Annotated in this window: 52 protein-coding genes, 1 tRNA gene and 1 pseudogene (2 of these 54 running past the window's edge); 30 read left to right on the top strand and 24 right to left on the bottom strand. The window is 69.2% G+C overall.

Annotated features, from left to right (window positions below; genetic code table 11):
* Window positions 1-108, top strand: partial view of a bifunctional 4-hydroxy-2-oxoglutarate aldolase/2-dehydro-3-deoxy-phosphogluconate aldolase gene (eda, locus tag C0481_RS11655; RefSeq protein WP_293403838.1) — the final stretch only. 507 nt of this gene lie to the left of the window's left edge; the window shows 108 of its 615 coding nt (coding positions 508-615); the start codon falls outside the window, past its left edge; it ends in the stop codon at window positions 106-108.
* 147 nt (window positions 109-255) lie between these two features.
* Here eda and C0481_RS11650 read toward each other — a convergent pair whose 3' ends face one another.
* Both C0481_RS11650 and C0481_RS11645 read right to left on the bottom strand, forming a co-directional pair.
* Window positions 256-1,038: an enoyl-CoA hydratase/isomerase family protein gene (locus C0481_RS11650; RefSeq protein ID WP_293403836.1), complete on the bottom strand. Its 783-nt coding sequence runs from the start codon at window positions 1,036-1,038 to the stop codon at window positions 256-258.
* Window positions 1,035-2,201, bottom strand: coding sequence for an acyl-CoA dehydrogenase family protein (locus tag C0481_RS11645; RefSeq protein WP_293403834.1), 1,167 nt, complete (start codon window positions 2,199-2,201; stop codon window positions 1,035-1,037). The genes C0481_RS11650 and C0481_RS11645 overlap by 4 nt, the downstream gene beginning before the upstream one ends.
* 74 nt (window positions 2,202-2,275) lie before the next feature.
* Between C0481_RS11645 and C0481_RS11640 the strand changes: the two genes are divergently transcribed.
* Together C0481_RS11640 and C0481_RS11635 are read left to right on the top strand one after the other, a co-directional pair.
* Window positions 2,276-3,487, top strand: coding sequence for a CoA transferase (locus C0481_RS11640; protein WP_293403832.1), 1,212 nt, complete (start codon window positions 2,276-2,278; stop codon window positions 3,485-3,487).
* The gene (locus C0481_RS11635) at window positions 3,487-4,059 is read left to right on the top strand and encodes a hypothetical protein (protein WP_293403830.1); all 573 of its coding nucleotides are present in this window, start codon (window positions 3,487-3,489) and stop codon (window positions 4,057-4,059) included. Before C0481_RS11640 ends, C0481_RS11635 begins: the two co-directional genes overlap by 1 nt.
* A gap of 96 nt (window positions 4,060-4,155) precedes the next feature.
* On the opposite strand, the gene C0481_RS11630 is transcribed toward C0481_RS11635, so the two are convergent.
* From C0481_RS11630 to C0481_RS11620, 3 genes are all read right to left on the bottom strand, one after another.
* Window positions 4,156-4,572 (bottom strand): Zn-ribbon domain-containing OB-fold protein, encoded by a 417-nt coding sequence (locus C0481_RS11630; protein WP_293403828.1) that lies wholly within the window; start codon window positions 4,570-4,572, stop codon window positions 4,156-4,158.
* Window positions 4,573-4,575: 3 nt separating this feature from the next.
* Window positions 4,576-5,760: a thiolase domain-containing protein gene (locus C0481_RS11625; RefSeq protein WP_293403826.1), complete on the bottom strand. Its 1,185-nt coding sequence runs from the start codon at window positions 5,758-5,760 to the stop codon at window positions 4,576-4,578.
* A 229-nt stretch (window positions 5,761-5,989) separates the two neighbouring features.
* Complete coding sequence (locus tag C0481_RS11620; RefSeq protein WP_293403824.1) at window positions 5,990-7,465, bottom strand: AMP-binding protein; 1,476 nt, start codon at window positions 7,463-7,465, stop codon at window positions 5,990-5,992.
* A 190-nt stretch (window positions 7,466-7,655) separates the two neighbouring features.
* On the opposite strand from C0481_RS11620, the gene C0481_RS11615 reads away from it, so the two are divergent.
* The 6 genes from C0481_RS11615 to C0481_RS11590 all read left to right on the top strand — a co-directional run bounded on the left by C0481_RS11615 (window position 7,656) and on the right by C0481_RS11590 (window position 11,857).
* Entirely contained in the window at window positions 7,656-9,203 is a 1,548-nt protein-coding gene (locus C0481_RS11615) for a class I adenylate-forming enzyme family protein (RefSeq protein ID WP_293403822.1), read from the top strand.
* Window positions 9,200-9,691, top strand: a complete 492-nt coding sequence (gene rraA, locus C0481_RS11610) for a ribonuclease E activity regulator RraA (RefSeq protein ID WP_293403820.1) — start codon at window positions 9,200-9,202, stop codon at window positions 9,689-9,691. The genes C0481_RS11615 and rraA overlap by 4 nt, the downstream gene beginning before the upstream one ends.
* Before the next feature lie 12 nt (window positions 9,692-9,703).
* Window positions 9,704-10,144, top strand: a complete 441-nt coding sequence (locus C0481_RS11605) for a PaaI family thioesterase (protein WP_293403818.1) — start codon at window positions 9,704-9,706, stop codon at window positions 10,142-10,144.
* Between the two features lie 101 nt (window positions 10,145-10,245).
* Window positions 10,246-10,335 (top strand) — tRNA-Ser (locus C0481_RS11600).
* Between the two features lie 134 nt (window positions 10,336-10,469).
* Window positions 10,470-11,105, top strand: coding sequence for a glutathione S-transferase family protein (locus C0481_RS11595; protein ID WP_293403816.1), 636 nt, complete (start codon window positions 10,470-10,472; stop codon window positions 11,103-11,105).
* A 125-nt stretch (window positions 11,106-11,230) separates the two neighbouring features.
* Entirely contained in the window at window positions 11,231-11,857 is a 627-nt protein-coding gene (locus C0481_RS11590; protein WP_293403814.1) for a DUF202 domain-containing protein, read from the top strand.
* Here C0481_RS11590 and C0481_RS11585 read toward each other — a convergent pair whose 3' ends face one another.
* On the bottom strand, window positions 11,858-12,037 hold the full coding sequence (locus C0481_RS11585) for a hypothetical protein (protein WP_293403812.1): 180 nt from the start codon (window positions 12,035-12,037) through the stop codon (window positions 11,858-11,860). It lies immediately after the preceding gene.
* Between the two features lie 78 nt (window positions 12,038-12,115).
* Between C0481_RS11585 and pth2 the strand changes: the two genes are divergently transcribed.
* The 4 genes from pth2 to C0481_RS11565 all read left to right on the top strand — a co-directional run bounded on the left by pth2 (window position 12,116) and on the right by C0481_RS11565 (window position 14,513).
* Window positions 12,116-12,457 (top strand): peptidyl-tRNA hydrolase Pth2, encoded by a 342-nt coding sequence (pth2, locus tag C0481_RS11580; RefSeq protein ID WP_293403810.1) that lies wholly within the window; start codon window positions 12,116-12,118, stop codon window positions 12,455-12,457.
* Between the two features lie 4 nt (window positions 12,458-12,461).
* The gene (locus C0481_RS11575; protein WP_293403808.1) at window positions 12,462-12,731 is read left to right on the top strand and encodes a hypothetical protein; all 270 of its coding nucleotides are present in this window, start codon (window positions 12,462-12,464) and stop codon (window positions 12,729-12,731) included.
* A gap of 87 nt (window positions 12,732-12,818) precedes the next feature.
* The gene (locus C0481_RS11570) at window positions 12,819-13,202 is read left to right on the top strand and encodes a nuclear transport factor 2 family protein (RefSeq protein WP_293403806.1); all 384 of its coding nucleotides are present in this window, start codon (window positions 12,819-12,821) and stop codon (window positions 13,200-13,202) included.
* Entirely contained in the window at window positions 13,203-14,513 is a 1,311-nt protein-coding gene (locus C0481_RS11565; RefSeq protein WP_293403804.1) for a serine hydrolase, read from the top strand. It abuts the gene before it with no gap.
* Between the two features lie 22 nt (window positions 14,514-14,535).
* Here the strand turns inward: C0481_RS11565 and C0481_RS11560 are convergent, their stop codons facing one another.
* From C0481_RS11560 to C0481_RS11545, 4 genes are read right to left on the bottom strand one after another with little or no spacing between them, the layout of a single operon-like run.
* Window positions 14,536-17,742 (bottom strand): CusA/CzcA family heavy metal efflux RND transporter, encoded by a 3,207-nt coding sequence (locus tag C0481_RS11560; protein ID WP_293403802.1) that lies wholly within the window; start codon window positions 17,740-17,742, stop codon window positions 14,536-14,538.
* Window positions 17,743-17,751: 9 nt separating this feature from the next.
* Window positions 17,752-18,912, bottom strand: coding sequence for an efflux RND transporter periplasmic adaptor subunit (locus C0481_RS11555; RefSeq protein WP_293403800.1), 1,161 nt, complete (start codon window positions 18,910-18,912; stop codon window positions 17,752-17,754).
* A 2-nt stretch (window positions 18,913-18,914) separates the two neighbouring features.
* The gene (locus C0481_RS11550) at window positions 18,915-20,147 is read right to left on the bottom strand and encodes a TolC family protein (protein WP_293403798.1); all 1,233 of its coding nucleotides are present in this window, start codon (window positions 20,145-20,147) and stop codon (window positions 18,915-18,917) included.
* A gap of 52 nt (window positions 20,148-20,199) precedes the next feature.
* A complete protein-coding gene (locus C0481_RS11545; protein WP_293403796.1) occupies window positions 20,200-20,535 on the bottom strand; it encodes a hypothetical protein in 336 nt (111 codons plus the stop codon).
* A 233-nt stretch (window positions 20,536-20,768) separates the two neighbouring features.
* Between C0481_RS11545 and C0481_RS11540 the strand changes: the two are divergent.
* From C0481_RS11540 to C0481_RS11530, 3 genes and pseudogenes are all read left to right on the top strand, one after another.
* Window positions 20,769-22,313, top strand: a pseudogene (locus tag C0481_RS11540) (amidohydrolase); the annotation flags it as partial.
* A gap of 144 nt (window positions 22,314-22,457) precedes the next feature.
* Window positions 22,458-23,645 carry an NF038122 family metalloprotease gene (locus C0481_RS11535; RefSeq protein ID WP_293403794.1) on the top strand — a complete coding sequence of 396 codons (1,188 nt, stop codon included), beginning with the start codon at window positions 22,458-22,460 and terminating at the stop codon, window positions 23,643-23,645.
* Between the two features lie 73 nt (window positions 23,646-23,718).
* Window positions 23,719-23,973 (top strand): hypothetical protein, encoded by a 255-nt coding sequence (locus tag C0481_RS11530; protein ID WP_293403792.1) that lies wholly within the window; start codon window positions 23,719-23,721, stop codon window positions 23,971-23,973.
* A gap of 10 nt (window positions 23,974-23,983) precedes the next feature.
* On the opposite strand, the gene C0481_RS11525 is transcribed toward C0481_RS11530, so the two are convergent.
* Together C0481_RS11525 and C0481_RS11520 are read right to left on the bottom strand one after the other, a co-directional pair.
* A complete protein-coding gene (locus C0481_RS11525) occupies window positions 23,984-25,159 on the bottom strand; it encodes a cystathionine gamma-synthase (protein ID WP_293403790.1) in 1,176 nt (391 codons plus the stop codon).
* On the bottom strand, window positions 25,156-26,550 hold the full coding sequence (locus C0481_RS11520) for a cystathionine beta-synthase (protein ID WP_293403788.1): 1,395 nt from the start codon (window positions 26,548-26,550) through the stop codon (window positions 25,156-25,158). The genes C0481_RS11525 and C0481_RS11520 overlap by 4 nt, the downstream gene beginning before the upstream one ends.
* A 207-nt stretch (window positions 26,551-26,757) precedes the next feature.
* Between C0481_RS11520 and ybaK the strand changes: the two genes are divergently transcribed.
* From ybaK to C0481_RS11500, 4 genes are all read left to right on the top strand, one after another.
* The gene (gene ybaK, locus C0481_RS11515; RefSeq protein ID WP_293403786.1) at window positions 26,758-27,228 is read left to right on the top strand and encodes a Cys-tRNA(Pro) deacylase; all 471 of its coding nucleotides are present in this window, start codon (window positions 26,758-26,760) and stop codon (window positions 27,226-27,228) included.
* 121 nt (window positions 27,229-27,349) lie between these two features.
* The gene (locus tag C0481_RS11510) at window positions 27,350-27,952 is read left to right on the top strand and encodes a TetR/AcrR family transcriptional regulator (RefSeq protein ID WP_293403784.1); all 603 of its coding nucleotides are present in this window, start codon (window positions 27,350-27,352) and stop codon (window positions 27,950-27,952) included.
* Between the two features lie 244 nt (window positions 27,953-28,196).
* Window positions 28,197-30,731, top strand: a complete 2,535-nt coding sequence (locus C0481_RS11505; RefSeq protein WP_293403782.1) for a TonB-dependent receptor — start codon at window positions 28,197-28,199, stop codon at window positions 30,729-30,731.
* Between the two features lie 163 nt (window positions 30,732-30,894).
* Window positions 30,895-31,614, top strand: coding sequence for a GDSL-type esterase/lipase family protein (locus C0481_RS11500; RefSeq protein WP_293403780.1), 720 nt, complete (start codon window positions 30,895-30,897; stop codon window positions 31,612-31,614).
* 5 nt (window positions 31,615-31,619) lie between these two features.
* Here the strand turns inward: C0481_RS11500 and C0481_RS11495 are convergent, their stop codons facing one another.
* Together C0481_RS11495 and C0481_RS11490 are read right to left on the bottom strand one after the other, a co-directional pair.
* Window positions 31,620-32,081, bottom strand: a complete 462-nt coding sequence (locus tag C0481_RS11495) for a Dps family protein (protein WP_293403896.1) — start codon at window positions 32,079-32,081, stop codon at window positions 31,620-31,622.
* A 16-nt stretch (window positions 32,082-32,097) separates the two neighbouring features.
* Window positions 32,098-32,307, bottom strand: a complete 210-nt coding sequence (locus C0481_RS11490) for a DUF2061 domain-containing protein (RefSeq protein ID WP_293403778.1) — start codon at window positions 32,305-32,307, stop codon at window positions 32,098-32,100.
* 174 nt (window positions 32,308-32,481) lie between these two features.
* Between C0481_RS11490 and C0481_RS11485 the strand changes: the two genes are divergently transcribed.
* The 3 genes from C0481_RS11485 to C0481_RS11475 are packed head-to-tail and all read left to right on the top strand — an operon-like array spanning window position 32,482 to window position 34,557.
* Window positions 32,482-32,793: a GNAT family N-acetyltransferase gene (locus C0481_RS11485; RefSeq protein WP_293403776.1), complete on the top strand. Its 312-nt coding sequence runs from the start codon at window positions 32,482-32,484 to the stop codon at window positions 32,791-32,793.
* Between the two features lie 22 nt (window positions 32,794-32,815).
* The gene (locus tag C0481_RS11480) at window positions 32,816-33,166 is read left to right on the top strand and encodes a c-type cytochrome (protein WP_293403774.1); all 351 of its coding nucleotides are present in this window, start codon (window positions 32,816-32,818) and stop codon (window positions 33,164-33,166) included.
* The gene (locus tag C0481_RS11475) at window positions 33,163-34,557 is read left to right on the top strand and encodes a D-arabinono-1,4-lactone oxidase (protein ID WP_293403772.1); all 1,395 of its coding nucleotides are present in this window, start codon (window positions 33,163-33,165) and stop codon (window positions 34,555-34,557) included. Before C0481_RS11480 ends, C0481_RS11475 begins: the two co-directional genes overlap by 4 nt.
* Here the strand turns inward: C0481_RS11475 and C0481_RS11470 are convergent.
* The 3 genes from C0481_RS11470 to C0481_RS11460 all read right to left on the bottom strand — a co-directional run bounded on the left by C0481_RS11470 (window position 34,535) and on the right by C0481_RS11460 (window position 37,711).
* Window positions 34,535-35,617 (bottom strand): GDSL-type esterase/lipase family protein, encoded by a 1,083-nt coding sequence (locus C0481_RS11470; RefSeq protein ID WP_293403770.1) that lies wholly within the window; start codon window positions 35,615-35,617, stop codon window positions 34,535-34,537. The genes C0481_RS11475 and C0481_RS11470 overlap by 23 nt on opposite strands.
* Window positions 35,618-35,675: 58 nt before the next feature.
* Window positions 35,676-36,725: a hypothetical protein gene (locus C0481_RS11465; RefSeq protein WP_293403768.1), complete on the bottom strand. Its 1,050-nt coding sequence runs from the start codon at window positions 36,723-36,725 to the stop codon at window positions 35,676-35,678.
* 74 nt (window positions 36,726-36,799) lie between these two features.
* Window positions 36,800-37,711 (bottom strand): hypothetical protein, encoded by a 912-nt coding sequence (locus C0481_RS11460; protein ID WP_293403766.1) that lies wholly within the window; start codon window positions 37,709-37,711, stop codon window positions 36,800-36,802.
* 173 nt (window positions 37,712-37,884) lie between these two features.
* Between C0481_RS11460 and C0481_RS11455 the strand changes: the two genes are divergently transcribed.
* A complete protein-coding gene (locus tag C0481_RS11455) occupies window positions 37,885-39,270 on the top strand; it encodes an amidase family protein (protein WP_293403764.1) in 1,386 nt (461 codons plus the stop codon).
* Here C0481_RS11455 and C0481_RS11450 read toward each other — a convergent pair.
* From C0481_RS11450 to C0481_RS11435, 4 genes are all read right to left on the bottom strand, one after another.
* Complete coding sequence (locus C0481_RS11450; RefSeq protein ID WP_293403762.1) at window positions 39,267-40,589, bottom strand: hemolysin family protein; 1,323 nt, start codon at window positions 40,587-40,589, stop codon at window positions 39,267-39,269. The two genes, C0481_RS11455 and C0481_RS11450, sit on opposite strands and share 4 nt — an antisense overlap.
* Window positions 40,590-40,710: 121 nt before the next feature.
* Window positions 40,711-41,814, bottom strand: a complete 1,104-nt coding sequence (locus tag C0481_RS11445) for a collagen-binding domain-containing protein (RefSeq protein WP_293403760.1) — start codon at window positions 41,812-41,814, stop codon at window positions 40,711-40,713.
* Between the two features lie 191 nt (window positions 41,815-42,005).
* Entirely contained in the window at window positions 42,006-43,211 is a 1,206-nt protein-coding gene (locus tag C0481_RS11440; RefSeq protein ID WP_293403758.1) for an acetyl-CoA C-acyltransferase, read from the bottom strand.
* Window positions 43,212-43,295: 84 nt separating this feature from the next.
* Window positions 43,296-45,377: a 3-hydroxyacyl-CoA dehydrogenase NAD-binding domain-containing protein gene (locus C0481_RS11435; protein ID WP_293403756.1), complete on the bottom strand. Its 2,082-nt coding sequence runs from the start codon at window positions 45,375-45,377 to the stop codon at window positions 43,296-43,298.
* 174 nt (window positions 45,378-45,551) lie between these two features.
* On the opposite strand from C0481_RS11435, the gene C0481_RS11430 reads away from it, so the two are divergent.
* The 4 genes from C0481_RS11430 (at window position 45,552) to C0481_RS11415 (ending at window position 50,089) form a co-directional block, all read left to right on the top strand.
* Window positions 45,552-46,331: an SDR family oxidoreductase gene (locus C0481_RS11430; protein WP_293403754.1), complete on the top strand. Its 780-nt coding sequence runs from the start codon at window positions 45,552-45,554 to the stop codon at window positions 46,329-46,331.
* A gap of 85 nt (window positions 46,332-46,416) precedes the next feature.
* Window positions 46,417-49,497 (top strand): YdbH domain-containing protein, encoded by a 3,081-nt coding sequence (locus C0481_RS11425; RefSeq protein ID WP_293403752.1) that lies wholly within the window; start codon window positions 46,417-46,419, stop codon window positions 49,495-49,497.
* A 32-nt stretch (window positions 49,498-49,529) separates the two neighbouring features.
* The gene (locus C0481_RS11420) at window positions 49,530-49,712 is read left to right on the top strand and encodes a YnbE family lipoprotein (RefSeq protein WP_293403750.1); all 183 of its coding nucleotides are present in this window, start codon (window positions 49,530-49,532) and stop codon (window positions 49,710-49,712) included.
* A gap of 11 nt (window positions 49,713-49,723) precedes the next feature.
* Window positions 49,724-50,089: a YdbL family protein gene (locus C0481_RS11415; protein WP_293403748.1), complete on the top strand. Its 366-nt coding sequence runs from the start codon at window positions 49,724-49,726 to the stop codon at window positions 50,087-50,089.
* Window positions 50,090-50,337: 248 nt separating this feature from the next.
* Here C0481_RS11415 and C0481_RS11410 read toward each other — a convergent pair whose 3' ends face one another.
* Complete coding sequence (locus C0481_RS11410; protein ID WP_293403746.1) at window positions 50,338-50,544, bottom strand: hypothetical protein; 207 nt, start codon at window positions 50,542-50,544, stop codon at window positions 50,338-50,340.
* Between the two features lie 193 nt (window positions 50,545-50,737).
* On the opposite strand from C0481_RS11410, the gene C0481_RS11405 reads away from it, so the two are divergent.
* Together C0481_RS11405 and C0481_RS11400 are read left to right on the top strand one after the other, a co-directional pair.
* Window positions 50,738-52,177 carry a short-chain fatty acyl-CoA regulator family protein gene (locus tag C0481_RS11405; protein ID WP_293403744.1) on the top strand — a complete coding sequence of 480 codons (1,440 nt, stop codon included), beginning with the start codon at window positions 50,738-50,740 and terminating at the stop codon, window positions 52,175-52,177.
* Between the two features lie 67 nt (window positions 52,178-52,244).
* The gene (locus tag C0481_RS11400) at window positions 52,245-53,474 is read left to right on the top strand and encodes a TetR/AcrR family transcriptional regulator (RefSeq protein WP_293403742.1); all 1,230 of its coding nucleotides are present in this window, start codon (window positions 52,245-52,247) and stop codon (window positions 53,472-53,474) included.
* Here C0481_RS11400 and C0481_RS11395 read toward each other — a convergent pair.
* Window positions 53,471-55,174, bottom strand: a complete 1,704-nt coding sequence (locus tag C0481_RS11395; protein WP_293403740.1) for a GAF domain-containing hybrid sensor histidine kinase/response regulator — start codon at window positions 55,172-55,174, stop codon at window positions 53,471-53,473. The genes C0481_RS11400 and C0481_RS11395 overlap by 4 nt on opposite strands.
* Window positions 55,175-55,365: 191 nt before the next feature.
* A protein-coding gene (locus C0481_RS11390; RefSeq protein WP_293403738.1) for a 2OG-Fe(II) oxygenase family protein crosses the window boundary here: on the bottom strand, window positions 55,366-55,749 show its final stretch. The gene runs 552 nt beyond the window's last position; only the last 384 of its 936 coding nucleotides appear in the window; its start codon lies beyond the right edge, outside the window — the gene reads right to left on this strand; the stop codon is at window positions 55,366-55,368.

Raw genomic sequence — 55,749 nt, 5'->3', positions numbered from 1 at the left:
GTGATCTGCGTCGGTGGCAGCTGGGTGGCGCCGGCCGACGCGGTCCGCGCCGGCGACTGGGGCAGGATCACCGAGCTGGCGAAGGCGGCGTCGGCGCTGGGGAAGTAGCGACCGCATTGCGCTGCTGCGCAGCGCTGCCCCTCACCCCAACCCTCTCCCCATAAATGGGGCGAGGGAGCCTAGGGCGCGATCCCTCTCCCCCTTGGGGAGAGGGTAGGGTGAGGGGGCTGCCGACTCAGCAAGTCCCCTGGGAAATCAGCGTCCCTTGAACACGCCCGGCCGGCGTTCCTGCACGGCGCGGACGCCCTCGGCGAAGTCCTCGGTGGCGCGCAGCAGGGTTTGCTCGGCGTGCTCGTGGGCGGTCTGGGCGCGGACGGCGGCGGCCAGATCGCCGCGCAGGGTCTTGCGGGTGGCGATCACGGCCAACGGCGCGTTCTCGGCGATCTCGGCGGCCAGGGCCTGAGCAGCCGGCAGCAGCTCGGGCAGCGGGACCAGTTCGTCGGCCAGGCCCCAGGCCAGGGCTTCGTCGCCCTTGATGCGGCGGCCGGTCAGGAACATCAGATTGGCGCGCTGCACGCCGATCAGGCGCGGCAGGGTGTGGGTCAGGCCGAAGCCCGGATGGAAGCCGAGCTTGACGAAATTGGCCGAGAACCGCGCCTCGGGCGCGACCACCCGGAAGTCGGCGACCAGCGCCAGGCCAAGGCCGGCGCCCACGGCGGCGCCTTGGACGGCGGCGATGATCGGGGTCTCGACCGCGAACAGGCGGACGGCCTGCTCGTAGAGGCTGTCGATGCCGCTCATCCCGGTGCCGCCGATGCCGGTCGGCGAGATCAGATCGGCGCCGGCGCAGAACGCCCGGCCGGCGGCGGCCAGCACCACGGCGCGGATGTTGTTGTCGCGGTCCATCGCCTCCAGCGCATCGGCGAGGTCGCGCATCAGGTCGACCGAGACGTGGTTGTTCGCCGGCCGGTCGATGACGATGGTCGCCACGTGGCCGTCGGTGGTGAGGGTCAGGTGGTCGCCATAGGCCGTCTTCATCGTCTCGATCCCATCAGGTTGCGGGCCACCACCCATTTGTGGACTTCGGTGGGGCCGTCGTAGATTCGCATGGTGCGCAGGCGGTTGGCCATCAGCTGCAGCGGCAGCTCCTTGGTCATGCCCATGGCGCCGAAGGTCTGCATCGCGCGGTCGACGACCTCCCAGGCCATCTCGGTCGCGTAGCCCTTGATCATCGAGATTTCCACCCGCACGTCGCGGCCCTGGTCCAGCTTCCAGGCGCAGTCGTAGGTCATCAGCCGCGCGGCGTGGATGCGGGTGGCGGCGTCGGCCACCCACCACTGGATCGCCTGACGTTCGCTGAGCGGCAGGCCGAAGGTCTTCCGCTGGGGGGCGTACTCGCAGATCATGTCGAGCGCCCGCTGGGCCATGCCGATCGACCACGAGGCCATCTCAATCCGCCGGGTGCCGAGCCGCAGTTGCATGGGGGCGAAGCCGTTGCCCTCCTCGCCGAGCAGTTTCCAGCCCTCGACCCGGCAGTCCTCCAGCGCCACCTCGTAGGTCGCCTGGCCGCCGATCATCGGGATCTTGCGCAGCACGTTGAAGCCGGGCGTGCCCTTGTCGACCAGGAACGCCGACATCCCGCCGCGCGCGCCCTTCTCCTTGTTCGTCACCGCCATCAGGATGGTGAAATCAGCTTCCTCGGCCCGGGTGATCCAAATTTTTCGGCCGTTGATCACCCAGTCGTCGCCGTCGCGATCGGCGCGGGTCAGCATGCCCGCGGGGTCGGCGCCGGCGCCCGGTTCGGAGATGCCGATGGCGCTGATCGTCTGACCGGCGACGTAGGGGGCGAGATAGGCCTCGCGCTGCCGCTCGTTCGCGGTCGCCGCGAGCATGCGCAGGTTCGGGCTGTCGGGCGGCAGGGTGTAGGGCGTGATGGTCTTGCCCAGCTCCTCGTTGACCCCGACCATGGCCACCGCCGGCAGGTCGACGCCGCCGACATCCTCGGGCGCGTCCAGGCCCCAGAGGCCGAGGGACTTCGAGACCTCGTCGAGCCGCGCGTTCTCGGCCGCGCCGATGCCCAGGCCCTTGCCGTCGGCCTCGCGGGCCAGCACCCCGGCCTCCAGCGGCATCAGCTCGTCCTGGACGAAGCGAGCGACCAGCTCCTTGAGCATCCTGTGTTCGTCGGAAAGCGCGAAGTCCACTAGCCCTCCCCCGCGTCAATGCGCGATGTTCGACCCCGATCATAACGAGGCGGTTTGCAGAGGGGAGGCCTGACGTGGCGGAAGTAAAGCAGCTGGCGAACGAAGCCACGGGACCGCTGAAGGGCATCCGGATTCTCGACCTCACCAGCGTGGTGTTCGGAGCCTATGCGACCCAGATGCTGGGCGACCAGGGCGCCGAGGTGATCAAGCTGGAGGACCCCGGCTCGGGCCGCGGGACCGGCGGCGATATCATGCGCTGGCCCGGCCACACGCCGAAGGACTGGCCGCGGGACCTGGGGCCGATCTTCCTGACCATCAACCGCAACAAGCGCTCGGTGGTGTTCAACCTCGCCGATCCGAAGTCGCGCCGGAGCCTCGAGGCGCTGATCAAGAGCTGCGACGTGTTCGCGACCTCGATCCGCTATGAGGGGCTCAAGCGCTTGGGCCTGGCCTACGAGGACGTAAAGGCGCTGCGGCCGGACGTCGTTTACGTGCACGCCGCTGGCTACGGCTCGGAAGGCCCCTATGCCGGTGAACCGGCCTATGACGACCTGATCCAGTCGGCCTCGGGCCTGGCTGACGTCTTGCCGCGGACGGATGGGAACCCGACGCCGCGGATTCTGCCGAGCCTGATCGCCGACAAGGTGTCGGGCCTGTTCATGTGCCAGGCGATCACCGCGGGCCTGCTGAGCCGTGAGCGCACCGGCCAGGGCCAGTTCATCGAGGTGCCGATGTTGGAGTGCGTGACCAGCTTCAACCTGGTCGAGCACCTCTACGACCACGCCTTCGACCCGCCGACCGGCCAGTGGGGCTATCAGCGAGTGGTCAATCCACACCGCAAGCCGTTCCAGACCAAGGACGGCTACATCGGCCTGCTGCCCTATACCGACAAGCAGTGGGACATCTTCTTCGACGTCGCCGGCTGGGGCGAGACCTTCGGCAAGGACCCGCGCTTCCAGGGTCTGGAGCGCGGCAAGAACATCCACGAACTCTACGCCTTGGTCGAGACGGTGACGGTGACCAAGACCACCGACGAGTGGCTGGACCTGCTGAAGCCGCTGTCGATCCCGGTGACGCGGACCAACCGGCTGGACGACCTGCCCGAGGACCCGCACCTGAAGGCGGTCGGCTTCTTCGAGAAGTACGACCACCCGCAGGCCGGAGCCTATGTGGCGATGAAGCCGCCGGTGAAGTTCACCGGCACGCCATCGAACATTCGTAGACACCCGCCACGGCTGGGCGAGCACACTGAAGAGGTGCTAGCGGAGGTGTCGCAGGAGGCCTGATGCGTATTGCGGTGGTGGGGACCTCGGGCTCGGGCAAGTCGACCTTGGCGCGGCGCCTGGGCGCCGAACTTGGCCTGCCGCACATCGAACTGGACGCGATCAACTGGCAGGTCGGCTGGAAGGACCTCAACAGCCACGACCCGGACGAGTTCGTCCGCCGGGTGGCCGAGGCGGTCGGCCAGGAGGCGTGGGTCAGCGACGGCAATTACGGCAAGGTCCGCGACTTGGTCTGGAGCCGGGCCACGCATCTGATCTGGCTGGACTACGCGCGCAGCGTGATCATGCCGCGGGTGATCAAGCGCTCGGTGCTGCGCGCGATCGACCGCGCCGAACTGTGGCCGGGGACCGGCAACCGCGAGGACTGGCGGATGTGGCTGAGCAAGGAGCATCCGATCCGCTGGGCCTGGGACACCTGGGCGCGGCGGCGGGAAGAGTACGGCGGGCGGATCGAGGACCCGAGGTTCGCGCACCTGCAGGTGCATCGCCTGCGCCATCCGCGTGAGGCGGAGGGGCTCATCGATCTCCTCTCCCCCCTGGGGGAGAGGCCGGGTGAGGGGGAAGCGACGCGCTAGCGGCGCGATCCGGCCTCGATGGCAGGCGTTGAGGGGGCCGGTAGGCTTCGGCCCCCTCACCTAACCTCTCCCCCAGTGGGGGAGAGGGATATGACGTCAGACCGGCGAGAACACCGGGACTGGCGGGCCGTTCTCGGTCGGCTGGAACTTCACCTTGACCTTCTGGCCGATGGAGAGCCCGTCGGGCGCCACGTCGACGAAGTTGGTCAGGACGGCGGGACCTTCGTTCAGGGTCACGTAGCCGATGGCGTAGGGGCCGGACGGCGAGCGGTGCATGACGCTGTAGCTGTAGATCACGCCTTCGCCCGGGCTCTCCTTCCACTCGGTCTTGTCCGAGAAGCAGAACGGGCAGAGCGCGCGCGGGTACCAGTGGTCCTCACCGCAAGCGTTGCAGTGCTTGATGAGGAACTTGCCATCGGCGGCTGCATCCCAGAAGGGCTTGCTTTCGATCGTGACGGCCGGGGCCGGGATCTGGCGGGTCATGAGGGCGGGGCGGTCTTGGACGTCGGTCATGATTTAGGCCTCCCGTTCCATGATGAGGGTCGCCGCGCCGTGGCGCGTGCCGAGCGAGCCGCCCGTGCCGTGGGCCAGGGCGATGTCGCAGTTGGGGACCTGGACCTTGGGGTGGGCCTCGCCGCGGAGCTGACGCACCGCCTCGATGACCTTGGTGATGCCGCCGCGGTTGGTCGGGTGGTTGTTACACAGCCCGCCGCCGTCGGTGTTGAACGGCAGCTTGCCGACGCCCGAGATCAGGTTGCCGTCGGCGACGAACTTGCCGCCCTGGCCCTTTTCACAGAAGCCGAGGTCCTCAAGCTGCATCAGCACCGTGATGGTGAAGCTGTCGTAGATCGAGGCGTACTTGATGTCGGACGGCTTCACGCCGGCCTCGCCGAAGGCGATCGGGCCGGACCACACCGCGCCCGAGTGGGTGAGGTCGAGACCGCGGCCGCCCATCGGGCCCTTGGGGGACTCGCCGGCGCCCATGATCTTCACCTTGGGACGGTTGAGGGTCTTGGCGACCTCTGGCGACACCACGATCAGCGCGCCGCCGCCGTCGGTGACGACGCAGCAGTCCAGCAGGTGCAGCGGGTCGGAGATCATCCGCGAGTTCACGACCTGCTCGACGGTCACCACGTCCTTCAGGAAGGCGTGCGGGTTGTACTGGGCGTGGTGGCTGGCGGCGACCTTGATCCAGGCCAACTGCTCGCTGGTGGTGCCGTACTCGTACATGTGGCGCATGGCGCACATGCCGTAGGTGTTGTGGGTCGAGCCGCCGTAGATGTTCTCATAGCCGGCCTCGGGCGGGCCGTCGGTCAGCTGGCCGGGCTTGCCCGCGCCGCCGCCGAAGAACTTGTTCTGGCGCGGACGGCCGGCCAGGGTGATCAGCGCCACCGAGCACTTGCCCTCGGCGATCGCCTGGGCGGCGTGGCCGACGTGCAGCAGGTAGGACGAGCCGCCGGTCTCGGTGGAGTCCATGTGGCGGACGTTGCGCAGGCCCATGTAGTCGATCATCGACATGGCGCCGAAGCCGGGGGCGTCGCCGGCGCAGAAGTAGCCGTCGATGTCGTCCTTGGTGAGACCCGCGTCCTCCAGCGCGCCCTTGGCGCATTCGGCGTGGAGTTGCGGGGTCGACTTGTCGGGCGCGTCGCGGAGCGGATGCTCGTACGCTCCCATGATGTAGGCCTTGCCTTTTATGCTCATGCGTTTCCCCGGAAATTATCTTTGAAGAATGGATGTGGCTTATCGCGGTGCAGCATGGACGGCAACCGCTCGGCCTTGCGACGATTGGCATCTTCTCTCCCCGCTTTGAGGGGAGAGGGTAGGGTGAGGGGTTGGCGCCGCCAGGCGGCGCTCTGACCACGCCGGCCAGGGGCGCGGCGGGACCCTCACCCTAGCCCTCTCCCGCAGGCGGGAGAGGGAGCGGTCGGCGCTAAGCCGGCTGCTTCATCGCGGCCAGGCGCTCGTCGCGCAGGGCGGTGCGGCGGACCTTGCCGGCGTCGTCGCGCAGCGGCTCGTCGACGAACTCGTAGGTTCGCGGCTGCTTGTAGGTGACCAGCTTGGCCGCCAGGTGCGCGCGCAGCGAGGCCTCGTCGCGCGAGCCCTTGGTCTGGACGATGGCGTGGATCTTGTTGCCGAGGTCGTCGTCCGGGAAGCCGATCACCGCACAGGACTGCACCTCGGGGTGCTCTTCGAGCGCCGCCTCGATCTCGGCCGGATAGACGTTGGAGCCGCCGACCAGGATCATGTCGGTGCGGCGGTCGGCCAGGTAGAGATAGCCATCCTCGTCGAACCAGCCGATGTCGCCCAGGCTTTCCCAGCCGCCGTCCAGCACCTTGGCCGTGGCGCCGATGTACTTGTAGGAGGGCGGCGCGCCCTCGGGTCGGCGCATGTAGATCTCGCCGACCTCGCGTGCGGGCAGGAAGGATCCGTCTTCGCCGACCGCGACCATTTCGCCGACCGTGACCTTGCCGACCGAGCCGCGATGCTCCAGCCACTCGGCGCCGGAGATGGTGGTCACCGCCTGGGCCTCGGTGCCGGCGTAGAGCTCCATCACCGTCTCGGGACCGACCCAGTGGATGAAGGCCTCCTTCAGCCAGGCCGGGCAGGGCGCGGCCAGGTGCCAGAGGGTCTCCAGCGAGGAGAGGTCGTACTTGGCGCGGACCTCCTCGGGTAGGTGCCAGATGCGGTTCATCATCGTCGGGACCAGGTAGATCCAGGTGGCCTTGTTGCGCTGGATTTCGGCCAGGGTGGCCTCGGCCTCGAAGCGCGGCATCAGCACCATGTGGCAGCCGACGCTGAAGGCCGACATCATCATGCCGAAGCCGGCGTTGTGATAGAGCGGCGCCGGCAGCAGGGCGACCGAGCCGGGCTTCAGTCGCCAGCCGCCGACCTCGGGCGTCTCCTTGGCGGTGACGCCGGGCTGGCCGGCCAGGATCAGCTTCGGGCGGCCGGTGGAGCCGCCGCTGGTCGGAGCCTTGGAGACCGGGGCGGTCTGGTCGGGCAGGTCGCTGTCATCGTCTGACAGGGCCAGCAGGTCGGGGATCGAGAGCAGCGGCCGGTCGATTTGGTGCTCGAACTGGGCGATGACCACCGGGGTGTTGGCGAGCTCCATGATCGCCTCCAGCTCGCCCTTGGGCAGGCGGAAGGAGATCGGCTGCGGCGTCGCGCCCAGCTTCCAGATCGCCCAGCAGGCGACCGCGAAGTCGGTGGAGTTGGGCAGGCCCAGGGTGACCAGGTCGCCGAACTTGACGCCCTTGGCGGCCAGGCCGCGGGCGGCGCGGTTGGAAAGCTTGTGGAACTGCTCGTAGGTCAGCGTGACATCGCCGCAGGTGACGGCGGGCGCGTTCGGCTTGAGCTGCGCTAGCTGCTTCAGCTTGGCGCCGAGCGAAATCATCTCATCGGACATGCTTGGTTTCCGTCCCCTGGAAATGGATCGGGCTCTGACGGCCCTTTGATCGAAGAATGGCTCGCCGCCGGAATGCGTTGGCGGACAGCGCCAGTTTCCTTTGCGGAAGCATTGCGACGCAAGCGCCGATTGCGGATGTCGCCGTTTCGGGCTTTAGGGGTTCGTACAAGTGTTTGAGAGGGAGACGTCCATGTCCGTGGAAGAACTGCTCACCCAGGAATTTGGGACCTTGGCCGATGTGATCCGGGCCCAGGCCGCGGACCTGGGCGACAAGGCCGCGCTGGTGGATGCGAAGCGGACGATCTCCTACGCCGAGCTGGACGAGCTGATGGACCGCATCGCCGTGGCGCTGCAGCGCGACGGCGTGGGCAAGGCCGACGTGGCGGCGATCTGCGCGACGACCAGCGCCGAATACGGGGCGAGCTTCTTCGGCATCCTGCGGGCCGGGGCGATCGTGGCGCCGCTGGCGCCGTCCTCGACGCCAGAAAGCCTGGTGATGATGCTGAACGACTCAGGCGCGAAGGTGTTCTTCCTCGACGCCGGGGTCGCTAAGCAGCTGGAAGGCGTCGCCGATCAGATCAGCGCCAAGCGCGTGGCGCTGGACGGCTCAGGCGTCGGCGTGGCGTTCGAAGACTGGCTGGCGCCCAAGGGTGGCAAGCCGGCGCCGGTCGAGGTCGATCCGGACCAGGGCTTCAACATCATCTATTCGTCGGGCACGACCGGCGCGCCGAAGGGCATCGTCCAGCCGCACCGGATGCGCTGGGGCCAGATCCGCCGCGGCGTCTATCCGGCCCAGTCGGTGACGATGATCTCGACGCCGCTCTACTCGAACACCACGCTGGTCTCGTACCTGCCGACGATCTCCAACGGCGGCACCGCGGTGCTGATGCCGAAGTTCGACGCCGAGCAGTTCCTGAAGCTGTCGCAGCAGCACCGCGCCACCCACGCCATGCTGGTGCCGGTGCAGTACCGCCGGCTGATGGAGCGGCCGGACTTCGACAGCTACGACCTGTCGTCCTACGTGATGAAGTTCTCGACCTCCGCGCCGTTCTCGCCGGAGATCAAGGCCGACGTGCTCAAGCGCTGGCCGGGCGGGCTGATCGAGTACTACGGCATGACCGAAGGCGGCGGCTCCTGCGGCCTGCTGGCCCACGAGCATCCGGACAAGCTGCACACGGTCGGCCGGCCGCTGCCGGGCCACGACATCCGCCTGATCGGCGAGGACGGGGTGGAGGTGCCGCAAGGGCAGATCGGCGAGGTCGTCGGCCGTTCGGGCGCGATGATGGTCGGCTACCACAACCAGCCGGGCAAGACCTCGGAGGCAGAGTGGTACTCGCCCGACGGCCTGCGCTACATCCGCACCGGCGACGTCGGGCGGTTCGACGAGGACGGCTTCCTGACGCTCATGGACCGCAAGAAGGACATGATCATCTCGGGCGGCTTCAACATCTATCCGAGCGACCTCGAGGCCGAGATCGTGCTGCACGAGGCGGTGCTGGAAGCGGCCGTCGTCGGCGTGCTGTCGGACAAGTGGGGTGAGACGCCGGTGGCGTTCGTGGCCCTCAAGCCCGGCAAGAGCATCGAGGCCGAGACCCTGCGCGAATGGGTCAACGCCAAGCTCGGCAAGACCCAGCGCCTGGCCGACCTGATCCTGGTCGAGGGCCTGCCGCGCAGCCACATCGGCAAGGTGCTCAAGCGCGAGCTGCGCGACGACTACAAGGGAAAGGCCCTCGCGTGAGCCAGATCTCGGTCGCCGACCTCTGCGACGAACATGAGGGAACCATCGAGGTCTGCGAGACCCAGTTCCGCGACCTCGGCGGCAAGACCGCCTTTTCCGGGCCGATCCGCACCGTTCGCTGCCACGAGGACAATTCGCTGGTGAAGGCGACGCTGGCCGAGCCGGGCGAAGGCTGCGTGCTGGTGGTCGACGGCGGCGGCTCGCTGCACCGGGCGCTGGTCGGCGACATGCTGGCCGCCGACGGGGTGAAGAACGGCTGGGCCGGGGTGGTGGTGTTCGGGGCGGTGCGTGACGCCGTGGTGCTCGGCACGCTCGACATCGGGATCAAGGCGCTGGGCACCAACCCGATGCGCAGTGTCAAGCGCGGCGAGGGCGTGGTCGACACGCCGGTGGCGTTCGGCGGGGTGGTCTTCCTGCCCGGCGACATGCTCTACGCCGACGAGGACGGCGTCGCGGTGCTGCCGGCCGCCGACGAGGACGACGAGTAAAGGAGCTTTCCGATGGCCGACGCCTTCACCAACCTCAGCGGCAATACGCCCGACGACCTCAACGCCATGCAGCAGGGTTTCCTGCCGGGCGAGCTGGGTCTGGAGGTGCTGGAGGCGCGGCCGGGCTTTCTGCACAGCCAGGTGAAGGTCGAGCAGAAGCACATGGCGCCGAACGGCTTCATGCACGCGGCCAGCGTCATCGCGTTGCTGGATTCGGCCGCCGGCTACGGCTGCCGGATCTCGCTGCCTGATGGCGCGGTCGGCTTCACGACCATTGAATTGAAAAGCAATTTCCTCGGCACCGCCCAGGCCGGCGAGACCGTCAGCTGCGAGGCCAAGCTGGTCCACGGCGGGCGCATGACCCAGGTCTGGGACGCGGTCGCGACCCATGCTGGGAGCGGCAAGGCGATCGCGCTTTTCCGCTGCACGCAGATGATTCTCTACCCGCGCTGAAAGATCGCAAAACGGCCGCTTGATCTCGGCAGGCCGGATGAGTAGGTTCCGCGCCTCGCGCTCAGCGGGTTCTCCTTATTCGAGGCCCGAACGACGTCTCCGGAGAGGTGGCTGAGTGGTCGAAAGCACCGCACTCGAAATGCGGCGTACCTTTACGGGTACCGTGGGTTCGAATCCCACCCTCTCCGCCATATCCCTGAAAATCTGAGACGTCCGACCTTCGCCGCGCGAAGGCTCGCGGCGTTATTCGACGGCCGAAAACCGCTGCTGACAAACCGCTGTCAGCAGCCGCGCGTTCTGTTGGCGCAAACCAATGGAGCGACCCATGTCCGACCTCGTTTTCTACACCAACCCCATGTCGCGCGGCCGCATCATCCGCTGGATGCTCGAGGAGGTCGGCCAGCCCTATGAGACCAAGGTCCTGCGCTGGGAGACTGGCGCGGCGAAGGGCGCCGACTACCTGGCGATCAATCCGATGGGCAAGGTGCCGGCCATCGTCCACGACGGGGTGGTCGTCACCGAATGCGCGGCCATCTGCGCCTATCTCGCCGACGCCTTCCCGCAGGCGGGCCTGGCTCCGCCCCCGGGCAGCCGACTGCGCGGTCCCTATTATCGCTGGCTGTTCTTCGGGGCCGGCCCGATCGAACAGGCCGTGGCCGCCAAGATGGTGAACCTGCAGCCGACGGTCGAGCAGCGCACCTCGCTGGGATACGGCTGCATGGAGGACGTGCTGGCGGCCATCGAGGGCGCGGTCGAGAACCGCCCGTACCTCGTCGGGGACAGCTTCACCGCCGCCGATCTCTACCTCGCCTCGCACCTGTCCTGGGGCATGAACTTCGGGACGCTCGAGAAGCGCCCGGCGTTCGAGGCCTATGCCGAACGCCACCTGCAGCGCCCGGCGGCCCTGCGCGCCGACGAGATCGACAACGCGCTGATCGCCGCCGCGCAGCCGGTGTCCTGAATTGTGGCGGATGGCCCGGTTTCCGGGCCATCCGCCCATGCGCCCCCTGGGGATAACCCCGATAGACCGCTCAGGGGGCGGCCCGCACTCTCGCGCCTGACAGCCACCAGTCAGGGCGAACACAGATGGCGAAACTGCCGACCCCCGCGCCGACCCGGCCCCCGCGGGCGAAGAACCCGCCGCTGCCGCCGCTGCCGGACATCAGCGGCCTCGACGCCGACACCGCGTCAGTCACCTATTCAACCCACCGCACCAAGCTCTCGACCCACCGGACCGACCTGTCGGAACATCGGACAGACCTGTCGGAGTACCGCACTGACCTGTCGACCGAGCGCACCGAGATGTCGATGCGGCGGACGGGCATGTCGTTTCAGCGCACCCGGATGAGCGACGACCGGACGCTGATGTCGGTGATCCGCACCTCTCTGTCGCTGATCGGTTTCGGCTTCACGATCTATCAGGCGTTCCAGAAGCTGCGCGACGCCGGGGCCATCGCCAGCGCGGCCGCCCCGCGCAACTTCGGCATCGCTCTGGTGAGCCTGGGCATACTGATGCTGATCATCGGCATGGTGCGGCACGTGCAGTTCATGCGCGAATTGAAGACGACCCGCGAGGCGATGGCCAAGGAAGGCCTGATCTTCGCGCAGAGCACGTTCCCGGTGTCGTCGACGTTCTGGATCGCGGTGGCCCTGCTGCTGCTCGGCTTTGGCGCGATCATCAGCATGGTCTTCAAGATCGGGCTGTTCGGCTAGCTAGCGCGACATCCAGGGCTTGGATTTGGACGAGGACTGCGCGGCCGCGGCTTGCTCGCGCTGGAAGCGCCCGCCGCGCGGCGGCTTGGGGCGAGCATCGATCGCAGCGTTCTTCAAACGCAGCGCCCGCTGGATCGGGGTCTCGTTCGGCGGCGGCGGATCTTCGGGCTTGTCGGTCATGACGTGATCCTAGCGGAACGCGCCGTGCAAGGCCACGAACGCTTGCCTTCGCCGCGGTTCGACGGGCACACACCGGCCATGAAGCAAGTCATCGTCGTCAACGAGGCGCTTGGGCTGCCGCCCGGCAAGATGGCCGCCCAGGTGGCGCACGCCGCGGTCGGCGGGCTGCTTAACGCCCCGCGCGAAAAGCAGGCCGGCTGGCTGCAGTCGGGCATGCCCAAGGTGGTGCTACGCTGCGGCTCCGAGGAGGAACTGTTCGAGCTGGCGCGGCAGGCCGAGGCGGCGGGGCTGCCGGTCATGCTGATCCGCGACGCCGGCCGCACGGTGGTCGCCTCCGGCACGCCGACCTGCGTCGGCATCGGCCCCGACGAGATTTCCAAGATCGACGCCATCACCGGCGCGCTCAAGCTGATGAGGTAGGATGATGGTCTATTCGACCAAGCACGGCAGCGGGGTCCTGGGGACCCAGGAGCAGCCGCTGGAGGCGGTGACCTTCGAGGCGACCATCGAGCACGCCCAGAACTCGATCCTGTCGTTCATCGCCAAGATCCGCACCCGCAGCGGGCGCAGCCTGGCCGAACTGAAGGGCCAGAACCTGGTGCTGCAGATCGATGACGGCCCGGCCCTGGGGGTGATGATCGTTCACGTCGAGGGCGATGGCGACGAGGCGGTGCTGAACCTCTCGTCCAGATGACGTAGGGCCCTGGCGCGCTCCCCGCCCAGACTGCGGCTTGATGACTTGCAAAAACGAACTTATGGTCCGGGCCAGGGAGAGAAAATCATGCAGACCGAAGACGTCCTGGCCTTCGCCGACCGGTTCATTGGCGCCATCGAGCGCGGCGACGTGGAGGCGGTGCGAGCCTGCTACGCCCCTGACGCCAAGATCTGGCACAACAACGACCGGGTGGAGCAGACCGTCGAGCAGAACCTGAAGGTGCTGGCCTGGTTCATGCGCAAGATGAGCGATCGCAAGTATCGCATCGTGCGGCGCGAGGCGCTGTCGGACGGCTTCCTGCAGCAGCACGTGCTGGAAGGGAAGTTGCCGGACGGGCGGGACTTTTCGATGTCGGCCTGCTGCGTGATCCGCATGCAGGACGGGGTGATCAGCCGGCTCGACGAATACATCGACTCGGCCGAGGCGGCCGTGCTCAGCGAGGTCCGCTGAATGCTGCGCGTACGGGGGGCGCTGGCCGGCTTGGCCGCGCTGTTGCTGGGCGGGGCGGCGCAGGCCGCACCGCCGTTTCCTGACGCCCAAGCCACCGATCCGGTCGTCCTGGGCTGGATGGTCGGTTCGCCGCCGCCGGCCGAGCGGACCATCCGCTTTGAGGACGGCAGCTTCCTGAAGTTCCCGCAATTGCGCTGGACCTTCTCCCACTGGCGCGAGCTGTTTCCGACGGCGGCGGTCTGGCGCGGGCCGGGCCCGGTCAGCGCCCTGCCGAGGGCGCCGCGCGACGACCTGGATGCGGTCAGCTTCACGCCGCTGGGCGGCGGCGCGCCGATGACCTGGGGCCAGTCGCTGGCCGCCAACTACACCGACGGCATCCTGGTGATGCACCGGGGCAAGGTGGTCTATGAGCGTTACTTCGGGGCGCTGAAGCCGGAAGGGACGCACATCGCCCACTCGGTGACCAAGTCGTTCGTCGGCACGATCGCGGCCATGCTGGTCGCCGAGGGCAAGCTCGACCCCGACGCCTTGGTGACCCGCTACATTCCGGAGTTGAAGGACAGCGCCTTTGGCGACGCCACCGTGCGCCAGGTCCTGGATATGACCACGGGGCTCGAATATTCCGAGGTCTATACCGACCCCAAGTCGCCGGCCTGGGACTTCGTGCGGGCGGTGGGGCTGCTGCCGCGGCCGGCGGGCTATAGCGGCCCGACCACCAGCTACGATTATCTGAAGACCCTGAAGAAGGCCGGCGAGCACGGCCAGGCCTTTTCCTACAAGTCGGTCAACACCGAGGTGGTCGGCTGGCTCGTGCAGCGCGCCGGCGGCAAGCCGCTGGCCCAGCAGATCAGCGAGCGGTTCTGGACCCCGCTGGGCATGGAGCAGGACGCTTATCTGCAGGTCGACTCCGTCGGGTCCGGCTATGCGGCCGGCGGCCTAAACCTGTCGCTACGGGACCTGGCGCGGTTCTGCGAGATGATGCGCCAGAACGGCCGCTTCAACGGCCGTCAGGTCGTGCCGGCCGCGGTGGTCGCCGACATCGCCGGCGGGGCTCGGCGCGAGGACTTCGCCAAGGCCGGCTACGCCACCCTGCCGGGCTGGAGCTATCACGACCAGTGGTGGGTCTCGCACAACGACCACGGCGCCTACATGGCCCGCGGGGTGAACGGCCAGGCCTGCTACGTCGACCCGAAGGCCGAGATGGCGATCGTGCGCTTCGCCTCGCACCCGCAGTCGAGCAACGTCTATCTCGATCCCCTGTCGCTGCCGGCCTACCACGCCATCGCCCAGCACCTGATGCGGACGCCCTGAGCCGGGCGTCCGCATCCGGCGGCTAGACCGGCGCGGGTTCGGCGTTGGCCGCCGGCTTAGCGGCCGCGCGGCCGATCACCCGGCTGGCGAAGGCCGGCAGCACCACCAGAGTCAGCAGGGTGGCGGTGATCAGGCCGCCGATCACCACGGTGGCCAGCGGCTTCTGCACCTCGGCTCCGGCCCCGCTGGCCAGCGCCATTGGCATGAAGCCGAGCACGGCGACCAGGGCGGTGGTCAGCACGGCGCGCAGGCGGGCCATGGAGCCCTCCACCGCGGCCAGCTGCGGCGCGACCCCAGCCTCGATGCGCTCGCGGATCGCCTGGATCAGCACCAGCCCATTCAGGGTCGCGACCCCGGAGACGGCGATGAAGCCGACCGCGGCCGAGACTGAGAACGGCATGCCCCGCAGCAGCAGCGCCAGCGCCCCGCCGACCAGGGCCAGCGGCACGCAGGCGAAGACCAGTCCCGCCTGGGCCGCCGAACCGAGCGCGAGGTAGAGCAGCACGGCGATGGTCGCGAAGACGATCGGCACGACGATGGCCAGCCGCGCCTCGGCCCGCTGCAGGTTCTCGAACTGGCCGCCCCAGTCGATCCAGGCGCCGGCAGGCAGCTTGATCTCGTCGGCCACGGCGGCGCGGGCCTCGGTGACGAAGCCGCCGAGGTCGCGGCCGCGGACATTGGCCTGGACGACGATGCGCCGCTTGCCGTTCTCGCGGCTGATCTGGTTCGGCCCCTCGCCCTCCTGGAACTGGATGACCGAGCCGAGCGGCACCATCACCGCCCCGTCGTTCACCGCCAGCGGCGTCTGAGCGACGACGGAAAGGTCGTTGCGCGCCTCTTCCGGCAGGCGGACCACCACGTCGAAGCGGCGGTCGCCCTCGTAGACCCGGCCGGCGGTGCGGCCGGCCAGGGCGATCTGGACCGCGTCGGCGGCGTCGGCGGCGTGGACCCCGTGCAGGGCGGCGGCCGAACGGTCGACCTGGGCGGTCATCATCGGCAGGCCGGACACCTGCTCGACCTTAACGTCGGCCGCGCCCTTCACCCCGCGCAGCACCGTGGCGATCTTCTCGGCGGTAGCCTCCATCTCGTTGAAGTCGTCGCCATAGACCTTGACCGCGACGTCCGAGCGGACGCCGGAGATCAGTTCGTTGAAGCGCATCTGGATCGGTTGGGTGAACTCGTAGGCGTTGCCGATCTGGCCGGCGGCGACCTTCTCGATCTTGGCCGAGACCTCGGCCTTGCTGAGGCTGCGGTCGGGCCAGTCCTTGCGGTCCTTGAGGATCACGAAGGTGTCGGAGATGCTCGGCGGCATCGGGTCGGTGGCGACCTCGGCGGTGCCGGTCTTGGAGAAGACGTTCTCGACCTCGGGGATCTTGATCAGCGCCTTTTCCAGCCGGGCCTGCATCTCCAGCGATTGTTCCAGCGAGGCGCTGGGCACGCGCAGGGCTTGGACCAGCACGTCCTTCTCGTCGAGCGTCGGGATGAACTCGCGGCCCAACAGGCTGAACACCGCGAGCCCGACCAACACCATCGCGCCGGCGCCGAGGGCGACCCGCCGCGGATGGGCGACGGCGCTGCGCACCAGGGGTTCGAGGCGGCTGCGGAACACCGCCTCGGCCTTGGACTGATGTTCGCGCTCGGGCGGCTTGATGAACAGGGCGGCGAGCGCCGGGACCAGGGTGAAGGTCAGGATGAAGGCCCCGGCCAGGGCCAGCATGACCGTCGCGGCCATCGGGTGGAACATCTTGCCCTCGATGCCCTCGAGCGCCAGCAAGGGAGCGTAGACCAGCAGGATGATCGCCTGACCGTAGGCCGCGGGGCGGACCATCTGGCGGGCGGCGGCGACCGCTTCGTCCATCCGTTCGGATTTGGTCAGGTCGCGGCCCTCAGCCTGGCGGCGAAGGGTCAGGCGACGGAGAGTGTTCTCGACCACGACCACCGCCCCGTCGACCAGCAGGCCGAAGTCGAGGGCGCCCAGGCTCATCAGGTTTCCGGAAACCCCGAACCGGTTCATGCCGATGACGCCGAACAGGAAGGCCAGCGGGATGACCAGGGCGGTGATGATCGCCGCGCGCACGTTCCCGAGCAGCAGGAACAGCACGACGATGACCAGCAGGGCGCCCTCGGCCAAGCTGGTGCGGACGGTCGAGATGGTGCGGTCGACGAGCGCGGTGCGGTCGAGGACCGGCGTCGCCTCGACCCCGGGCGGCAGCGAGGCCTGGATCTGCTCCAGCCGCTGGCCGACCGCGTGGGCGACGGTGCGGCTGTTCTCTCCGGCCAGCATCAGGGCGGTGCCGATCACCACCTCCTCGCCGTGCTGTTGGGCGGCGCCGAGGCGCGCGGCCTGGCCGATCTCGACGGTGGCGACGTCGGAGACGCGGACCACCAGCCCGTTGTGGTTCTTGATCGGGGCCGCGGCCAGGTCCTCGGCCGAGCGCACGCGGGCGTCGGCGCGGACCACGAAGGCTTCGCCGCCGCGCGAGATGTAGCCGGCGCCGGCGACGGTGTTGGCGTGTTCGACCGCCTCGACCACCTCGTTGAGGCCGACGCCATAGGCGGTCATGCGGGCCGGATCGGGCCGCACCGCGTACTTCTTGACGTAGCCGCCGATGACGTCGATCCCGGCGACGCCGGGGACGGTCTTCAGCTGCGGGGTGATGATCCAGTCCTGGACCGTGCGCAGGTAAGTCGCCTTGGCCATCTCGGTGGTCAGGCGCTCGCCTTCTGGGGTGATGAAGGACCCGTCCGACTGCGGGCCGGGCTGGCCCGGTTTGACGCCTTTGGCCGGGGCCATCTTCACCGTCCACATCATCACCTCGCCGAGGCCGGTGGTGATCGGGGCCAGGGCCGGTTCGGCGCCGGGCGGCAGTTCGTCGCGCGCGCCTTGCAGCCGCTCGGTGACCTGGTTGCGGGCGAAGTAGACGTCGGTCTGGTCGGTGAAGACGGCGGTGATCTGCGAGAAGCCGTTGCGGCTGATCGAGCGGGTCTCGACCAGGCCCGGAATGCCGGTCAGGGCGGTCTCCAGCGGGTAGGTGACCCGCTGCTCGATCTCCTCGGGCGACAGGGCGGGGGCGACGGTGGTCACCTGCACCTGGCGATTGGTGATGTCGGGCACCGCGTCGATCGGCAGCCGGAAGAGCTCGACCGCGCCGTAGGCGGCGATGGCCAGCGCGATCAGGATGACCGCGAAGCGGTGGCGCACGGAGAGCGCCACGATCTTGTTCAGCATGGCGGCCCCCTAGTGCTCGTGCTCGGCTTCGCCCTTGGCGAGCTCGGCCTTGAGGACGAAGGCGCCGCGGCCGGCGACGCGCTCGTCGCCCTTCAGCCCGGCGACGATCTGGGTCTGTCCGCCGCCGGAGCGGCCGGTGGTGACCGAGCGGGCGCGGAAGCCCTCCTTCTCGGCGACGAACACCACTTGGCGGCCCTCGACCGTCTGCACGGCCTCGGACGGCACGCTGGGCAGGCCCTTGCCGTCGGCAGGGACCTGGGCGCTGACCGCCGCGCCGGGGGTCAATTGACCGCCGAGCGGGCGGGCGCGGACCATGGCTGCGCCGGTGGCCAGCTGCGACAGCGGCGCGATGCCGACGATCTGGGCGGCGGCTTCGCGGCCGTCCGGCCCGACCAGGTTCAGCCGGGCGCCGACCGAAAGCTTGGCGGCGGCGTCGGCGGGCACGTTGAACACCACTTCCAGATGGTCGGGATTGGAAACCTCGGCGACCGGCGCGCCCTGGGCGACGAAGCCGCCGGGCGCGACCTGGACGCTGGTGACCAGTCCGGCGATGGGGCTGCGCAGGGTGGCCTGGCCGGCGGCGCCGGGCGAGCCGGAGGCGGCGGCGCGGGCCTGGGCGGCGGCGGCCTGGGCGCTGGCGCGGACCGAGGCGGCGCGGGCGGCCTCCCAGTCCTGCTGGGCGGTGACGCCGGCCTTCAGCAGCCGGTCTTCGCGGGCCAGGGCGGCGCGGGCGGCCTGGGCTTCGGCCGATGCCGCGGCGGCCTCGGCGCGAACGCTGGCGCCGTCGGCGCTGCGGATCACCACGACCCCGCCGCCGGCGCCGACCTGGGCGCCGGGCGAGAGCAGGACGCGCTCGACCACCCCGGACACTGGGGCGGCGACAACGGCGCGGGCGTCGGGCGCGGCTTCGACGCGGCCGGTCAGGCGGATATCGGATCCGCCGCCGCGGCCGACGGTGACCACGGCGACGCCGGCGGCGGCGGCCTGGTCGGCGGGCAGGGCGACGAAGCCTTCCTCGCCGGCCTTTTCTTCGGTGTGCCCTTCTTCGCCGTGAGCTTCCTCGCCGTGGGCGTCGGCGGGCGCGGCGCGGAACGTGGCCAGGCCGTAGCCGGCGGCCAGGGCGAGCGCGATCGCCGCGCCGGTGAACAGGTTTCGTTTGCTGAGCAGCATGGTCAGGCTCCGAAGGGGGGCTTGCCGGCCAGGCGCGCGGCCTCGGCCAGGGCGCGGACGCGGGCCAGGCGGGCCTCCAGCGTCTGCAGGCGCGCGGCGGCCAGGGCGCGGCGCGCGGCGGTGAGTTCGAGCAGCGGCAGGCGACCGGCCTCGTAGCCGATCCGCGCCAGCCGATAGGCCTCGGCGGCGGCGGCCTCGCCGGCGGCCGCGGCGCTGGCCTGAGCCGTGGCGCTGCGGGCCTGGGAGCGGGCGGCGGCCAGGTCGGCGGCGGCGTCGAGCCGCGCCTGGTTCAGCCGCGCCTCGGCCGCGGTCAGCTCGGCGCGGGCGGCGGCTGTGGCTCCGCGGTTGCGGTCGAACAGCGGCAGCGGCAGCGAGGCCCCGGCGACCATGGCGGTGGCGTCGTCGCCGGCGAAACGGCGTACGCCGGCGGAGACTGTGAGATCGGGGCGAGACTGCAGTTGTTCGAACCGCACCTTGGCCGCGGCGCTGTCGCGGTCGGCCTGGGCGGACAGCACCGCCGGGGTGTCGGCGGGCGCCGCGTCGGTCACGGAAGCTTCCGTCGACAGCAGGCTGGAGCTCAGCGAGTCGAACGCTTTGCCCGATCCGGCCTGGGCCGAGAGCCGGCCGAAGGCGGCGTCGCGGGCGGCCAGCGCCTGGTCGAGCCCGGCCTGGGCGGCCTGGGCGTCGGCCTTCGCCTGCAGGCCGCGCAGGCGCGCCTCCTTGCCGGCCTCGACCAGCAGGTCGGCGGCGCGGGCGTCGCTCTGAGCGGCTTCCAGTAGTTCCTGGGCCTGGGCGGCGCGCAGCTGCGCGGCTTCGGCCTCGGCGTAGCCGACCGCCAGGGCGGCGGCGTAGTCGGCGCGGGCCTGGGCGTCGCGGGCGCGGGCCAGGGCGAGGTCTTTGCGCGCGCCGTCGATGCGGGCGCCGCGCTTGCCGCCTAGCTCGAGGGACTGGCTGAGCGACAGGGTGGTTTCGGCGGAGTCGAGGCCCGCCATAGGACCTTCGCCGGCGAAGTTCTCGACCTCGAGCGAGAGCTCGGGATTGCGCCAGGCGCCGGCTTGGTCGAGGCGGCCCTGGGCGGCGGCGACCTGGGCCTGGCTTTCGGCGCGGCGCGGGGCCAGGGCGGATTGGGCCAGCAGGTCCTGGAACGAGGGGGCGGGCGCGGCCAGGGTCGGGCCGGCGCACGCCAGGCCGCCTGCGGCCAGCAGGGCCGCCAGACGGGCGTGATGGGGAGGCATTGGGATCTCCGGAAACAGGCAGGACGACGGCGCGCCTCGGCGCGCGAAGCTGTCAGCCCGCGGGAGGTCGGGTCGGCGGGGCCGAACTGAGGGTCGCGGGCGTGTCGTCGTCGGCCGGGCGCTGGCGGCCGGCGGCTCCGGCGCGGGCGTCGATCTGGGTCACGGCCAGCAGCGGCGGCGCGACATGGCCGGCGCAATGGGTGGCGCAGTGGGCGCCAGGCGCATGATGGGCGGCGTCGGGATCGCCGTCGCCGGCGTGATGGGCGCTGGCCGCCGCCGGCGAGCCGAGGTCGGCGAGCGGCTCGGCATGGCTGGGCGCGGCGAGCAGGACGAACAGCAGGGTCGCCAGCAGGGCGAGCATCGCCCCGGCGCCTCGCCAGTCATCCATGAGCCGTCGCCCGATCATGGTGCAGCCTGTGCATCCTACAGCGGCTGTAGGAGCAAGTGCTATTTGCCAGGTGGTCTATGACGCTTGGGGGGCTTCCCAGCGGGACCGTTCTGGCGCCTCTTTGTCCACGAACGGATGTGATGCTTGGGGGGATTTGTATGCGTGCGTTGATGACGGCGGCCGCCATGGCCGGCCTGCTGTGTTCGGTTGCGCCGGCGGCGCTGGCCCAGGGCGTTCCGGCCGGCAAGGTCGCAGGCCTTAAGGCGCAGGCCGTGGCCGGGGTCGAAAGCCGGGCCAAGCTGGCCCAGCAGATGAACGACCAGATCTTTTCCTATGGCGAGCTGGCGTTCCAGGAAGTGGAGACCTCGAAGTACGTCACCGGCGTGCTGGAAAAGAACGGCTTCACCATCCAGCGCGGCGTCGCCGGCCTGCCGACCGGCTGGACCGCGACCTGGACCCACGGGACGGGCGGTCCCGTCATCGTGCTCGGCAGCGACATCGACGGTATTCCAAAGGCCTCGCAGAAGCCGGGCGTGCCTTGGCACGAGCCGCTGGTCGAGGGCGCTCCGGGCCATGGTGAGGGCCACAACTCCGGCCAGGCGTTGAACGTGGTCGCCGCCCTGGCGGTCAAGGACCTGATGGAGAAGCAGAACATCGCCGGCACGCTGATGCTGTGGCCGGGCGTCGCCGAGGAGCTGCTGGGCGGCAAGGCCTACATGGTCCGCGACGGGGTGTTCAAAGGCGCCGACGTGGCGATCTTCACCCATGTCGGCTCGAACCTGGCGACGGCCTGGGGTGCGACCTCCGGCACCGGGCTGGTGTCGGTCGAGTACACGTTCCATGGCGCGTCGGCGCACTCGGGCGGGGCACCCTGGCGCGGCCGCAGCGCGTTGGACGCCGTCGAGCTGATGAATATGGGCTGGAACATGCGCCGCGAACACCTGCGGCCCGAGCAGCGTTCGCACTACGTGATCACCGACGGCGGCGACCAGCCCAACGTCGTGCCGTCCAAGGCGACGGTCTGGTACTACTTCCGCGAACAGACCTTCGACGGCATCAAGAAGAGCTCCGATATCGGCGACACCATCGCCGAGGCCGCGGCCAAGATGACCGACACGACCATGGAGCGCCGGGTGCTGGGCACGGCCGCGCCGCGCCATTTCAACCGGCCGCTGGCCGAGGCCGCCAAGGCCAACATCGACAAGGTCGGCCTGCCAAGCTGGACGCCCGAGGAACAGACCTTCGCCAAGGCGGTGCAGAAGAACCTCGGCTCCAAGGAGAAGGGGCTGGCGACCGAGCTCGACAAGATGGCGCCGCCGGTCGAGAAGCCCGAGAGCGGCGGCTCCGACGACATCGGCGACATCTCCTGGACGCTGCCGACCATCACCGTGGTCTATCCGTCGAACATTCCCGACCTGCCGGGGCACCACTGGTCGAACGCCATATCGATGGCCACGCCGATCGCCCACAAGGGCGTGGTCGCCGGCTCGAAGGTGGTGGCGATGACCATGGTCGACGTGCTGACCAAGCCGGAGCTGCGCCGCCAGGCCAAGGACTACTTCGTCAACGTCCAGACCAAGGACCAGAAGTACGTCCCGATGATCGGCCCGAACGACAAGCCGCCGATCGAGATCAACACCGATGTCATGGCCAAGTTCAGGCCGCAGATGACGCCCTTCTATTACGACGCCGAGCGCTACCCGACCTATCTCGACCAGCTCGGGATCAAGTGGCCGCCGACCGAGCTGACTCCGCCGAAGGGGACGCGGGTCGATTAGGTTCCGGCGCAGCTAAGCGTAAGCGCTGCAATAGAAATTTATTGTAGCTCAACCGACGGTGTGCTTCGGTTTACGACAGATTAACCATCTGTCGGGGGCCGGCGCAGCCGACGCGCTCCGACATCTGTGTCTTGGAGCGATGTCATGAGGAAGGTACTCGTATCGACCGCGGCCGCCCTGGCGCTCGCGGCGTTTTCCGGCCCAGCTTCGGCCGCCCAGATCATCCTGAACAATCTTGGCGGGGTTGAAGAGGGCACTGCGGCCTACAAGGGCTTCAGCATAGCCGCAGACTTCTGGAGCAAACGGCTTACCAACAACGTGACGATCAACCTGGACGTCGGGTTCAGCGTGCTCGGACCCGGTATCCTGGGGCAGGCCGGCAGCAATACGGCGGTCGTGCCGATCGAGTTGGCGAAGGGCCAGATCCTGGCGCTTGGGGACTCGCAGCTGGACGCCATCGCCGGGGCGAACCTGCCGGTGCTCAACCCCGGGGCCTACGGCTACGGCGCGCTGGACGTGCTGACCTCGGGCTACAAGCTGCCGACTGGCGAGGGCGTCAACACCGCCACGCGCGTGCTCGACAGCGATCTGGGCGCGAACAACAGCTTCCTGAACGCCAACAGCGCGAACCTGAAGGCGCTGGGTTTCACCGGCTTCGGCGACGCGGCGGACGGCAGCATCGAGTTCAGCAACCAGTACAAGTTCGACTTCAATCCCAACGACGGGATCGCCGCCGACTCCATCGACTTCATCGGGGTCGCGGTGCACGAGATCGGCCATGCCCTAGGCTTCGTGAGCGGCGTGGACATCTACGATTTGCTGGGCTCGCCGAACGGGGGGCTGGCCAACGATCCGACCTACGCGCTGGTAAACCTCAACGACTATGCCGTGGCGTCGGTGCTTGACCTGTTCCGCTACAGCAGCGGACCGGGCGGTACGGTCTTGGACTGGTCGGTGGGCGGCAATCCGTTCTTCTCGATCGACGGTCAGAATCCCTACCAGAACGGCAACTTCTCGACCGGATCCTTCAACGGCGATGGCCGTCAGGCCTCGCACTGGAAGGACAACGCATCGGGTCTGCCGTCGCTGGGCATGATGGACCCGACGGTCGCCTATGGTCAGATGGGTAGGGTGTCGTCGCTGGACCTCGCCGCCTTCGACGCCATGGGCTGGAACATCGACTACGGCGTCCTGGGTTCGGGGCGCAGCTTCTCGACCAAGGAAATCTACCTGGCCGCGGTGCCCGAACCCTCGACCTGGGCGATGCTGATCACCGGCTTCCTGCTGACCGGCGGGGCGCTGCGCCGGCGGCGGGCGTTGGCGATCGCCTGATGCGGGCCGTGGCCGCGGCTCATTTTCGCCATGAGCCGTGGCCAGCCTCCGCGCCGGTAACAGGAGGACCCGCATGCGTCTGACCAGCCTCATCCTCGCCGCCGCCGCCCTCGCGGGCTCGACCGGCATGGCCTTGGCCGCCGAAGGCCGATTCATCCATCCGGCCGACACCAGCAAGGACGACCGGATCGATAAGACCGAATGGGTGGCCTACAAGCTGCCCGCCGACGAGTTCGCCAAGGCGGACAAGGACAAGAACGGCAAGATCGACGGGCCCGAGTTCGTCGCCTGGGACACCGCCTACAAGGCCGCTCACCAGGGCCACTAGGCCAGGACGGCTAAGAGAGGGCCTGCTCTAGATCGGCGATCAGGTCGCCGGCGTCCTCGATCCCCACCGACAGGCGGATCAGGCCGTCGGCGATGCCGATCCGGGCCCGCGTCTCGGCCGGGATCGAGGCGTGGGTCATGATCGCCGGGTGCTCGATCAGGCTCTCCACCCCGCCCAGGCTTTCGGCGAGCGTGAACAGGCGGGTGCGTTCAAGCATCCGCACCGTGCCGGCCAGGTCTCGGTCCAGCACCGCCGAAATCATGCCGCCGAACCCGCCGCTCATCTGCCGCCTGGCCATCTCGTGCTGCGGATGGCTCTCCAGCCCCGGATAGATGACCTTGGCGACGTCGGCCCGGCTCTCCAGCCAGCGGGCGATGGCCATGCCGTTCTCGCAATGGCGCTGCATGCGTAGGGCCAGGGTTTTCACGCCGCGCAGCGCCAGGAACGAGTCGAAGGGCGAGGAGACCGCGCCGACCGCGTTCTGCAGGAAGCCGACCTGGTCGGCGAGATCCTTGTTCTGGCCGACCACCAGGGCGCCGCCGACGATATCGGAGTGGCCCGAGACGTACTTGGTGGTCGAGTGCATGACCGCGTCGAAGCCGAATTCCAGCGGCCGCTGCACGTAGGGACTGGCGAAGGTGTTGTCGGCGGCGGTCAGCAGGCCGCGGCGCTTGCCGAGCTGCGCGATCGCTTCCAGGTCGGCCAGCCGCAGCAGCGGATTGGTCGGGGTTTCGACCCACAGCAGCTTGGTGTTGGGCTTGATCGCCGCCTCGATGGCGGCCAGGTCGCTCATGTCGACGAAGCTGAACTCCAGCCCCGCGGTGCGCCGACGAACCTTGTCGAACAGCCGGAACGAACCGCCGTAGAGGTCCTCGCTGGCGATGACGTGCGAGCCGGCGTCGAGGACCTCCAGGAAGGTCGAGATCGCCGCCAGGCCCGAGGCGAAGGCGTAGCCGCGCGTCCCGCTCTCCAGGTCGGCCATCGCCCGCTCGAAGGCGAAGCGGGTCGGGTTCTGGCTGCGCGAGTACTCGAAGCCCTTGTGCTCGCCCGGACTGGTCTGGGCGTAGGTCGAGGTCGCGTAGATCGGCGGCATCACCGCGCCGGTGGTCGGGTCGACCGACTGGCCGCCGTGGATCACCCGCGTGGAGAACTCCAGGCGGTTCTTTCCGGTGTTGTCTTGGGTCACGCAGCTCGCCGCAGATAGTTGATGAGGTCGATACGGGTGATCAGCCCGACGAATTCGCGGCCGTCGAGGACGATGGCCACCTGATCCTTCTCGAAGACCGGGAGCAGGGCGTCGAGTGGGGCGTCCGCCTGCAGCGTGTCCAACTTGGCGGTCATCGCGGTCGCCACGGGCTGGGAGAACCGCTTGTCGGGCTTGGAATCCTCAATCGCCTCGAGCAGGTCGCTCTCGTCGATGAGGCCGATCAGCCGCCCGTCGTCGAGCACCGGCAGTTGGCTGACGTCGGCCTGGCGCATGCGGTTGTAGGCGGTCAGCAGGGTGTCCTGCGGCCCGACCACGATGGCGCCGCCGTCGGTGGCCGAGCGCACGATCAGGTCGCGCAGGTCGCCGTGCAGGCTGCGCTCCGTCAGGCCCTGCTCGGCCAGCCAGCTGTCGTTGTAGACCTTGGACAGGTACTTGGCGCCGGTGTCGCAGACCAGGGTGACGACCCGCTGGGCTTCCGTCTGCTCGCGGCAGTAGCGCAGTGCGCCGGCCAGCAGCGTGCCTGACGAGGAGCCGCCCAGCACCCCGGCCTTGGCGAGCATCAGGCGCGCGGCGGCGATGCTCTCGGCGTCGGGAATGGAGTAGGCCCGCGAGACGAGTGAGAGGTCGCAGTTGTCGGGCACGAAGTCCTCGCCGATCCCTTCGACCACCCACGAGCCGGGCTCGATGGTCTCGCCGGTATTGACCAGCGGGGCAAGGATCGAGCCCTCCGGATCGGCCAGCACCATCTTGGTCTTCGGCGAGGCCTTGGCGAAGAAGCGGCCAAGGCCGGTCAGGGTGCCGCCCGACCCGACGCCGACGACCATGGCGTCGAGATCGCCCTCCATCTGGGCCAGGATCTCTGGGCCCGTGGTGGTCTCGTGCGCCCTCGGATTGGCCGGGTTGGCGAACTGGTTGATGTAGATGGCGCCGGGGATACCGGCGGCCAACCGCTGGGCCATGTCCTGATAGTATTCGGGGTGGCCCTTGCCGACGTCGGAACGGGTGATGCGCACGTCGACGCCCAGCGCCCGCAGGTGCTGGATCTTCTCGCGGCTCATCTTGTCGGGGACGACCAGCAGGATCTTGTAGCCCTTGAGCACGCCGACCTGGGCCAGGCCCAGGCCGGTGTTGCCGGCGGTGGCCTCGACGATCGTCCCGCCGGGCTTCAGGGAGCCATCGGCCTCGGCCGCCTCGATCATCGAGCGGGCGATGCGGTCCTTGATCGAGCCGCCGGGATTGGCGCTCTCCAGCTTGATGAACAGCCGGCAGGGGCCGGTGTCGAAGCCGACCAGCTCAAGCATCGGGGTGTCGCCGATCAGTTCGAGGGCCGAGCTGGCGGGCGGCGCGAGCTTGGGCTTGTCTGCGGTCATGAACGGCTCCTGGAGGCCTTTCAGCAGAAACGCCCGGAGGTCGATTTCCGCGCCATACCCTGAAGCATATGGGCGATTTTCCTGCATCGCCTAGATGTCGGCGGCGCGTTTGTCGCCGAAGCGCCGGGGAGGCGGCGAAAACGAACCCAGCGGGGCCGGTTGAACGCGGCGCTTCGCAGCGGCGGCCGGCGGGGCTAAAGGCGAGCCATGGCCAAGACCACGCCCGCCACCCTCGCCCTCGACAAGGCCAAGATCGCCTACGAGCTGCATACTTACGACTACGACCCCGACGCCCCACGCGTCGGGCTGCAGGCCGCCGAGAGCCTGGGCGTCAGTCCCGATCAGGTGCTCAAGACCCTGATGGCCCTGGTCGACGGCAAGCCGGTCTGTGCGGTGCTGGCGTCCGACCAGGAGGTGGCGATGAAGAAGCTGGCTGCGGCGGTGGGCGGCAAGTCGGCCCAGATGATGAAGCCGGCTGACGCCGAACGGACGACTGGCTACCGGGTCGGCGGGGTCAGTCCCTTCGGGCAGAAGCGCCAGGTCCCCGTGGTCATTGACCAGGCCGCGCTCGACCATGAGAGGGTGTTCGTCAACGGCGGCCAGCGCGGGTTGCAGGTGCGGTTGGCGCCGTCTGACCTTTTGGTCGCACTGCCAGCCAAGGTAGCGATCCTGACTTGATTGTCGTTGCGTAACGGCGCGGATAGGGCCTTAAGTTAGCGACGATAACTTTGGTCGATGGGGAGCGTGGCCTTTCGATGCGAGTCGGGCCGCCGCAGAAGTTTGTGATGAGATGGGCGTCATGACGGCGGTGAGCCTCGAGCGGCGGCGCACCTATCACGTGGGCAATGTCCGCGGACAACTTCTAGCAGCAGCGCGCGAGATCCTGCAGGAGAGCGGCCGCGCCGGCTTGTCGCTTCGCGCGATCGCCGATCGGGGCGGGGTGGCGCCCGGCACCGTCTATTATCACTACGCCGACAAGGCGGCCCTGCTGGCCGGATTGGCGGTCGACGGCTTCCGCCAGCTGTCGGAAGCCATGCGGGTCGCCTACGAGCTGCGCGGCGACGAGAGCGGGCTGCGCTCGACCGGCGGCGCCTACCTGAACTTCCTGCGTCAGAAGCCCGAGCTCTACGAGCTGATGTACGAGGCGCTGGACGCCGGCCGGCGCGAGGACGTCGCCGCGGCCGAGGCCGAGGCCTTCGCGGTGTCTCGGACTGCGATCATGGCCGACTTCGAAGACCAGCATTCCCCCGACCTGGCCGGCAAGATCGCCGAGGCGATCTGGGCTTGGGGCCGCGGCATCGCGGCGATGTCGCTGTCGCGCGGAGTCCCCGGCCAGGGGCCCGAGGGCGAGACCATGGAATCAGCCGTGCGCGGGCTGGAAGCGCTGATCATGGGGCGCTGAAGGCGCCGTAGCGTCAGCTCGCCTTCAGCGCGAGCTCGGTCCATGTATTTGAATAACCAGTATCTTTTTTCGCATTGCACATTCGTTCAGCACCGGCGGCGCGGCCCTTGCGCCACAAGGGCTGACGAAAGTTCGACGGCAGCGCTTTTCCCTCTATTCGAACGACGTTCGAGACACCCAGCCTAGCCACATTAAGCACTCGCGACGGGCGGCTAAACGCCCGCGTCTGGCTGGGAGGTAATCTATGTATCGTCCGCTGCGTCTGCGCAGTCTGTTCATCATGGGCGCGTCCATCGCGGCCATGTCCGCCGCCACTCAGGCCGCGGCCCAAGAAGCCTTCACCATCGAGGAACTGGTCGTCACCGCTGAAAAGCGTGAGCAGAGCCTGCAGGACGTGCCGGTCGCGGTTACGGCCTACACCTCGGAGAAGCGCGACCTGATGGGCGTCGCCACGGTCGAGGATCTGGCTCGCGTCACGCCGAGCGTGGCCTACACCAACAACGACCGTCTCTCGATCCGGGGCTTCGGCCGCCTGACCAACGCGATCGGCACCGATCCGTCGGTGGCGCTCTACTCGGACGGCATCTTCTCGAACTCGATGGCCGACTCTTCGACGCCGTCGCTGTTCATCGAGCGGACGGAAATCCTGCGCGGCCCGCAGGGCACTCTCTACGGCCGTAACTCGATCGGCGGCGCGCTGAACATCATCGGCAAGCGTCCGAGCGACACCTTCCAAGGCGAAGTCCGCGGCGCGGTCGGCAACTACGGCTCGTGGCGCACGGACGCCCTGCTCACCGGTCCGATCACCGAAGGCCTGCGCTTCCTGGTCGGCGGCTCGGTCGAGCGTCGCGACGAAGGCTTCATCGAGAACATCGGCCCCGGCGGCGACACCAGCGCCCTGAAGCGCTACATCGTCGAAGCCCAGATCGAAGCCGACCTTGGCGAGAACGTCACCGCCCGCCTGCGCTATACGAAGTTCGATTGGGACGACAGCTACGGCGTCGGCAACATCCACGAAGCGGTCATCAGCCCGTACGACACCCGTTCGGCGACCGGCCTCGAGAACAGCGCGCTCTACTACAACCCGACCTTCGGCTACGCGGGCGTCAATCCGTCGATCGCCGATCCCTACAAGATCGACATGGATCAGACGATGGAGGGCAAGCTCTCCGACCACAATCGTCTGCACTTCGACCTGACCTGGGATCTCGGCGGCGCGACGCTGAAGTATCTGGCCGGCTATCAGGCCTACACCTACAACACCAACGGCGACGAAGACCGCTCTTCGCGTCAGGGCCTGTTCAGCATCGCGACGACGACGCCGACCGGCGTCGCCTACACCGCCCAGAACGTTTCGCCGAACGAGCGCTTCTTCTACACCGAGAAGCAGAAGTGGTGGTCGAACGAGATCAACCTGTCGTCCAACTCGGACGGCCCGCTGCACTGGATCGTCGGTCTCTATCAGTACCACCAGGAATACTCGCAGCCGCAGGGCCTGCGCGTGCTCGGCGATCCCGCCATGCAGGCGCCGCTCAGCCTGGCGACCGGCCGTCCGGCGGATCCGAACCCGAAGGGCAACTACCTGTCCGTCGACGGCTCGCTGGAAGTGAACTCCTACGCGGCGTTCGGCCAGATCGACTACGAGTTCGCCGAGAACTGGACCCTGACCGCCGGTCTTCGCTACTCGGTCGACGAGAAGTCGGGCACCGACTACGCCCGCTACGTCTCGCGCAGCCCGACCACCACCTACCTGCTGCAGCAGTTCGGCGGCATTCCGGCCGCGATCGGCCAAGGCGTCGCTCTGGACATGACCACGTTCGTGGTCTGCGGCGGCGCGACGATCGCCTCCTGCACGGCCCTGCCGCAATACGCCAACCTGCGTGAAGCCAAGGGCGGCGGTCTGATCCGCGACCTGAAGGCCGACTACGACGCCTGGACCGGTACGCTCGGCGTCCAATGGCAGCCGGACGGCGACACCAACGCCTACGCCCGCTATAGCCGCGGTTACAAGTCGGGCGGCTGGCTCGCCTCGAACGGCCTGACCCCGGTGCCGTACGCGGACCCGGAATACGTCAACAACTACGAAGTCGGTCTGAAGAAGACCTTCGGCGGCCGCTTCCAGCTGAACTCGGCGATCTTCTACGCCGACTACCAGGGCTTCCAGGCCCCGCTGCGGGTGATCATCAGCGGCTCGACGACCGGCACCCAGTTCCTGAACCTCGACGCCCGCAACTGGGGTGTCGAACTTGAAGGCCAGTGGGCTCCGCTCGACAACCTGATGCTGTTCGCCAGCTACGCGTACATCAACGCGGAAGTGACCAACGGCTGCTGCTTCGTCGACGTCAACGACCCGACCGCCTCGAAGTCCGGCGCCAAGCCGGTCGGCGGCACGGCCGCGGCCCGCACGCAGAACCTGGAAGGCAACCGCCTGCCGATGACGCCGGAGAACAAGCTCAACCTCGGCGCCAACTACACCTTCGACTTCGACGCCGGCAGCCTGACGCTCGGCGGCACCTACACCTACACCGACGACATGCAGACCGCGGTCTTCAGCCAGGCGAACTACACCGCCCCGGCGAACGAGATCGTCGACTTCCGCGCCCTGTGGAAGGACGGCCAGGACCGCTTCACGATCATCGGTTACGTGAAGAACGCCTTCGACGAGGTGGCTTTCCAAAGCTCCACCCCGACCAGCCTGACCCCGCTCGGCGACTATCGCCGGACGGTGAAGCTGAACTTCCCGCGCACCTACGGCGTGGAATTCCAGTACCGCTTCTAAGGGCTCTCGGGCTCAAGAACGGAAAGGCGCCGCGGGAAACCGCGGCGCCTTTGTCGTTTCGAGCGTGGCCGTCGCCTTGAATCGGCGCCAATCTCGCAGCATTAGCCATGTGCCTCGCTCGCAGAACGACGGTTGGCGGGGCGCTTCGGGGGGAGTGAGCGCCATGTTGGTTCGGTTGATCGCCTTGTCCGCCGCCGCGGTCTTGGCCGCGGGCCCATCGACCGCGGCCGCCGCGGGCGGCCGCTTCGCCGCCGAGATGGAGGCCTTCGCCGCGCAGGACAAGGTCGCGCCTCCGGCGCCCTGCAAGATCGTGTTCACTGGATCCTCGACGATCCGGTTCTGGACCAGCCTTGGCCAGGACATGGCGCCGATCCCGGTGCTCAACCGCGGCTTCGGCGGGGCGGAGATCTCGGACGTCAACGCCCACTTCGACCAGGTCGTCGGCCGCTACCGGCCGCGGGCGGTGGTGTTCTACGCCGGAGAGAACGACCTCAACGTCGGGGAATCGAGGGACTCGGTGGCCGAGGACTTCGAGCGCTTCATGAAGCTGAAGAGCGAGAAGCTCGGGGCCTCGACGCCGGTCTACTTCATCTCGCTGAAGCCCTCGCAGGCCCGTGAGCGCCAGTTCCCCGACCAGAGCGCCGTCAACGCCAAGATCAAGGCGCAGATGAAGGGCCGCAAGGACTTCGTCTACATCGATGTCGTGCCGCAGATGATGGGCGCCGACGGCCACCCCAAGGACCTGTTCGTCGCCGACGGCCTGCACATGAACAGCGCCGGCTATGCGATCTGGACGAAGGCCGTGCGGCCGGTGATGGAAAAGGAAATGAAGGCGGACCGGTCTGCCTGCCGCAGTTCCGCGTCCGCCTCGGCCAAGCCCTAGCGGGTTTAGAGCGACGATCTCAGCATCCAGGCGTGCTTCTCGTGCGCGGTCAGCCGATCTGAGATCAGGCTGGCGCTGACCTCGTCGCCGGCCTTCTGGGCGGCTGGTAGGATCGCATAGAGCGTACCGATCAGGGTCTCCTGGCTGGCGATCAGGTCCTTCAGCATTTCCTCGGCGCCCTTGGAGGGATCGCCGTCCTTGATCGAGGACAGGTTGCCGAACGCGCCATAGCCCTGCGGGGCCAACTCACCCAGCGCGCGGATGCGCTCGGCGACCTCGTCGATGGCGGTCCACATTTCGGTGTACTGGGCCATGAACAGCGCGTGCAGCTGGGAGAAATTCGGGCCGCGGACGTTCCAGTGGTAGCCGTGGGTCTTCAGGTAGACGGCGTAGGTGTCGGCCAGCAGCTTGGCGAGCCCGTCGGCGACCGCCTTGCGGTCGGCGGGCGAAGGTCCGGTGTTGGTCATGGTCAACTTCCTCTCCTCAGGCTTCGGCCGAACGGACGCCCGGCGCAGTGGTTCCGATCCGCGCCCAGACCCGTTCGTGGATCGCGAAGGCCATCGTCTGGAAGACCGGTTCGATCATCCCGATGGCCAGCGCCGCCCGCCAGTCGCGGGTCAGGGCGTAGGCGACGGTGATCGCCACGATCAGGTGCATCACGCTGTAGCTCAGGGTCTTCTTGGCGGTGCGCATGAGATGTGCCTTATTGCGATTAATTCGCAATATATCGCGGTCGAGCCTTATTGGAAGGCCACATTCAATCAAAAACTCTTATCATGAGCTGCCCCCGGCTGATGACCGCAGGCGGCGCGTTTGCCTGCTGCGCCGAGGCGTGGTGTCCTGGCCGTCAGTCAGTTGGAGTACGGCATGAGCAGCGGTGACCTTGAGGTCGTGAACAACGAGGCCAAGGGCCGCTTCGAGGTGCGGCTGGGCGAAGAGGTCGCCTATGCGGAGTACCGGCTGCTGGCCACGGGAGTGCTGTTCCCGCACACCGAGGTGCCGCCAGCCTTCGAGGGGCAGGGAGTAGGCGGCAAGCTGGTCCGCACGGCGATGGAGTTCGTGCGCCAGCGGGGCGAACTGGTGATCCCGGTCTGCCCGTTCGTGTCGGCATACATCCAGCGCCATCCGGAGTATCACGACCTGGTGCACCCGGGTTATCGGGCCGCGCTCAAGATCTGACAGTCGCCTTGGGGGGAGACGCTTGAAGTCCATCGCTTACCTGGCCGCCGCCGGCGGCCTGCTGCTGGCCGCGTGCGCGCCGCCCGCCGGTCCGCCGGCCGATCCGGCCAGGCTCGCGCCCGCCGATGCGCGGCTGGCCCAGCTCTATGCCGACAGCTGCAAGGCCTGCCACGTGGTCGCCGACTCCGGCGCGCCGCTGGTGCATGACGCCAAGGCCTGGGCTCCGCGCTGGAAGCAGGGCGAGGACGTGCTGCTCGACCACGTGGTGCAGGGCTACAAGGCGATGCCGGCGCTGGGCCAGTGCGCCGCCTGCACCCCCGACGACTTCAAGGCCCTGACCCGCTTCATGGCCGGCCAGGAGGGCAAGTCGTGATCTCGCGCCGCACCGCGCTGCTGGCCGGTTCGGCCGGCGTGCTCGCCGCCGCCGGGGGCGGGGTCTATCTCGCCGCTCGCGACAAGCCCGAGCCGCCGGCTCCGCCCAGCATGGACGCCAACAAGCATCTGCTGTGGCGCAACTGGTCGGGGACCGAACACGCCTATCCGGCCGTGCGCAGCGCGCCGAAGACCGAGGCCGAGGTGGCGCAGGTGCTGAAGACCTCGGTCGCGCCAGTTCGCGTCGTCGGGGCCGGGCACTCGTTCACCGGCCTGGTGCCGACCTCCGGCACGCTGATGACCCTCGACGGCCTAGCGGGGATCGAGCGCTGGGACGGCGACCAGCCGGTGGTCCGCGCCGGCATGCGGCTGGGCGCGCTGGGCCCGGCCCTGGCCGAGCGCGGCCGGGCGATGGCCAACCTGCCCGACATCAACAAGCAGTCGCTGGGCGGCTGCCTGGGCACCGCCACCCACGGGACGGGGGCGGCGATCAAGGCGATCCATGGCGACGTCACCGCCTTGCGGCTGGCGACCGCCACGGGAGAGCTGATCGACTGCGACGCGATCCAGAACGCCGACGTCTTCAACGCCGCGCGGGTGTCGCTGGGGGCGCTCGGGGTGATCACCCAGGTCCGGCTGGCGACCAGCGCCAATCGCCGCCTGCACCGCAAGGTGTTCGTCGAGCCGTTCGAGCAGACCCTGGCCGAGGCCGAGGCGCGCTGGGCGAAGCATCGCAACTACGAGTTCTTCGCCGTCCCGTTCACCGACCTGGCGGCCAACGTCACCCATGACGAGACCGACGCCCCGGCGATCCCGCGCGGGCCGGACACCGACAGCGCCCTGCTCGAGGTGCTCAAGCAACTGCGCAACCTGACTCGGTTCTCGACCCCGCTGCGCAAGGCGGCGGCCAAGGCGCTGCTGGGCTCGGCCAAGCCGGAGGAAGCGATCGACGAGGGCTGGAAGCTGCTCTCCACCGAGCGCCCGGTGCGGTTCAACGAGATGGAGTTCCACATCCCGGTGGAGAACCATCTGACCGCGCTCAAGGAGGTGATGGCGACGATCGAGGCCAAGCGGCCGGACGTCTTCTTCCCGATCGAGGTGCGCCGCATCGCCGCCGACGACGCCTGGCTGTCGCCGTTCCAGGGCGGGCCGCGCGGCTCGATCGCCGTGCACTGCCACTACAAGGACCAGTACGACTTCCTGTTCGACCTGATCCAGCCGATCTTCCTGAAGTACGGCGGGCGGCCGCACTGGGGCAAGCTGCACAGCCTGAAGGCCCGCGAGCTGGCGTTGCTCTATCCCAACTGGAACGATTTCCTGGCGGTGCGCGCGCGGCTCGACCCGGCAGGCCGGCTGCTGAACCCCTTTCTCAAGTCGCTGCTGGGGGTTTGACCAGGGCTTGCGGCCCGCTGAGGGCGAGGGCGTGGAAGCGCTCGCCCATCAGTCGGTAGCCCTCAGTGTTGGGGTGCAGGTCATCGGGCAGCAGATGCGCGTCGGCGGCCCCGAACAGCGACAGGCCGTCGAGGTAGCCGATGTGCTGGTCGCCGGCGGCGACGCGGGCGGCCACGACGTCCTGCAGCAGCTGGCGCATCCGCACCAGGGACGGGCCGCCGCCGGGGCTGTCGTCTTCGCGGCCGGGCGAGTAGATCGGCGAGACGATCAGGATGGGCGTCGCGGGGTGCTTCTCGCGGATGATCGAGATCATTGCGTGGGCGGAGTCGAGGAACGGCCTCTCCTTGAGCTGGCCTTCGGCGTGCACGTTGATCCCCAGCTTCAGGACGATGGCGTCGGCGCGAGCGTCGCGGATGATCCGCGCGGCCTGGCCCGACAACAGGCAAGAGCCGGCCCAGCCGAGGTTCTGATGGTCGACGCCGGCCAGGCTCGCGGCCACGGCCGGCCAGCCGGCGCTGGCGCCTTCGGCCTCCAGGCAGTGGGTGATCGAGCTGCCGTGGAAGAGGACGCGAGGGCGGCCGTCGGCGACGGGCTCGGCTTGCGCGCCGTCGTCGAGGTCCAGGCTGGTGACCGACACTGTGGCCGCCTGAGGCAGCCACAGCTCTAACGTCTTTTCGCCTTCCGGCAGGCCGTCGAACGTCAGGTTAAAGGCCTCTTCGCCCACAAAGGCGCCGTTCGCCAGGTCGATGGTCGCCCCGCCCTGCGCCCAGGCGCGGTCGTAGAACTGGCCGTCGACGAACAGGTCGTAGGCTCCGCGCCGCTCGCCGCCGACCGACTGGTCGAGCAGCCGCTGGGCGCCGCTCAGGCGCAGGCTGGTCGAGGTCGTGCGCAGGCGGATGCGGCAGGCCGTGGCGCAGGAGGCGACCCAACGGTTGAAGGCGTCGTAGAAGCCGATCTCGGCGACCGGCAGGCGCAGCGGCTGCAGCGAGTCCTTGCGCCGACGCAGATCCACGTGGCCGTCCAGCAGCGGCGCGATCTCGTCTGGTCCCAGCGTCTTCATGCGCGTTCCCCCTTGTTGCATCCTGCTTAGGCTGGATGCCGGCGGGGCGGAAGCGCCGTCAGTTGCGGTTCAGCGTCATCGGCGCGTCGGGATCGGTCGGCAACGGCGCCGAGGGGCGCGGGGTGATCGGCGGCTCGGCCGGGGCCGGCGACAGCGGGGTCAGGACCAGCGGCGGCGGCGCGGGCGCAGGAGCCGGCACGTTGAGCACTGGGGCGGGCGCTTCGGCCGTCGCCGGCTTCGGCGCAGCGGCCTTGGGCGGGGCGACCTTTGGCGCCGGCGCTTTGGCGGCGGGCGTCGGCGCGGCGGTCGCGGCGGCCTTCGGAGGCGGCGACTCGGCGGCCGGCGGGCTGGCGACCGGTTCGCTCGCTGCGGGCGGGGCGGCGACGTCAGGCGCCGGGGCGGCGGGTTCGGCGCTCGCGGCGGGCGCGGTCTCGATCACAGCCGGGGCGGCAGGGGCCGCCGGCTCGTCTTCGCGCATCAGCATGAAGGCGACGGCGCCCGCGGCGGCCACGGCCACGGCGCCGCCGACGATCAGCGGCAGGGGCGAGCGCTTGGGCGCCGCCGTGGCGCGCGGCGCGGCCAGGATGAGATCGGGTTCGGGTTCCAGGGCGGGCGCCGGACGCGGCGCTGCGGCGGCAGGGGCAGGGGCAGGGGCAGGGGCAGGGGCAGGCCGCGGGGCCGACTGCGGAGGACGGGCGGTGCTGGAGCCTGCGGCGAGGGGGCCTTGCACGACCGGGCCGCGAACCAGCGGGCCCTGAGCGGCCGGCGTTCGGCCCGGCGGCTGGCCGATCGGCGTCGTGAAGGCGGGGCGGGGACCCTGGACCGGCTGCTGGCCGGCCGCCGGTTGCGCCGGGGCGCGGGGGACCAGCGAACCGCCGGCCAGGATGCCGCCCTGCGGAACGACGCTCGGCCGGGCCGTCGGGGCCTGAACCGCCGGGCGCGGGGCGGGCTGCGGCGCGGGCGCACGCGGCGGCGGAGCCACCTCGCCGGCGGCTTGGTCGCCAGGCTGGCCGGGGGGCAGCGCATAGCCGAACGGCGCCGCGCCCTTCGCCCGGCCCCAGGGGCTGGATCGGATGAACGGGTTGTCGTTCTGGTCGCGCTCGGACATCTGGCTCTCCCGCGCCTCCGCGGCGCGCGCGCCAATTTAGCTCGGACTTCGACAGATGTGGGGCGGGAATTCGCTCAGCGTTGCGCCGTGCGGATCGGCCGCACGGAGTCGGTCGCGCAACCCGCCGGCTCCAGCATGCCGTGTTGGGCCAGGCAGTAGATGTCCTCGTAGTAGGGGCCGGCGGCCGCCAGGCATTGGTAGAGGTTGAGCTTGGCGACCCGTACGCACATGCCGCTGCGCGGCTCGCTCATCAGCGCCCCGGCGCGGCCGCTCTCGCCCAGCACGGTCAGCGCCGCGACCGCGAGCCCGCGCGAGACCATCGGACTGGGCGGTCCGCCGCGTTTGCCGCCTTGGGCGAGGGTCGAATAGAGCTGGGCCTGGTCGCCGCCGGCCGGCCGGTAGCCGGCGCTGGAGATCTGCTTGACCCGGGTCAGCCGCGCCTTGGCGTCGGGCACGAACACCTTGGCCCAGGCCTGGCGCTGGACGTCGTAGGAGGCCTTCTTGACGCGCTTGCCGCTGGCTTCCAGGGCCTCGCCTTGCCGATAGAGCGCGGCCGCGGCGCGAGCGGCGCCGGCGTCGGCGCCGGGCAGCGTCGCGGCGAGGTCGGGCCGTGCGGTGAGCCGGGCCGCCAGCCCCTTGCCCGATTTGTCCTGGGCGGCCTTGCGCACTCCGGCCACGAACTTCGGCTCCTGCAGCGCGGCGAGCGCCGCATAGGCGACCATGCCGGCTTCGAGCTGCTTGGGCTCGTAGCCCGAGCCGATGCGCAGGCCCTCGGCCACCGCGGCCGGACCCGCGAACGTCGCGTCGATGCCGCGGGCGTTGCGCATGAAGCTCTCGAAGGCTGCGGCCTGGCTTTCAAGCCGCCGGTCGGCCTGGGCGCTCACCGGCCCGCCGCCGCCGCCCTTGGACACAGGCGTGCTGGCGCACGCGGCCAGCACCAGCAGCGTCGCGGCGGCCGCCAGGCCGCGCTTGAATCCCTTGTCCATATCGGACCCCTCCCAAACCAAAGAGGCCCACCCCGTGGGGCACACTCCACGCGCGCATGGTTGAAGAACGGTTGCCGAGCTTGGCTATCGACCTGCGTCCAGACGCCGCGGGCGCGCCTGGACTTGAGGGGAGGTCCGGCGCAGGCTTGCGAAAACCAACTGGGAGCAGCGCCATGTCCGAGACCCTCGCAGCCGATCTGTCGGAGGCCTCGGCCGGCACGCTCGTCGCGGCGCTGGCCGCCGGCCGGGCCAGCGCGCTGGAGCTTTGCGAGGCGGCGATCGCCCGGATCGAGGCGCGCGACGGCCCGATCAACGCCGTGGTGGTTCGCGATTTCGACCGCGCCCGGACCGCCGCCCGCGCCGCCGACGCGGCGCTGGCCCGCGGCGAGCGAGGCCCGCTGCTGGGCGTGCCGATGACGGTCAAGGAATCCCACAACGTCGCCGGACTGCCGACCACCTGGGGCTTCGAGACGGCCAAGGGCTGGATCGCGCCCGAGGACTCTCTGGGGGTCGCGCGGCTAAAGGCGGCCGGGGCGGTGATCCTCGGCAAGACCAACATCCCAGTCAGCCTGGCCGACTGGCAGAGCGTCAATCCGGTCTATGGGCGGACCTGCAATCCCTGGAACCTGGAGCGCACGGCCGGCGGGTCGTCCGGCGGCGCCGCCGCCGCGGTGGCCGCTGGAATGGTCCCGCTGGAGATGGGCACGGATATCGGCGGCTCGATCCGCGTGCCCGCCGCCTTCTGCGGCGTTTACGGGCACAAGCCGAGCTACGGGATCGTTCCGCAGCGCGGTCACGCGCCGCCAGGCTTGGACGGCCTCGACGTGCCGCTGGCTGTGGTCGGACCGCTGGCGCGCACGGCCGCGGACCTGGAGCGGGCGCTCGACGTGCTGGCCGGGCCGATGGACGAGGAGGCGGTCGGCTTTCGCCTCGCCCTGCCGCCGGCGCGGCACGGACGGCTGGGCGACTACCGAGTGCTGGTGCTCGACGCCCATCCGGCCGCAGCCACAGACGCGGCGCTCGTCGCGGCGCTGGGCGAACTGGCCGGCAAGCTGGAACGGGCAGGGGCGGCGGTCGCGCGGAGCAGCGATCTGCTGCCGGACCTCGCCCAGGGCCACGAAATCTATCGCGGCCTGCTGACCACGGCGATGTCGCGGGGCGGCCCGCCCCAGGGGCAGCCGATGAGCGCGCACGACTGGATGAACCTGCAGGATGCGCAGCTGGTCGTCCGGCGGGCCTGGGGGCGGCTGTTCGAGGCCTTCGACGTGGTGCTGGCGCCGGCGCACGGTTCGCTGGCCTATCCGCACGACGACCGCGATCCGGGCGCCCGGACCTTGATGCTGAACGGCGTGGCGACCCCCTATTTCGACCAGCTGGCCTGGCCGGGGATCGCTACGCTGGCGCATCTGCCGGCCACCGCCGCGCCGGTGGGCGTCAGCGCGGACGGCCTGCCGATCGGCGTGCAGATCATCGGCCCATACCTTGAGGACCGCACGCCGATCGCGTTCGCCGGCCTGCTGGAGCAGGCCTTCGACGGCTATCGCGCGCCGCCCGGCTAAGAGGACAGCATGTCGCCGAGGCTGGGGCCGTCGGCCGGCGGCGTGAACAGCAGCTTGTCGATGCGGCGATCGTCCATGTCGATGACTTCGACCCGGAAGCCGGCGATCTCGAACACGTCGCCTTCGCTGGGCAGGCGGCCGATCTCATGCAGCACCAGGCCGGCGGCGGTATGGAACTGACTGGTTTCGGCGAAATCGGCGCCCAGCGCCTTGGCCAGGTCATCGACCTCGGCCCGGCCATCGACCAGGAAGCTGCCGTCCTCGCGCTTGAGGATGGCGTCGGGCGTGGCCGCGTCGTGCTCCTCGTGGAAGTCGCCGGCGATCATCTCCAGCAGGTCGGTCGGGGTGACGACGCCTTCCAGGGCGCCGAACTCGTCGACCACCAGGGCCATGTGCAGCGGGGTCTGCTTGAGCAGCTCCAGCGCACGCAGGAGCGAAGTCGTCTCGACCAGATAGATCGGGGTGGCCATCAACGCCTGGATGTCCGGCTTCTTGCCGTCGAGAATGGCGTCGAGGACGTCCTTCTTGTGGATCACGCCGACCGGCTCTTCGACGTCGGCGCCTTCGGTCACGACAATGCGCGAATAGGGACAGGCGCGGATGTCGGCCAGCTGCTGGTCGGAGGTGTCGGACAGCGAGATCCAGTAGATGTCGCGGCGCGGGGTCATCGCCACGCGCACCTGACGGTCGCCAAGGCGCAGCACCTCGCCGATCATCGCCTGTTCCTCAGGTTCGATCAGGCCGGCGTTGGTGCCTTCGGCCAGGACGGTCTCGACCTCCTCGTGGGTGATCTGCTCGCCCTTCTCGTCGCGGATGCCGAGCAGGCGCAGGACGCCGACGGTGGAGGCGGTCAGCAGGGTGACGAACGGGCCCATCAGCTTGGCCAGCAACGACAGCGGGCGCGCCACCAGCGAGGCGATGGTCTCGGGGAACACCATGGCGAAGCGCTTGGGCACCAGCTCGCCGACGATCAGCGACAGATAGGTGATGACCACGACGACGATCGCGGTGGAGATCAGCTCCGAATAGTCGTGCAGCGCCGGGATCGTCTCGAGCATGTGGTCGAGCTCGGCGGCGATGGTCGCCTGGCCGTAGGCGCCCGAGAGGATGCCGATCAGGGTGATGCCGACCTGCACGGCGGCGAGGAAGCGCGTGGGGTTTTCCGAGAGCCTGAGGGCTGCGGCGGCCCCCTTGTCCCCGCGCTCGGCGCGGGCTTGCAGTTTAGCTCGTCGGGAAGAAACGACCGCCAGTTCGGACATGGCGAAGAGGCCGTTCAGCACCAACAGGAGGAGCACGACGGCCGAGGCGAAGAGGAGCATTTAAGGGTTGGGTCCAGGCGAGGCTCTCTGGGAGCCCCGGCCCACCCTACCTTGAATAGGCGCTCAGCGCGATCTTCCCGCCACGGGATGGCGCCTGGGCGGGGCCAAGGTCAGTTTGTGATCAGGCCGCCAGGGCGACCTGCCGCCGGCGGCGCACGGCCGAGCCGATGAGGCCGAAGCCGATGATCATCATCGCCCAGGTGGCGGGCTCGGGCACGGCGGAGCCGATGGTCAGGCCGCCGTTGTAGCCGTTGAGGTGCACCTGGCCGCGCTGGTCCAGCTTGCCGACCACGACCGAGCCTTCGAGGTGATTGTTGTTGGTGGCGTAGGCGCCGGTGGCCAGAACCGTGCCGTAGAAAGCGGTCTGGAAGTTCAGGTTCACAGTCGGCTTGGCCGGGTTGTAGGCCAGCTCGTGGAAGTTCCAGATCACCGTCTGGCCGAGGTTCGACGAGGAGTTGATGAAGTTCTTCGCCAGGGTGGCCGACGTGCCGCCGACATTGACGATGATGGTCTCGAAGCCGCCGGTCAGGAACTGCAGCTGGCCCGCGGTCTTGAAGACGTCGGCGTTGTCGAAGCTGAACACCGCGATCTTGCCGGTCGAGGTCGGCTCGAACTTCATCAGATTGTTCTGCGGGAAGGTCACCGCGTCGGTCGGGGTCAGACCGGCCAGATAGGCCGAGAGGTCCTTCACGCCCATGGCGTAGTCGCTGGCCTGGACCTGCAGCCCGGCCGCCAGGCCCGGCAGGCCCTGGTTGGTCTTCACGGTCGCGCCGTTGGCGTTCACGCCGGAGGCCGCGCCGCCGATGGTGATGTTGCTGCCCTTGCTGCCGTTGATGCCGCTGGCCGAGCCGCCGATGGTGATGTCCTGGGGGGCCGAACCGTTCAGGTTCCAGCCGCCGGAAACGCTGCCGCCGACCAGGGCGCCCGAACCGTTGTGCAGGTTCTTCGAGCCGCTCGACGAGCCGACCACGGTCAGGCCCGGCGCGTTGGTCGCCGAGGGCGGCGGGGTCTTGCCGCCGTACTTGTAGTAGTCCGAGCCGCCCGAGAGATTGCCGCCGACGAAGGTCCGGCCCTCGACGCTGGACGTCGAGCTGAGGTCGCTCAACACATAGAGGTTGTACTCGCGCAGCACTTGCAGGCCGACGTTGGAGTCGGCGGCGGCGGGCGTGGCCACGGCCGCGGCGGCGAGGAGCGGAAGGGCGAGCTTGCGGAACTGCGTGATCACGGGGCGTGTACCGAACTGGGATGTTGCGCTGCGACTTAGTCGATCTGAATGCTGCATTGCAACAATCGCGCCATCACGAGTTGTGTCAAACCGGGCGCGGCGTTCACGAAAAAGGGCCGCCCTCGCGGACGGCCCTTCTCGGTAGTTGATGCCTCCCAGAAGACCTCTAGGAAGCGTGGCTTTCCGCCCTCTTAGAAGATTTCGAAGAGGCCGGCCGCGCCCATGCCGCCGCCGACGCACATGGTGACGACGCCCCACTTGGCGCCGCGACGCTTGCCTTCGTGCAGGATGTGGCCGGTGCAGCGGGCGCCGGTCATGCCGTAGGGGTGGCCGATCGAGATCGAGCCGCCCGAGACGTTGAGCTTCTCGTTCGGGATGCCCAGCTTGTCACGGCAGTAAAGGACCTGGCTGGCGAAGGCTTCGTTCAGCTCCCACAGGTCGATGTCGTCGACGGTCAGGCCATTGCGCTCCAGCAGCTTCGGGATCGCGAAGACCGGGCCGATGCCCATTTCTTCCGGGCCGCAGCCGGCCACGGCCATGCCGCGATAGGCGCCGAGCGGGGTCAGGCCGCGCTTTTCGGCTTCCTTGCGTTCCATCATCAGCACGGCGGCCGAGCCGTCCGACAGCTGGCTGGCGTTACCGGCGGTGATGAACTTGCCCTCGGGAGCGAAGCGGCCGCCCTTGAACACCGGCTGCAGCTTCTGCAGGTCGGCGAGGGTGGTCTGCGGGCGGTTGCCCTCGTCCATGCCGATGGTGATTTCCTTGTCGGCGGTCTCGCCGGTTTCCTTGTTCACCAGCACCTTCATGATCGTCGTCATCGGCGCGATCTCGGCGGTGAAGCGGCCTTCCGACTGGGCCTGGGCGGTGCGCTGCTGCGATTGCAGAGCGTATTCGTCCTGGGCCTCGCGGCTGACGCCGTAGCGCTCGGCGACGACTTCAGCGGTCTCGATCATCGAGGTCGCCAGCGCCGGCACGTGTTGGCCGAGCCAGGGGTCGCCGGCCATGAAGCGGTTCATCTTGTCGTTCTGGACGAGCGAGATCGACTCAACGCCGCCGCCGATGGCGACCGGGGCGCCGTCGTTGATGATGTACTTGGCGGCGGTGGCGATCGCCATCAGGCCCGACGAGCACTGGCGGTCCAGGGTCATGCCCGAGACGGTGACCGGCAGGCCGGCGCGCAGGGCGGCCTGGCGGGCGATGTTGTTGCCGGTGGTGCCTTGCTCCAGCGCGCAGCCGAAGACCACGTCGTCGATCTCGGCCGGATCGATGCCCGCGCGCTCGACGACGGCGGCGATCGAATGGCCGGCGAGGGTCGCGCCGTAGGTGTTGTTGAACGCGCCGCGATAGGCCTTGCCGATCGGGGTGCGGGCGGTGGAGACGATGACGGCTTCACGCATTGGAGTGCATCCTAACGAGTTGGGAGGGTAGTCCTGCGCACCCCCGGCGCGGACGCCGGGGGCGGTCTTGGGTGGTCGGTCGCCTTAGAGGTCGGCGAACTTCTTGTTTTCAGCGACAAGCTTTTCCAGGAGCGCGGCCGGCTTGAACTGGTCGCCCATGGTGGCTTGGAATTCCTTCATCTTGGCGAGCACCTTGGCCGGACCGACCTGGTCGCCGTAGTGCATCGGGCCGCCGCGATAGACCGGCCAGCCGTAGCCGTTCTGCCAGACCACATCGACGTCCGAAGCGCGGATGGCCTTGCCCTCTTCGAGGATCTTCACGCCCTCGTTGATCATCGGGAAGATGCAGCGCTCGAGGATCTCCTCGTCGCTGATCTTGCGCGGGTTGGCGCCCGACTTGACGATGAAGTCGTTGATCACCTTCTCGGTGAAGGGGCTCGGCTTGGCGACGCGGTTCTCGTCGTAATCATAGTAGCCGGCGCCGGTCTTCTGGCCGCGGCGATCGGCTTCGCAGAGCACGTCGCGGATGCTTTCGCCCTTCGACTTTTCCTTCACCCAGCCGATGTCGAGGCCGGCCAGGTCGCTCATCGCGAACGGACCCATCGGGAAGCCGAAGTCGTAGAGCACGCGGTCGATGTCCCAGGGCATCGCCCCTTCCATGACCAGCTTCTGGGCCTCGCGCTGGCGCGCGCCCAGGATGCGGTTGCCGACGAAGCCGGGGCAGACGCCGACCAGCACGGCGACCTTGCCGATCTGCTTGGCCAGCTTCATCGAGGTGGCGATCACCTCGTTGGAGGTGTGATCGGCGCGGACGATTTCCAGCAGCTTCATCACGTTGGCCGGCGAGAAGAAGTGCAGGCCGATGACGCTTTCCGGACGCTTGGTGACCGAGGCGATCTCGTCGATGTCCAGGCCCGAGGTGTTGGTGGCCAGGATCGCGCCCGGCTTACAGATGACGTCGAGCTTGGTGAAGATGTCCTTCTTGATGTCCATGCGCTCGAAGACGGCTTCGATCACCAGATCGACGTCGGCGAACGAGTCTTCCATCGACAGCGAGCCGCTGATCAGGCCCACGCGCTGCTCGACTTGCTCAGCGGTGATCCCGCCGCGGGCGGCGGTGCGCTCGTAGTTCTTGCGGATGGTGGCCAGGCCGCGGTCCAGCGGCTCTTGCTTCTGCTCGACGATCACCACCGGGATGCCGGCGTTGGCGAAGTTCATCGCGATGCCGCCGCCCATGGTGCCGGCGCCGATGATGCCGACCTTCTTGATCGGGATCAGGGCGGTGTCTTCCGGCACGTCCGGGATCTTCTGGGCGGTGCGCTCGGCGAAGAACGAATAGCGCTGGGCCGCCGATTGCGGGCCGGTCATCAGCTCGCCGAACAGCTTGCGCTCGACGGCGAGGCCCTCGTCGAAGGGCAGGTTCACCGCCGCTTCGATGGTGCGGATGTTGTATTCCGGGGCCAGGAAGCCGCGGAACTTGCGGGCGTTGGCCTTGCGGAAGTCGGCGAAGATCTCGGGCTTGCCGCGGGCCGCCTCGACCTTTTCGTTCTGGTCGCGGATCTTGCGCAGCGGCTTGCCTTCGGCGACCACCTTCTTGGCGAAGGCGATGGCGCCTTCCTTCAGCTTGCCTTCTTCGACCAGCTCGTCGGCCAGGCCGCCGGCCAGGGCTTCCTTGGAGCCGACGTGACGACCCGAGGTCATCATTTCCAGGGCGCGCTCAGGGCCGACCACGCGCGGCAGGCGCTGGGTGCCGCCGGCGCCCGGCAGCAGGCCGAGGTTCACTTCCGGCAGGCCGAACTTGGCCGACGGAACGGCGACGCGGTAGTGGGCGCACAGCGCCACTTCGAGACCGCCGCCCAGCACGGTGCCGTGGATCGCGGCGATCACCGGCTTGGGCGAGTTCTCCATCATGTCCTGGACGTCGGTCAGGCTGGGCCCGGCCATCGCGCCGCCGAACTCGGTGATGTCGGCGCCGGCGATGAAGGTGCGGCCTTCGCAGATCAGCACGATCGACTTGGCGGCGTCGTTGGCGATCGCGGCCTTGAAGCCTTCGAACAGTCCCTCGCGGACCTTGGCCGACAGGGCGTTGACCGGCGGGGAGTTAAGCGTGATCACCGCGACGTCGCCGTCGAGCGTGAGGTCGGTCACCGAATTGATCTCGGCCATGTGGCGCATCCTCGATTGCTTGGGGAGGGACGGCTCGTGGCGTGGCCGCCCTTGGATTCAAACGGTTGTTTACAGGCCCCGCTTGGCCGGCGCGAGTCAAAAATCCGTAGGGTTTGCGAGCGTCGAACGCGGGTCTATCAGGCGTTAAATACATCACCTTAGGGGAAGCAAGGCATGGCTCAGGGACTGTTCTCGCTGGAGGGTCGCGTCGCCCTCGTCACCGGCGGCTCGCGCGGCATCGGCAAGATGATCGCCAAGGGCTTCCTCGATGCGGGCGCGGCTCGCGTCTACATCTCCTCGCGCAAGCCGGCGGCCTGCGACGAGACCGCCGCCGAGCTGGGCGAGCGCTGCATTTCGCTGCCGCAGGACGTCTCGACGGTGGAGGGCTGCCAGGCCTTGGCCAAGCGCCTGACCGACCTCGAGCCGAAACTCGACATCCTGGTCAACAATGCCGGCGCCGCCTGGGGCGCGCCCTTCGCCGAGTTCCCCGAGAGCGGCTGGGACAAGGTCGTCGACCTGAACCTGAAGTCGCCGTTCTTCCTGACCCAGGCGCTGCACGGCGCGCTGAAGGCCGCCGCCAGCCATGACCAGCCGGCCAAGGTCATCAACATCTGCTCGATCGACGGCATCCGCCTGAACCCGCAGGAGACCTACTCCTATCATGCGAGCAAGTCGGGCCTGATCTATCTGACGCGCCGCATCGCGGCCGAGCTGATCAAGGATTCGATCAACGTCACCGGCATCGCGCCCGGCGCCTTCGCCTCGGAGATGAACCGCGTGGCGCGCGACCAGGGCGACGAGATCGCCAAGCGCATCCCCTCGCGCCGCATCGGCCGCGACGAGGACATGGCCGCGGCGGCGATCTACCTGGCGAGCCGCGCCGGCGACTACGTGGTCGGCGAGACCATCGCCGTCGACGGCGGCGTGGCGCTGGCGAGCACCGGCGGCCTCTAGGCTTCGGTGTAAACTTCCAACGGACGGCCACGCTTTCGACGGTTTTGCGTTATGACCTGCTCAAGCGAATTTGCAGGCGTCGCGTTTGACCGAGTCCGAAACTAACCCGCCGTCACGGGCGGCCCGGCGTCGATGGCGCCGGGTCCATACGGCGCTGGCCGCTGGGGTGATCCTGGCCGTCGTGGTCGGCGGCACGGTCTATCTGACGCGCCGCGCGATCGCCCGCGAGCTGCTGGTCGGCTGGCTGGAATCGCGCGGCGTGCCGGCCGACGTCGAATTCCGCGAGTTCGAGTTCGGCGGCTTCACCGCCCGAGTGCGGGCCGGCCCTGAGAAGGACCCCGACGTTTCGGTCGAGCGGGTCGAGGTCCGCTACGGCTTCACCGGCTTCTGGTCGGGCGAGGCGCCCGGCGTGCGGGTCACCTCGGTCAAGCTCTACCGCCCGGTGGTCAAGGGCGCATTCAAGCGCGGCAAGCTGAAGCTCGGCACGCTCGACCCGCTGATCGAGGAATTCACCAGCCGACCGCCGCAGCCGCAGGGGCCGCAGCCGCGGATCGAGATTCACCGCGGGGTGCTGCGGCTCGACACCGACTACGGTCTGCTGAAGGCCCGCGCCGATGCGCGGCTGGCGGACGGGCGGCTGATGGCGATGGACGCGCAGCTCGAGCCCGTGGCCCTGAAGGGCGAAGGTGTGGCCGCGCGGCTGGGCGAGGCCAGCCTGAAAGTGGCGACCACCCGCGGGCGCGTGGACGTGCTGCTGTTGGCGCCGGTCGAGGCTTTGGAGGCGCAAGGCCTCAAGGCGCAGGACGGCCGCGTGCGGCTGTCGGTCCAAGCCCCCTATCCCGACACCGTCCGCAAGCGCGGCGAGGGCAGGGTGATGGCGCGGCTGGAGGCCTCGGCCGCGCGGGCCGCTTTCGGCCAAGACAGCCTGGAAGAGCTGCGGCTGGTCGCCAACTTCGACGGTGCGACCCGCGGCTGGATCGAGACGCTGGTGCTGGAGGGCGACGGCGACCTGGAGGTCGGCGCGCGCGGCGGCAAGGTGGCGGGCTTCACGCTCGCCGGCCTCAAGGGCGAGGCCTCGTTGGGCGACGTGCGCTGGACGCGGGCGGCGGGCGACGTCGTCTCCGGCGAGATCAGCAGCCGCGTCTCGGCCGATCGGGCGAGCGGCGGCGACCTGCGGATCACCGACGCCCGCGGCGAGTTCGCAGGACTGGCGGCCTATGATGGCAAGCGCGTCGACCTGGCCCTGCGCGGGGCGCTGGCCTCGCGCGGCGGCTGGTCGGGCCTGGGGCCGGTCGCGGCCAGCGATCCGGCCGAGACCGCGGCGCTCAAGCGGGCCCTGGCCGACTTCCAGCTGATCGCCAGTTCGATCGCGCTCAACGTCTCGCGCGAGGGGGTGTCGGTAGGGCTCGGCCAGCCGGCGGTGGTGCGCACCGCCAGCGGTGGCGAGCTTAGGCTGCACCGGGCCTCGGGCGGGCCGATTTACGTGAACGGCGGCGGCGGCTTCGACGTGCTGGTCCGCGGCGGCGGCTTGCCGGAGGCGACCCTGGCGGTGCCGCGCTACCGGCTGACGGCCGATGGGATTGTCGCCACGACGGCGTTGCAGGCCAAGGGCGGCTTTGCGCCGGTCAGCGCCGCCAGCATCGACGCGGCCGGCGAGGTGCGCATGGCGGGCGGCGCGATCGACTTCGTCGCCTCGCGTTGCGTCGCGCTGGCCGCCGGTCATGTCGAGCTGGGCGACAGCGACCTCGAGAAAGCGGGCGGCGAACTGTGCCCGAGCGCCGGCGCGCCGCTGATCAGCCTCAAGGGCGGAACCTGGCGACTGCGCGGCCAGGCCAAGGGCGTTGCGGCCGAACTGCCGTTCCTCGAGGCGCGCCTCTCGCAGGCCGCCGCCTCCATCGACGTCTCGGGCGCCGGGGCGGCGATCAACGGGCAGGTCGGCGTCTCGGCCGCGCGCTTGGACGACACCGCCGCCGAGACGCGCTTCAACCCCGTGCGGGCCAGCGGCCAGGCCCGGGCCCGTAACGGCGGCTGGCTGGCCGATTTCGCGCTGACCGATCTGGCTGGCCGGCGGCTGGCGACGGGCGACCTGCGGCACGGCGCCGACGGGCGCGGCGTCCTGGCCTTCGACACCGGCATGCTGACCTTCGAAGACGGCGGGCTGCAGCCGATCGGGCTCTCGCCCCTGGCCGCCATCGTGGCCTCGCCCGCCAACGGCCGGGCCCGCTTCGACGGCGAGATCGATTGGGGTCCTGGGACATCGACCAGCCACGGGACGCTGAGCGTCGAGCGGATGGACTTCATCAGTCCGATGGGCCCGGTGACGGGCTTGGCCGGCCGCGCCGAATTCAACAGCCTGATCCCTCTGACCGCTGCGCCGGGACAGGTGCTCAAGGCCGAGATGGTCAACACCCTGGTGCCGCTCACCGACGTCGACGTGGCCTTCGGCGTGGAGCCGGACGCCGTCACCGTGGGCGGCGCGCGGCTGGCCATGGGCGATGGGACGCTGTCGTTCGAACCGTTCCGCGTGCCGTTCGACCTGACCCAGCCGTGGAGCGGCGTGCTCGACATCGAGGGCGTGCAGGTCAAGGAGCTGGTCGAGGCCTCGCCGTTCGGCGACCGGGTCGACCTGGAGGCGCGGCTGACCGGCAAGGTGCCGTTCGAGGTGCGCCCCGAGGGCGTGCGGGTCAGCGCCGGGCGTCTGCGCGCCATCGAGCCGGGCCGCCTGTCGATCCTGCGCGAGGCGCTGGTGCCGGTGGCGGCGCAGGGCGGCGGCGTGGTCGGCGCGGCGGTCGAAGGCGCGCCCACGGTTCCTGTGGCGCCGCCGGTGACCGAGACCGGCGAGATCAACGCCTTCAGTGAATTCGCCTACCAGGCCATGGAGCATCTGGCCTTCGACACCCTCGACGCCGAGGTCAACAGTTTGCCGAACGGGCGTCTGGGCGTGCTCATGCATCTGAAGGGCGAGCACACGCCGCCTAAGAAGCAGGAGATCCGCCTGACCCTGATGGACCTGATCCGGCGCGATTTCCTGAACCGGTCGCTGCCGCTGCCCTCGGGAACCAAGGTCGACTTGACCCTCGACACCAGCCTGAACCTGGATCAGATCCTGAAGGACTTCGGCGAGTACCAGGCGTTGCGCGGTTCACAAGCCGTTCAGCCGGAATAATCCACCTTGGCCGTGAATTTGGAGACGACCATATGATGAGAACCTTGCCAGTCGTGGCGGTCCTGACCGGAGCGGCCCTCACCAGCGCCTGCACGCCGACCGTGCGGGTCGAGGTGGCGCCGATCTCGATCTACGCCAAGCTGGACGCCGACGTCCGGCTGCGCCTGGACGACGACGTCAAGGCGCTGATCAAGCAGAACCCGAACCTGTTCTAAGGGGATAGAGCATGACCTATCGCAATCTGATGGCGCCCGTCGCCGCCGTGGTCGCCACCCTGTCGCTGGCCGGCGCGGCTCATGCCGATCCGGCCGCGGCCAAGGCCGCCGTCGACGCGGCCAAGGCCCAGGGCGTGGTCGGCGAGCAGGCCGACGGCTTCCTCGGCTTCGTCAACTCCGGCGCGGCCAGCGCCGACGTCCGCGCCGCCGTGGCCGAGATCAACGCCGGCCGCCGCCAGCTCTACGCGCAGGCCGCCACCCAGAACGGCGTCAGCCCGACCGCGGCGGGGGCCTCGGCGTTCCGCAGCGTGGTCCAGGGCAAGCTGCGTCCGGGCGATTTCTACCAGGACGCCGGCGGCGCCTGGGTCAAGAAGTAGGCCTTGGTCCACAAAGCAAAAGGGCGTCCCTCGGGACGCCCTTTTCGTATGTGGTGATCGGGGCGGGGTCGCGACCGAATTTTAGCTTCCCCGCCCGTCACCCTATCCGCCCTCCTTGCGGAGGCCCCGGATGCCGTGCCCGCGACGTCTGCGCGTCGCGGTAAGAACTCAAAAAAGTGAGCCCGCCCCACCCCGAAGAACGGGACGGGCTCAAGGAGAGACAACTGGGCGCGTGAGGCCCCGTGACGTCAGGCCGGCAGTACGAGTTGTTCCGACGCGATGGCGAAGCGCATGTTGGCCCGGCTGCGGGTCTCTTCGGACACCTTCGCCCAAGCCTGCTTGGCTTCGTCGCGGCTCTCGTACGGCCCCAGCACCTGGGGCGCGCCGTTCTTCAGCTTGGTGAAGGCGAGGCAGCTGTACTCCCCGCCGACAACCCAGAACCGTTCCTTGGTCATGGTCTCTTGCTCCCCCGGCTCCCGCCGGAACTGAGTCTTGTGAAAACCGATTTCGCCGGCCCGTCTCTTTGACAAGCCGTCGATCGAACCTAGCCGTTGGCGGGGCGGGGGCGAAGGGGCCGCCTTGTGCAACAAGGCTCACTTGTCACAGTGCTACCTTGTAAATGATGTAAATCTGTGACAATCCGACAGCATGGCCGTGACCACTACCGACCGGAAGCTGTTCCTGGGCGCGCGCCTCAAGCGCCTGCGCCGCGATCTGGGGCTCACCCAGACCCGCATGGCCGAGGATCTCGGCGTCTCGCCGAGCTACCTCAACCTGCTCGAACGCAACCAGCGCCCAGTCACCGCCCAGGTCCTGCTGCGCCTGGCCGAGGCCTATGACCTCGATCTCAAGAGCCTGGCGACCGATCCGGAGGACGGCGGCGCCTCGGGCCTCTCGGAGGTGTTCTCCGACCAGATGTTCCGCGACCTCGGCGTCGCCCGCCACGAGATCGCCGAGGTGGCCGAGAGCGCGCCCGGCGTGTCCGAGGCGATCGTGCGGCTCTATCGCGCCTATCTGGATCAGCGGCGGCTGACCGACCTGGGGGCCATCGGCCGTCCGGAGGAGGGCGGCGGGACCGGGCCGGCGGTGCTGCCCTCGGACTGGGTGCGCGACTTCTTCCAGGCGCAGAAGAACTATTTCGCAGAACTGGAGGAGGCGGCCGACGCGCTGACCGCGGATCTGGCCTGCGAGCCGCTCGACTTCGCCCTCGCCGCGCGCGAGCGGCTGGCCGGTCGGCATGGCATCTCGGTCCGCGTGGTGCCGGTGGAGGTGCTGCCGGAGTCGGTGCGCCGCTACGACCACCACCGTAAGCGCCTGTTCCTGTCCGAGGCCCTGACCGCCGAAGGCCGCGCCTTCGCCCAGGCCTATCAGCTGGCGATTCTCGAATACGGCCTTCTGCTTGATGCGCTCGTCGAGCGCTCCGGCCCGCCCGACCGCTCGACCCGCGGCCTGCTGAAGGTCTCGCTGACCAACTACCTAGCCGCCGCGGTGATGATGCCCTACGCCGCCTTCCATGAGGCGGCCGAGCGCAGCGCCTATGACATCGAGCTGGTCCGCGCCCGCTTCGGGGTCTCGTTCGAGCAGGCCTGCCACCGGCTGACCACCCTGGCGCGGCCGGGCGCGCGCGGCGTGCCGTTCTTCATGCTGCGGGTGGATTCGGCCGGCAACATCTCCAAGCGGTTCGCCGGCGCCACCTTCCCGTTTTCGCGCTTCGGCGGCACCTGTCCGCGCTGGAACATCCACACCAGCTTCCGCACCCCTGGCCGCATCGCCACCCAGATCGTCGAAACCCCGGACGGCCAGCGCTACTTCACCCTGTCGCGCACGGTCAGCCGCTTCGCCACACCCTATGCGGCGGGCGACACGGAGTTGGCGATCGGCATGGGCTGCGAGCTGAAGTTCGCTGAGCGGCTGGTCTATTCGCGCGGCATCGATCTGCGCGATCCGGTCGCCACCGCGATCGGCCCCGCCTGCCGGATCTGCGAGCGGCCGGCCTGCCCGCAGCGCGCCGCCGAGCCGATCAACCGTACACTGATGGTCGACGACTTCATCAAGTCGATCTCGCCGTACCCGTTCGCGTCAGGCTGACGCCTTGCGTGGCAAGGGGCTTGCGCTAGAGAAGGGGGCAGGGGCGGTTCAAGGCGTGCGGGTTCGGATGGTGGAACGAAAGGGCGTGCGGGCGACAGACCGCTTCCGCAAGAAGCGCGATGCGATCCTTGACGCTTCCACCGTCCTCCTGAACCAGCGCGGCGTGAAGGGGCTGACCCTGGCCGACGCCGCCGCCGCGGTCGGCCTGTCGACCACCAGCGTCACCTACTACTTCAAACGCAAGGACGACCTGGCCGCGGCCTGCATGATGCGCGGCATCGGCTGGCTGCAGGAAGCCGCCGAGACCGCCGTCGCCGAGCCGACCCCGGCCGACCGGCTGCACAAGCTGTTGGAGCTCTATTTCGAGCGTGTGCGGCTGATGGCGATCGGCGAGGGATCGCCGATGCCGACCCTGGCCGACGTGCGGGCGTTGAAGGACCCGCACCGCGCGACGGTGATCGAGGCCTTCGCCAAGGTGTTCCGCAAGGTGCGCACGCTGTTCGAGGCGCCGGAACTGGCGTGGCTGAACCGCGGCCGCCGCACCGCCCGCACCCACATGCTGCTGGCCCAGCTGTTCTGGTCCGGGGCCTGGTTGCACAAGTATGATCCCGAGGACTACGGCCGCGTGCGCGAGCGGGTGTTCGACATCCTGGTCGGCGGCCTGGCGGTGGAGGGCGCGAACTGGGCGCCGGCCCCGGTGCCGCTGGCCGAGCTGGCCGCCGGCGACGGCGCGGAGATGAGCCGCGAGACCTTCCTGCTGGCGGCGACGCGGCTGATCAACTCGCGCGGCTATCGCGGTGCGTCGGTGAACAAGATCTCCGAGGCGCTGAACGTCACCAAGGGCTCATTCTACCACCACAACGACGCCAAGGATGACCTGGTGGTCGCCTGCTTCGACCGCACCTTCGAGGTGATGCGCCGGGTGCAGCGGCTGGCCATGGCGCTGGAAGGCGACCAGTGGCTGCGGATCTCCAGCGCCTCGGCGGCGCTGGCCGAGTTCCAGCTGTCGCAATACGGCCCGCTGCTGCGGGTCTCGGCGCTGTCGGCCCTGCCCGAAGAGATCCGCATCGAGCAGGTCGCGCACTCCGACCGGGTGTCGGACCGCTTCGCCTCGATGATCTCGGACGGCATCGTCGAAGGCTCAATTCGTCCGGTGGACGCGGCTATCGCCGCTCAGATGCTGAACGCCACCCTGAACGCCGGCTCGGAGCTGACCTTCTGGCTGCCTGACGTCACCCAGAAGGCGGCGCCGGCGGTGTTCGCCCGTCCGCAGCTGATGGGTATCTTCGCTCGCTAGGCGCGCAGGACCACCACCTCGGCGACGTGCGCGCGCGCTGCCTTCTCGGCCCATACCTGTTCGACCACGTGCAGCAGCCGCTCGGCGGTGATCGGCTTGGTCACGTGGCCGTCGGCCCCGGCGCGGGCCGAGGCCTCGGCGTGCTCGGGCATGGCGTTGGCGGTCAGGGTGTAGATCGGGGTGCGGCGGCCTTCGCGCGCCTCGCGGCGACGGATCGCCGAGATCGCGGTCAGTCCGTCCATCACCGGCATCTGCATGTCCATCAGGATCAGGTCGAACGCGGCGCGGGCCGCCTCGTCCACCGCCTCGGCGCCGTTCTCGACCGAGACCAGGTCGATCCCCGCCGCGCCCAGGATCAGCTCTACCACCCGACGATTGGTCGGGTGATCCTCGGCCAGCAGCACCCGCATGGCGTCGAGCTCGGCCTCCTCGGGCGCGTGGGCCTCGTGCTCGCCCCACATCTCCACCGCCCCGTGGCGGCGCGGCAGCTCCAGGGTTAGGACGAAGGTCGCGCCCCGGCCGACCACGGCGCTGGCGCTCAGCTCGCCGCCCATCGCCTCGGCCAGCGAGCGCGAGATGGCCAGGCCGAGGCCCGTGCCGCCATACTGACGGGTGATCGAGCCGTCGGCCTGCTGGAAGCGGCCGAACAGCCGCTGGCGGGTCGCCTCGTCGAAGCCGATGCCGGTGTCGGCGACGGTGAACACCAGGTGGGTGGTGGTCTCGTCGCGGCGGGCGGCGACGGTCAGCCGGACCTCGCCCTGGGCGGTGAACTTGACGGCGTTGCCCAAGAGGTTGGTCAGGATCTGGCGGATACGCGGGCCGTCGCCCTCGAACGCCCCCTGGGCGTAGGGCTCGATCTCCACCTTGAGCGTCAGGCCCTTGGCCTGGGCGCTGGCCTCGAACAGCGCCGCGCAGGCGCCCACCGAGGTCGCCATGTCGAACGGCTCGGGCCGGATCTCGATGCGGCCGGCCTCGATCCGGGCGAGGTCGAGGATGTCGGTCAGCAGTGCTTCCAGCGTCTGGGCCGAGGTCTCGATCAGCTCGACCATCTCGGCCTGGTGCTGGCTCAGCTGCGTCTTGGCCAGGGCGCCGGCGATGCCCATCACTCCGTTCAGCGGGGTGCGGATCTCGTGGCTCATATTGGCGAGGAACTCGCTCTTGGCCTTGTTGGCGGCTTCTGCCTCGCCGGCGTACTTGACTAGGTCGCGCTGGGCGTGGTGGCGCGAGCACTCGTTGGAGGCGATGGCCGCGAGGTCGATCAAATAGCTCGCCAACTCGCCGTCATAGGCGTGCGGGCTGCGGCTGGCGACGCAGACCACGCCGATCGGCTGGCCGTCGGCCAACCGGATCGGGGCGCCGGCGTAAAAGCGCACCGCTTCGGGACCGACCACGTGCGGGTGGCCGCAGAAGCGGGCGTCGGTCAGGGCGTCGGCGACCCACAGCAGCTGGTCCTCGCCGACCACGACCTCGGAGAACGACTGGTCTTGGCAGATCTGCTCGTCGGTCCAGTTGGGGCCGACGCTGGCGTGCCAGGTGCGCTCGGCCCCGACCATCACCACGTCGCCGAGATCCAGCCGTGCGAAGGCGCGCGCCAGTCGGCCGATCCGCTCGAAGGTCGGCTTCAGCTCGTCCAGATCAAGGGTGGCGATGGCGGCCAGCCGCGCGGCCTCGGCCGGCGAGGCCGATACAGGCTTGGACATGTTCATCCCCCCGGGCCGCGTCCAGGCGCCCAAGATCGGGCGACGCGGTTAAGTTTCCGTCTTTTTCCGAACGCCGTTCGGCAACCTTTGGTCGATCAGTTGTGGAAAACTGTCAAGCTTGGGGATTTTTTGCAGCGATGGCGTCCGGCATGGCGAAAACCAACCCTCCGGCGCGGTGGGGCGGCTTCCGCTTATAGAAGCTTGATCTCGCGCAAACGTTCCTTGAGGAACTCGTCGGCGGTGATCGGGGCCAGGCCGCGATCGGGATGCTCGGGGGTGATGCAACCTGACAGGGTGCGGATCTCGTAGTCCGGATTGAAGTGCAGGAAGAACGGCGTGGAGTAGCGCGCAAAGCCGCGCCGCTCCGGGGCAGGATTGACCACCCGGTGGGTCGTCGAAGGCAGCACGTGGTTGGTCAGCCGTTGCAGCATGTCGCCGATGTTGCAGACCACCGAGCCGGGCGGCGGGTTGATCGCCAGCCACTGGCCGTCACGGTCCAGCACTTCCAGGCCGGCCTCCTCGGCGCCGAGCAGCAGGGTGATGACGTTGATGTCCTCGTGCGCCCCGGCGCGGAT

It is taken from the genome of Phenylobacterium sp. (genome assembly GCF_013822795.1).
Classification (GTDB): domain Bacteria; phylum Pseudomonadota; class Alphaproteobacteria; order Caulobacterales; family Caulobacteraceae; genus Phenylobacterium.
The sequence above is the reverse complement of the archived record's forward strand: the minus strand, read 5'-3'. Positions and strand labels throughout refer to the sequence as shown.

Coding starts and splice junctions, on each gene's coding strand:
- C0481_RS11650 (WP_293403836.1), bottom strand. CDS start 1,038: ATGAAGACGGCCTATGGCGACCACCTGACCCTCACCACCGACGGCCAC.
- C0481_RS11635 (WP_293403830.1), top strand. CDS start 3,487: ATGCGTATTGCGGTGGTGGGGACCTCGGGCTCGGGCAAGTCGACCTTG.
- C0481_RS11630 (WP_293403828.1), bottom strand. CDS start 4,572: ATGACCGACGTCCAAGACCGCCCCGCCCTCATGACCCGCCAGATCCCG.
- C0481_RS11625 (WP_293403826.1), bottom strand. CDS start 5,760: ATGAGCATAAAAGGCAAGGCCTACATCATGGGAGCGTACGAGCATCCG.
- C0481_RS11620 (WP_293403824.1), bottom strand. CDS start 7,465: ATGTCCGATGAGATGATTTCGCTCGGCGCCAAGCTGAAGCAGCTAGCG.
- C0481_RS11615 (WP_293403822.1), top strand. CDS start 7,656: ATGTCCGTGGAAGAACTGCTCACCCAGGAATTTGGGACCTTGGCCGAT.
- C0481_RS11605 (WP_293403818.1), top strand. CDS start 9,704: ATGGCCGACGCCTTCACCAACCTCAGCGGCAATACGCCCGACGACCTC.
- C0481_RS11595 (WP_293403816.1), top strand. CDS start 10,470: ATGTCCGACCTCGTTTTCTACACCAACCCCATGTCGCGCGGCCGCATC.
- C0481_RS11590 (WP_293403814.1), top strand. CDS start 11,231: ATGGCGAAACTGCCGACCCCCGCGCCGACCCGGCCCCCGCGGGCGAAG.
- C0481_RS11585 (WP_293403812.1), bottom strand. CDS start 12,037: ATGACCGACAAGCCCGAAGATCCGCCGCCGCCGAACGAGACCCCGATC.
- pth2 (WP_293403810.1), top strand. CDS start 12,116: ATGAAGCAAGTCATCGTCGTCAACGAGGCGCTTGGGCTGCCGCCCGGC.
- C0481_RS11575 (WP_293403808.1), top strand. CDS start 12,462: ATGGTCTATTCGACCAAGCACGGCAGCGGGGTCCTGGGGACCCAGGAG.
- C0481_RS11570 (WP_293403806.1), top strand. CDS start 12,819: ATGCAGACCGAAGACGTCCTGGCCTTCGCCGACCGGTTCATTGGCGCC.
- C0481_RS11565 (WP_293403804.1), top strand. CDS start 13,203: ATGCTGCGCGTACGGGGGGCGCTGGCCGGCTTGGCCGCGCTGTTGCTG.
- C0481_RS11560 (WP_293403802.1), bottom strand. CDS start 17,742: ATGCTGAACAAGATCGTGGCGCTCTCCGTGCGCCACCGCTTCGCGGTC.
- C0481_RS11555 (WP_293403800.1), bottom strand. CDS start 18,912: ATGCTGCTCAGCAAACGAAACCTGTTCACCGGCGCGGCGATCGCGCTC.
- C0481_RS11550 (WP_293403798.1), bottom strand. CDS start 20,147: ATGCCTCCCCATCACGCCCGTCTGGCGGCCCTGCTGGCCGCAGGCGGC.
- C0481_RS11545 (WP_293403796.1), bottom strand. CDS start 20,535: ATGGATGACTGGCGAGGCGCCGGGGCGATGCTCGCCCTGCTGGCGACC.
- C0481_RS11535 (WP_293403794.1), top strand. CDS start 22,458: ATGAGGAAGGTACTCGTATCGACCGCGGCCGCCCTGGCGCTCGCGGCG.
- C0481_RS11530 (WP_293403792.1), top strand. CDS start 23,719: ATGCGTCTGACCAGCCTCATCCTCGCCGCCGCCGCCCTCGCGGGCTCG.
- C0481_RS11520 (WP_293403788.1), bottom strand. CDS start 26,550: ATGACCGCAGACAAGCCCAAGCTCGCGCCGCCCGCCAGCTCGGCCCTC.
- ybaK (WP_293403786.1), top strand. CDS start 26,758: ATGGCCAAGACCACGCCCGCCACCCTCGCCCTCGACAAGGCCAAGATC.
- C0481_RS11510 (WP_293403784.1), top strand. CDS start 27,350: ATGACGGCGGTGAGCCTCGAGCGGCGGCGCACCTATCACGTGGGCAAT.
- C0481_RS11505 (WP_293403782.1), top strand. CDS start 28,197: ATGTATCGTCCGCTGCGTCTGCGCAGTCTGTTCATCATGGGCGCGTCC.
- C0481_RS11500 (WP_293403780.1), top strand. CDS start 30,895: ATGTTGGTTCGGTTGATCGCCTTGTCCGCCGCCGCGGTCTTGGCCGCG.
- C0481_RS11495 (WP_293403896.1), bottom strand. CDS start 32,081: ATGACCAACACCGGACCTTCGCCCGCCGACCGCAAGGCGGTCGCCGAC.
- C0481_RS11490 (WP_293403778.1), bottom strand. CDS start 32,307: ATGCGCACCGCCAAGAAGACCCTGAGCTACAGCGTGATGCACCTGATC.
- C0481_RS11485 (WP_293403776.1), top strand. CDS start 32,482: ATGAGCAGCGGTGACCTTGAGGTCGTGAACAACGAGGCCAAGGGCCGC.
- C0481_RS11470 (WP_293403770.1), bottom strand. CDS start 35,617: ATGAAGACGCTGGGACCAGACGAGATCGCGCCGCTGCTGGACGGCCAC.
- C0481_RS11465 (WP_293403768.1), bottom strand. CDS start 36,725: ATGTCCGAGCGCGACCAGAACGACAACCCGTTCATCCGATCCAGCCCC.
- C0481_RS11460 (WP_293403766.1), bottom strand. CDS start 37,711: ATGGACAAGGGATTCAAGCGCGGCCTGGCGGCCGCCGCGACGCTGCTG.
- C0481_RS11455 (WP_293403764.1), top strand. CDS start 37,885: ATGTCCGAGACCCTCGCAGCCGATCTGTCGGAGGCCTCGGCCGGCACG.
- C0481_RS11450 (WP_293403762.1), bottom strand. CDS start 40,589: ATGCTCCTCTTCGCCTCGGCCGTCGTGCTCCTCCTGTTGGTGCTGAAC.
- C0481_RS11440 (WP_293403758.1), bottom strand. CDS start 43,211: ATGCGTGAAGCCGTCATCGTCTCCACCGCCCGCACCCCGATCGGCAAG.
- C0481_RS11435 (WP_293403756.1), bottom strand. CDS start 45,377: ATGGCCGAGATCAATTCGGTGACCGACCTCACGCTCGACGGCGACGTC.
- C0481_RS11430 (WP_293403754.1), top strand. CDS start 45,552: ATGGCTCAGGGACTGTTCTCGCTGGAGGGTCGCGTCGCCCTCGTCACC.
- C0481_RS11420 (WP_293403750.1), top strand. CDS start 49,530: ATGATGAGAACCTTGCCAGTCGTGGCGGTCCTGACCGGAGCGGCCCTC.
- C0481_RS11415 (WP_293403748.1), top strand. CDS start 49,724: ATGACCTATCGCAATCTGATGGCGCCCGTCGCCGCCGTGGTCGCCACC.
- C0481_RS11410 (WP_293403746.1), bottom strand. CDS start 50,544: ATGACCAAGGAACGGTTCTGGGTTGTCGGCGGGGAGTACAGCTGCCTC.
- C0481_RS11405 (WP_293403744.1), top strand. CDS start 50,738: ATGGCCGTGACCACTACCGACCGGAAGCTGTTCCTGGGCGCGCGCCTC.
- C0481_RS11400 (WP_293403742.1), top strand. CDS start 52,245: ATGGTGGAACGAAAGGGCGTGCGGGCGACAGACCGCTTCCGCAAGAAG.
- C0481_RS11395 (WP_293403740.1), bottom strand. CDS start 55,174: ATGTCCAAGCCTGTATCGGCCTCGCCGGCCGAGGCCGCGCGGCTGGCC.